The organism is Desulfofarcimen acetoxidans DSM 771 (assembly GCF_000024205.1).
Lineage (GTDB): Bacteria > Bacillota > Desulfotomaculia > Desulfotomaculales > Desulfofarciminaceae > Desulfofarcimen > Desulfofarcimen acetoxidans.
This window is the reverse complement of the sequence record NC_013216.1, coordinates 461,372-519,042: the sequence shown is the minus strand read 5'-3', so window position 1 is coordinate 519,042 and position 57,671 is coordinate 461,372. Positions and strand designations below refer to the sequence as shown.

The 57,671-nt window shown below is 41.0% G+C and carries 54 protein-coding genes and 7 pseudogenes (2 of these 61 running past the window's edge); 20 read left to right on the top strand and 41 right to left on the bottom strand.

Features of this window, described 5'->3' with window-relative positions; translation table 11 throughout:
* Together istA and istB are read left to right on the top strand one after the other, a co-directional pair.
* A pseudogene (istA, locus tag DTOX_RS02500) lies at window positions 1-745 on the top strand (IS21 family transposase) (it extends 782 nt beyond the left edge of the window).
* Between the two features lie 6 nt (window positions 746-751).
* Window positions 752-1,528: an IS21-like element helper ATPase IstB gene (istB, locus tag DTOX_RS02495; RefSeq protein ID WP_015756149.1), complete on the top strand. Its 777-nt coding sequence runs from the start codon at window positions 752-754 to the stop codon at window positions 1,526-1,528.
* A gap of 393 nt (window positions 1,529-1,921) precedes the next feature.
* On the opposite strand, the pseudogene DTOX_RS24035 reads toward istB, so the two are convergent.
* Window positions 1,922-2,131, bottom strand: a pseudogene (locus tag DTOX_RS24035) (glycine betaine ABC transporter substrate-binding protein); the annotation flags it as partial.
* Window positions 2,132-2,211: 80 nt separating this feature from the next.
* On the opposite strand from DTOX_RS24035, the gene DTOX_RS02490 reads away from it, so the two are divergent.
* A complete protein-coding gene (locus DTOX_RS02490; RefSeq protein ID WP_015756147.1) occupies window positions 2,212-2,487 on the top strand; it encodes a hypothetical protein in 276 nt (91 codons plus the stop codon).
* A gap of 197 nt (window positions 2,488-2,684) precedes the next feature.
* Entirely contained in the window at window positions 2,685-3,119 is a 435-nt protein-coding gene (locus DTOX_RS02485) for a DUF6147 family protein (protein WP_015756146.1), read from the top strand.
* Here DTOX_RS02485 and DTOX_RS02480 read toward each other — a convergent pair.
* Window positions 3,097-3,849 carry a DUF4367 domain-containing protein gene (locus DTOX_RS02480; protein WP_015756145.1) on the bottom strand — a complete coding sequence of 251 codons (753 nt, stop codon included), beginning with the start codon at window positions 3,847-3,849 and terminating at the stop codon, window positions 3,097-3,099. The genes DTOX_RS02485 and DTOX_RS02480 overlap by 23 nt on opposite strands.
* The gene (locus DTOX_RS02475) at window positions 3,849-4,376 is read right to left on the bottom strand and encodes an RNA polymerase sigma factor (RefSeq protein ID WP_015756144.1); all 528 of its coding nucleotides are present in this window, start codon (window positions 4,374-4,376) and stop codon (window positions 3,849-3,851) included. The genes DTOX_RS02480 and DTOX_RS02475 overlap by 1 nt, the downstream gene beginning before the upstream one ends.
* A gap of 600 nt (window positions 4,377-4,976) precedes the next feature.
* Between DTOX_RS02475 and DTOX_RS02470 the strand changes: the two genes are divergently transcribed.
* Entirely contained in the window at window positions 4,977-6,638 is a 1,662-nt protein-coding gene (locus DTOX_RS02470; protein WP_015756143.1) for a DUF6345 domain-containing protein, read from the top strand.
* Window positions 6,639-6,690: 52 nt separating this feature from the next.
* Window positions 6,691-7,329: a hypothetical protein gene (locus DTOX_RS02465; RefSeq protein ID WP_157862829.1), complete on the top strand. Its 639-nt coding sequence runs from the start codon at window positions 6,691-6,693 to the stop codon at window positions 7,327-7,329.
* 276 nt (window positions 7,330-7,605) lie between these two features.
* On the opposite strand, the pseudogene DTOX_RS02460 reads toward DTOX_RS02465, so the two are convergent.
* The 8 genes and pseudogenes from DTOX_RS02460 to DTOX_RS02425 form a co-directional block, all read right to left on the bottom strand.
* Window positions 7,606-7,821 (bottom strand): annotated as a pseudogene (locus DTOX_RS02460) (VirB4 family type IV secretion system protein); the annotation flags it as partial.
* Between the two features lie 152 nt (window positions 7,822-7,973).
* Window positions 7,974-9,353 (bottom strand): ABC transporter substrate-binding protein, encoded by a 1,380-nt coding sequence (locus DTOX_RS02455; protein ID WP_015756141.1) that lies wholly within the window; start codon window positions 9,351-9,353, stop codon window positions 7,974-7,976.
* Window positions 9,354-9,417: 64 nt separating this feature from the next.
* Window positions 9,418-10,533: an ABC transporter ATP-binding protein gene (locus DTOX_RS02450; RefSeq protein WP_015756140.1), complete on the bottom strand. Its 1,116-nt coding sequence runs from the start codon at window positions 10,531-10,533 to the stop codon at window positions 9,418-9,420.
* Between the two features lie 36 nt (window positions 10,534-10,569).
* Entirely contained in the window at window positions 10,570-11,973 is a 1,404-nt protein-coding gene (locus tag DTOX_RS02445; protein ID WP_015756139.1) for an ABC transporter permease, read from the bottom strand.
* Window positions 11,970-13,219, bottom strand: a pseudogene (locus DTOX_RS02440) (HlyD family secretion protein). Before DTOX_RS02440 ends, DTOX_RS02445 begins: the two are co-directional and overlap by 4 nt.
* Window positions 13,220-13,275: 56 nt before the next feature.
* Window positions 13,276-14,163, bottom strand: coding sequence for a carbohydrate ABC transporter permease (locus DTOX_RS02435; RefSeq protein ID WP_015756138.1), 888 nt, complete (start codon window positions 14,161-14,163; stop codon window positions 13,276-13,278).
* Between the two features lie 29 nt (window positions 14,164-14,192).
* On the bottom strand, window positions 14,193-15,065 hold the full coding sequence (locus tag DTOX_RS02430) for a carbohydrate ABC transporter permease (protein WP_015756137.1): 873 nt from the start codon (window positions 15,063-15,065) through the stop codon (window positions 14,193-14,195).
* A gap of 222 nt (window positions 15,066-15,287) precedes the next feature.
* Window positions 15,288-16,409, bottom strand: coding sequence for a D-alanyl-D-alanine carboxypeptidase family protein (locus tag DTOX_RS02425; protein WP_015756136.1), 1,122 nt, complete (start codon window positions 16,407-16,409; stop codon window positions 15,288-15,290).
* Between the two features lie 288 nt (window positions 16,410-16,697).
* On the opposite strand from DTOX_RS02425, the gene DTOX_RS02420 reads away from it, so the two are divergent.
* A complete protein-coding gene (locus DTOX_RS02420) occupies window positions 16,698-17,417 on the top strand; it encodes a VanZ family protein (RefSeq protein ID WP_042316528.1) in 720 nt (239 codons plus the stop codon).
* A 44-nt stretch (window positions 17,418-17,461) separates the two neighbouring features.
* On the opposite strand, the gene DTOX_RS02415 is transcribed toward DTOX_RS02420, so the two are convergent.
* The 6 genes from DTOX_RS02415 to DTOX_RS02390 form a co-directional block, all read right to left on the bottom strand.
* Window positions 17,462-18,634: a sensor histidine kinase gene (locus DTOX_RS02415; RefSeq protein WP_042315295.1), complete on the bottom strand. Its 1,173-nt coding sequence runs from the start codon at window positions 18,632-18,634 to the stop codon at window positions 17,462-17,464.
* Window positions 18,612-19,316 (bottom strand): VanR-ABDEGLN family response regulator transcription factor, encoded by a 705-nt coding sequence (vanR, locus tag DTOX_RS02410; RefSeq protein WP_422698397.1) that lies wholly within the window; start codon window positions 19,314-19,316, stop codon window positions 18,612-18,614. The genes DTOX_RS02415 and vanR overlap by 23 nt, the downstream gene beginning before the upstream one ends.
* A 565-nt stretch (window positions 19,317-19,881) precedes the next feature.
* Window positions 19,882-20,694: a class I SAM-dependent methyltransferase gene (locus tag DTOX_RS02405; protein ID WP_015756132.1), complete on the bottom strand. Its 813-nt coding sequence runs from the start codon at window positions 20,692-20,694 to the stop codon at window positions 19,882-19,884.
* A gap of 138 nt (window positions 20,695-20,832) precedes the next feature.
* A complete protein-coding gene (locus DTOX_RS02400; protein WP_015756131.1) occupies window positions 20,833-21,591 on the bottom strand; it encodes an ABC transporter ATP-binding protein in 759 nt (252 codons plus the stop codon).
* On the bottom strand, window positions 21,588-22,661 hold the full coding sequence (locus DTOX_RS02395; RefSeq protein WP_015756130.1) for a FecCD family ABC transporter permease: 1,074 nt from the start codon (window positions 22,659-22,661) through the stop codon (window positions 21,588-21,590). The genes DTOX_RS02400 and DTOX_RS02395 overlap by 4 nt, the downstream gene beginning before the upstream one ends.
* On the bottom strand, window positions 22,661-23,497 hold the full coding sequence (locus DTOX_RS02390) for an ABC transporter substrate-binding protein (protein WP_052292901.1): 837 nt from the start codon (window positions 23,495-23,497) through the stop codon (window positions 22,661-22,663). The genes DTOX_RS02395 and DTOX_RS02390 overlap by 1 nt, the downstream gene beginning before the upstream one ends.
* On the opposite strand from DTOX_RS02390, the gene DTOX_RS21220 reads away from it, so the two are divergent.
* On the top strand, window positions 23,474-23,806 hold the full coding sequence (locus DTOX_RS21220; protein WP_157862827.1) for a hypothetical protein: 333 nt from the start codon (window positions 23,474-23,476) through the stop codon (window positions 23,804-23,806). The two genes, DTOX_RS02390 and DTOX_RS21220, sit on opposite strands and share 24 nt — an antisense overlap.
* Window positions 23,807-23,853: 47 nt before the next feature.
* Here the strand turns inward: DTOX_RS21220 and tnpA (DTOX_RS02385) are convergent, their stop codons facing one another.
* A complete protein-coding gene (gene tnpA / locus DTOX_RS02385) occupies window positions 23,854-24,285 on the bottom strand; it encodes an IS200/IS605 family transposase (protein ID WP_015756129.1) in 432 nt (143 codons plus the stop codon).
* A 448-nt stretch (window positions 24,286-24,733) separates the two neighbouring features.
* Between tnpA (DTOX_RS02385) and DTOX_RS02380 the strand changes: the two genes are divergently transcribed.
* Entirely contained in the window at window positions 24,734-25,222 is a 489-nt protein-coding gene (locus DTOX_RS02380; protein WP_042316523.1) for a flavodoxin family protein, read from the top strand.
* Between the two features lie 326 nt (window positions 25,223-25,548).
* Here the strand turns inward: DTOX_RS02380 and DTOX_RS02375 are convergent, their stop codons facing one another.
* From DTOX_RS02375 to DTOX_RS02335, 11 genes and pseudogenes are all read right to left on the bottom strand, one after another.
* Complete coding sequence (locus DTOX_RS02375; RefSeq protein ID WP_015756126.1) at window positions 25,549-26,394, bottom strand: radical SAM protein; 846 nt, start codon at window positions 26,392-26,394, stop codon at window positions 25,549-25,551.
* Window positions 26,385-27,566 (bottom strand): tetratricopeptide repeat protein, encoded by a 1,182-nt coding sequence (locus tag DTOX_RS02370; protein ID WP_015756125.1) that lies wholly within the window; start codon window positions 27,564-27,566, stop codon window positions 26,385-26,387. The genes DTOX_RS02375 and DTOX_RS02370 overlap by 10 nt, the downstream gene beginning before the upstream one ends.
* Before the next feature lie 270 nt (window positions 27,567-27,836).
* Window positions 27,837-29,294 (bottom strand): IS200/IS605 family element transposase accessory protein TnpB, encoded by a 1,458-nt coding sequence (locus DTOX_RS02365; RefSeq protein WP_015756124.1) that lies wholly within the window; start codon window positions 29,292-29,294, stop codon window positions 27,837-27,839.
* Window positions 29,251-29,685: a MerR family DNA-binding transcriptional regulator gene (locus DTOX_RS02360; RefSeq protein ID WP_042315294.1), complete on the bottom strand. Its 435-nt coding sequence runs from the start codon at window positions 29,683-29,685 to the stop codon at window positions 29,251-29,253. Before DTOX_RS02360 ends, DTOX_RS02365 begins: the two co-directional genes overlap by 44 nt.
* A gap of 506 nt (window positions 29,686-30,191) precedes the next feature.
* Window positions 30,192-31,004, bottom strand: a complete 813-nt coding sequence (locus DTOX_RS02355) for an SAM-dependent methyltransferase (protein ID WP_015756122.1) — start codon at window positions 31,002-31,004, stop codon at window positions 30,192-30,194.
* A gap of 20 nt (window positions 31,005-31,024) precedes the next feature.
* Complete coding sequence (locus DTOX_RS22780) at window positions 31,025-31,222, bottom strand: hypothetical protein (RefSeq protein ID WP_015756121.1); 198 nt, start codon at window positions 31,220-31,222, stop codon at window positions 31,025-31,027.
* Window positions 31,223-31,879: 657 nt separating this feature from the next.
* Window positions 31,880-32,833: a DMT family transporter gene (locus DTOX_RS02350; RefSeq protein WP_015756120.1), complete on the bottom strand. Its 954-nt coding sequence runs from the start codon at window positions 32,831-32,833 to the stop codon at window positions 31,880-31,882.
* 469 nt (window positions 32,834-33,302) lie between these two features.
* Window positions 33,303-33,455 carry an ATP-binding protein gene (locus DTOX_RS24025; protein WP_242652594.1) on the bottom strand — a complete coding sequence of 51 codons (153 nt, stop codon included), beginning with the start codon at window positions 33,453-33,455 and terminating at the stop codon, window positions 33,303-33,305.
* Window positions 33,456-33,777: 322 nt separating this feature from the next.
* Window positions 33,778-33,882 (bottom strand): annotated as a pseudogene (locus DTOX_RS25205) (Spo0B domain-containing protein); the annotation flags it as partial.
* Between the two features lie 2,184 nt (window positions 33,883-36,066).
* Window positions 36,067-36,147 (bottom strand): annotated as a pseudogene (locus tag DTOX_RS25200) (IS200/IS605 family transposase); the annotation flags it as partial.
* A gap of 24 nt (window positions 36,148-36,171) precedes the next feature.
* On the bottom strand, window positions 36,172-36,519 hold the full coding sequence (locus DTOX_RS02335; RefSeq protein ID WP_015756116.1) for a type II toxin-antitoxin system RelE family toxin: 348 nt from the start codon (window positions 36,517-36,519) through the stop codon (window positions 36,172-36,174).
* A gap of 109 nt (window positions 36,520-36,628) precedes the next feature.
* On the opposite strand from DTOX_RS02335, the gene DTOX_RS02330 reads away from it, so the two are divergent.
* A complete protein-coding gene (locus tag DTOX_RS02330; RefSeq protein ID WP_015756115.1) occupies window positions 36,629-38,443 on the top strand; it encodes an IS1634 family transposase in 1,815 nt (604 codons plus the stop codon).
* Between the two features lie 73 nt (window positions 38,444-38,516).
* Here DTOX_RS02330 and DTOX_RS02325 read toward each other — a convergent pair whose 3' ends face one another.
* The 6 genes and pseudogenes from DTOX_RS02325 to DTOX_RS25195 form a co-directional block, all read right to left on the bottom strand.
* Window positions 38,517-38,816 carry a type II toxin-antitoxin system Phd/YefM family antitoxin gene (locus DTOX_RS02325; protein ID WP_015756114.1) on the bottom strand — a complete coding sequence of 100 codons (300 nt, stop codon included), beginning with the start codon at window positions 38,814-38,816 and terminating at the stop codon, window positions 38,517-38,519.
* Window positions 38,817-38,966: 150 nt separating this feature from the next.
* Window positions 38,967-40,288: pseudogene (locus tag DTOX_RS02320) on the bottom strand (IS200/IS605 family accessory protein TnpB-related protein); the annotation flags it as partial.
* Window positions 40,245-40,547, bottom strand: coding sequence for a MerR family transcriptional regulator (locus tag DTOX_RS02315; RefSeq protein ID WP_015756112.1), 303 nt, complete (start codon window positions 40,545-40,547; stop codon window positions 40,245-40,247). The gene DTOX_RS02315 and the pseudogene DTOX_RS02320, both read right to left, overlap by 44 nt.
* 110 nt (window positions 40,548-40,657) lie before the next feature.
* Entirely contained in the window at window positions 40,658-41,005 is a 348-nt protein-coding gene (locus tag DTOX_RS02310; RefSeq protein ID WP_015756111.1) for a DUF2200 domain-containing protein, read from the bottom strand.
* Window positions 41,002-41,421, bottom strand: a complete 420-nt coding sequence (locus DTOX_RS02305; protein ID WP_015756110.1) for an iron chaperone — start codon at window positions 41,419-41,421, stop codon at window positions 41,002-41,004. Before DTOX_RS02305 ends, DTOX_RS02310 begins: the two co-directional genes overlap by 4 nt.
* A gap of 1 nt (window position 41,422) precedes the next feature.
* On the bottom strand, window positions 41,423-41,623 hold the full coding sequence (locus tag DTOX_RS25195; protein WP_422698387.1) for a class I SAM-dependent methyltransferase: 201 nt from the start codon (window positions 41,621-41,623) through the stop codon (window positions 41,423-41,425).
* Between DTOX_RS25195 and DTOX_RS24015 the strand changes: the two genes are divergently transcribed.
* From DTOX_RS24015 to DTOX_RS02280, 4 genes are all read left to right on the top strand, one after another.
* Entirely contained in the window at window positions 41,538-41,843 is a 306-nt protein-coding gene (locus DTOX_RS24015) for a hypothetical protein (RefSeq protein ID WP_242652521.1), read from the top strand. The genes DTOX_RS25195 and DTOX_RS24015 overlap by 86 nt on opposite strands.
* A 444-nt stretch (window positions 41,844-42,287) precedes the next feature.
* On the top strand, window positions 42,288-42,698 hold the full coding sequence (locus DTOX_RS02290; RefSeq protein WP_015756109.1) for a hypothetical protein: 411 nt from the start codon (window positions 42,288-42,290) through the stop codon (window positions 42,696-42,698).
* 27 nt (window positions 42,699-42,725) lie between these two features.
* Window positions 42,726-43,730: a type II TA system antitoxin MqsA family protein gene (locus DTOX_RS02285; RefSeq protein WP_015756108.1), complete on the top strand. Its 1,005-nt coding sequence runs from the start codon at window positions 42,726-42,728 to the stop codon at window positions 43,728-43,730.
* A 109-nt stretch (window positions 43,731-43,839) separates the two neighbouring features.
* Window positions 43,840-44,076 (top strand): HNH endonuclease signature motif containing protein, encoded by a 237-nt coding sequence (locus DTOX_RS02280; RefSeq protein WP_052292899.1) that lies wholly within the window; start codon window positions 43,840-43,842, stop codon window positions 44,074-44,076.
* 256 nt (window positions 44,077-44,332) lie between these two features.
* Here DTOX_RS02280 and DTOX_RS02275 read toward each other — a convergent pair whose 3' ends face one another.
* The 5 genes from DTOX_RS02275 to DTOX_RS02255 form a co-directional block, all read right to left on the bottom strand.
* On the bottom strand, window positions 44,333-45,424 hold the full coding sequence (locus tag DTOX_RS02275) for an RNA-guided endonuclease InsQ/TnpB family protein (RefSeq protein ID WP_015756107.1): 1,092 nt from the start codon (window positions 45,422-45,424) through the stop codon (window positions 44,333-44,335).
* 5 nt (window positions 45,425-45,429) lie between these two features.
* Window positions 45,430-45,834, bottom strand: coding sequence for an IS200/IS605 family transposase (gene tnpA, locus DTOX_RS02270; protein WP_015756076.1), 405 nt, complete (start codon window positions 45,832-45,834; stop codon window positions 45,430-45,432).
* A 140-nt stretch (window positions 45,835-45,974) separates the two neighbouring features.
* Window positions 45,975-47,318 carry an ATP-binding protein gene (locus DTOX_RS02265; RefSeq protein ID WP_015756106.1) on the bottom strand — a complete coding sequence of 448 codons (1,344 nt, stop codon included), beginning with the start codon at window positions 47,316-47,318 and terminating at the stop codon, window positions 45,975-45,977.
* Between the two features lie 402 nt (window positions 47,319-47,720).
* Window positions 47,721-49,613, bottom strand: a complete 1,893-nt coding sequence (locus DTOX_RS02260) for a heavy metal translocating P-type ATPase (protein WP_015756105.1) — start codon at window positions 49,611-49,613, stop codon at window positions 47,721-47,723.
* A gap of 17 nt (window positions 49,614-49,630) precedes the next feature.
* Window positions 49,631-50,050: a MarR family winged helix-turn-helix transcriptional regulator gene (locus DTOX_RS02255; RefSeq protein WP_015756104.1), complete on the bottom strand. Its 420-nt coding sequence runs from the start codon at window positions 50,048-50,050 to the stop codon at window positions 49,631-49,633.
* Window positions 50,051-50,432: 382 nt separating this feature from the next.
* Between DTOX_RS02255 and DTOX_RS02250 the strand changes: the two genes are divergently transcribed.
* The 6 genes from DTOX_RS02250 (at window position 50,433) to DTOX_RS02225 (ending at window position 56,650) form a co-directional block, all read left to right on the top strand.
* Window positions 50,433-51,125 (top strand): class I SAM-dependent methyltransferase, encoded by a 693-nt coding sequence (locus tag DTOX_RS02250; protein WP_015756103.1) that lies wholly within the window; start codon window positions 50,433-50,435, stop codon window positions 51,123-51,125.
* A gap of 335 nt (window positions 51,126-51,460) precedes the next feature.
* Window positions 51,461-53,020, top strand: a complete 1,560-nt coding sequence (locus DTOX_RS02245) for an ABC transporter substrate-binding protein (RefSeq protein ID WP_015756102.1) — start codon at window positions 51,461-51,463, stop codon at window positions 53,018-53,020.
* Window positions 53,021-53,025: 5 nt separating this feature from the next.
* The gene (locus DTOX_RS02240; RefSeq protein WP_015756101.1) at window positions 53,026-53,976 is read left to right on the top strand and encodes an ABC transporter permease; all 951 of its coding nucleotides are present in this window, start codon (window positions 53,026-53,028) and stop codon (window positions 53,974-53,976) included.
* A gap of 1 nt (window position 53,977) precedes the next feature.
* Window positions 53,978-54,841 (top strand): nickel transporter permease, encoded by an 864-nt coding sequence (gene nikC / locus DTOX_RS02235; RefSeq protein WP_015756100.1) that lies wholly within the window; start codon window positions 53,978-53,980, stop codon window positions 54,839-54,841.
* A gap of 23 nt (window positions 54,842-54,864) precedes the next feature.
* Window positions 54,865-55,872, top strand: coding sequence for an ABC transporter ATP-binding protein (locus DTOX_RS02230; RefSeq protein ID WP_015756099.1), 1,008 nt, complete (start codon window positions 54,865-54,867; stop codon window positions 55,870-55,872).
* Entirely contained in the window at window positions 55,856-56,650 is a 795-nt protein-coding gene (locus DTOX_RS02225) for an ATP-binding cassette domain-containing protein (protein ID WP_015756098.1), read from the top strand. The genes DTOX_RS02230 and DTOX_RS02225 overlap by 17 nt, the downstream gene beginning before the upstream one ends.
* A gap of 538 nt (window positions 56,651-57,188) precedes the next feature.
* Here DTOX_RS02225 and mreB read toward each other — a convergent pair.
* Window positions 57,189-57,671, bottom strand: the 3' portion of a protein-coding gene (gene mreB / locus DTOX_RS02220) for a rod shape-determining protein (RefSeq protein WP_015756097.1). The gene runs 531 nt beyond the window's last position; the window shows 483 of its 1,014 coding nt (coding positions 532-1,014); its start codon lies beyond the right edge, outside the window; the stop codon is at window positions 57,189-57,191.

The window sequence follows — 57,671 nt, the reverse complement described above, 5'->3', positions numbered from 1 at the left end:
TATCCACATGGATTACCGCCGCGATGAGAAATGAACAGTTCTTTTCACTGTCTGAATTAAATCGCGCTATTCGGGAGAAGTTGGAGGCCTTCAACGCCCGGCCTTTCCAAAAGAAAGAGGGCAGCCGGTTAAGTCTCTTCCGCGACGAAGAACTGCCATTACTGGCGCCATTACCTGCTACCCCTTATGAACTGGCCGAATGGAAAGAAGTCACCGTTCAGTTCAATTATCACATATCCGTCGGCGGAATGCTATACTCGGCCCCTTACGAATATATAAAACGTAAGGTTAACGTCAGGATAACAGATAAAACAATTGAAATTTTCTATAACCAAAACCGCATAGCCTCCCATCGCCGTCTTTACGGACGCAAAGGGCAGTACAGCACCATAGTAGAACACATGCCGGAAGACCACCAGAAATATCTGGAATGGAACGGCGATCGTTTCCGCAAATGGGAAGCAATACGCATCAAGTAGTAGATGCCATACTTACCTCCAAACGTGTGGAACAGCAGACTTACAAAAGCTGTATGGGGCTTTTAAAGCTGGCTGACAAATATTCAGTCGAGCGTCTGGAAGCCGCCTGCAATAAGGCACTTTCCTATACAGCCACCCCCAGTTATAAGAGTATTAAAAACATCCTTACCACTGGGCAGGACAAGTCACCAAGTGAACCGGTTAAACCGGAAACCACACACAATAACTACGGCATTACAAGAGGTGCCGGCTATTACAGGAGGTAAACATCTATGACAAACCAAAGTACTATTGATAAATTAATTGAAATGCGCTTGACCGCCATGTCCAACTCTTTCCGCAATCAGTTGACTGATGCCAAAATGAAGGATGTTCCTTTTGAGGATCGGTTTGGCATGCTAGTGGACATAGAATACAGCAACCGAAAAAATAACCGTTTAAAACGACTGATCCGGAATGCTGATTTTGATCAGCCAGGTGCCAGTGTCATGGACATTGATTATACATCCGGACGCAAGCTAAACAAGCAGCTTATCGTCAGGCTGGGCACCTGTGAATATATCACAGAATACCGTAATATTTTCATTACCGGCGCCACAGGTAGCGGTAAAACATATATGGCCTGCGCTTTTGGTATGGAAGCCTGCAAACAGCATTATACGACAAGGTATGTAAGGCTCCCTGACCTTCTAATTGACCTTGAAATAGCAAGGAATGAAGGCACCTACAAAAAGGTCATGGCGAAATACGCTAATCCATTATTACTGATTATAGATGAATGGTTACTGTTAAAACCAAATGAAAATGAGCGTAAAGACATCTTCGAATTATTACATCGCCGCAGGAAGAAATCCTCCACCATCTTCTGCTCACAATACAGATTAGATGGTTGGTATGAGCAGCTCGGTGGTAGCGATGGCCCGCTGGCGGATGCCATACTGGATCGTATCGTTCATGATGCATATAAAATCAATATCGAAAGCATTGATCCGGCGAAAGACGTTTCCATGCGTGAGGTTTACGGTTTAGATAAAATGCTTAGTGAATAAGTAAGAACTAAAGGGCGGTGTGAAACATGACGAATTAGAGCCACCCGCGCGAGGTTCCATGCCATTGGCGCGCAACGCAAGAACCAGAATCATTTAGCCGCCTCTTAGTCCTTGCGTTAGGCTGTGGACAGTGCCGCCCTGTGGACAACCCTTCGGGTTGACGCACAAGGCTTGGATAACGCTTCGCGTTATCCACACTGCCCACAGCCACTGCTACTTTAAAAAAACGACCATAACAATAACTAAAACCAAAAAAACCAAGTTGGGTAGATAGTAGTAGCCCAGTATTCCCAAATAGGTAGTTAACGTCACACCGGAACTGTGACTCTACCGCACAGAAATACTAATATCAACATTAATGGCGGTTTCCCAGTTCCGGACTGACGGTTTCCGTTATTCCGGAACTGCGGTTTCATCGCAACGGTATATCCAAGTTACTATAACCCATTCCTTATTCTTAATTTTATTGGCTAGAGTAGCAGACATACCTGCACTACTGCTATCACGAAGAGTAAAATCAAGACCATAATCCTTAATAGCTTGTTCAGTTTTCTTCATCAAACCGGCACCAAGCTCGATACCAATAATCTCACCATTAAATTTTTCTTTAACACTGACATTTCTTTGACCATCTTTGGAGTCACTACTGCCGCAAGGCTAAAAAAGAACAGGTTAAGACTGCTTTGCTAAAGTTTTCGCCACCGCCAGAGAAGTTTGGAGTATCTGATAATCAGCAGGAATTTGATGTAGATGGTTTTACGCATCTTTTAGGGGTGTTGCTCAAAAGATCCATTGATGCCCATGATCGCTTAACCATTCACACTGTCTGGCGAACTTACGGTACTTTTAGTGAGGAGTTAGTTAGGATAACACTCGGACAGCTTTTGGGTGGGGGGCACCCTACTTCAGATTTATCCGGTTATCTTGATGCCTTAAGAATAGCGGCTCTGTCACAATAGCAATTTGTTATTGTCCCCTGTTTTTTTTTATATGTGATTATCCTCTAAACCCCACCTGTAATCGTTTCTTAAGGAGGAATAAAGCGGGTTAACATCGTCTCAGTACGTTATGTTAACTAAAAATCTTTTTATTTTTTGAAACAAAATGGTGGATATCTTTATCTAGTAATAAAATACATTTAAGGAGGAGTAGTAATATGATGAAAAGCTTAAAATCAATGGCAATAGTTTTAGTTGGGTTAGTATTCTTTGCTTTAGGACAACCCATTCTGGCCCAGGAAATTGAGTCAAAGGGTATTATTACACCACAGACTTACAGTTACTTAGCGTTAACAAAATGTTATTTTATTGATAGTGAAGATGGCTTAATCAGTGTTTCCGGAAAAACAACAACTTACAGTACTGTTGATAAAATTACTACAACGGTATATTTGCAGAAGCAGACTTCCACAGAATGGGTTAATGTAAAGAGTTGGACTAACAGTGGAAGTAATACTTCTTCCTGCAATGTTAGCGGTACAATTACTGTAGAAAAAGGATGTTATTATAGAACATATTGTTATCACCGGGCTGATAAAGGTAACTTAACAGAAACAAATACCTCTCAAACTACAGCTTATTGGGTTGAGTAGATAATCTTTTCATTGAGTTAGCCAGCATTAAAATGTCATCAATGGGGATATTTCCTTCGATGGAAATGAATATATCATTATCTATCCAAGATAAACAATAAATATTATTTTTATACTGGATTAATGTAGCTTCTTGACCTTTAATATTAATATTCTTCATTGTAGCATCCTCGGTATCGAAGGAGTTCCCTTGGCGAAAACCTTTAGTTGTGTTGATTTCAGTAATAGTGATTGGTTCTGAGGTACCCCTTGTCAGAAGGATGGTAACTTCCGTAGAATTGCCCAAATTGTTTGTATCTACTTCTTTTATCTTATAAAAACCCATCATTTCAACAGGTAGTAATATATTGTAAGGAATATCTTGTAAAATACGAAGAACATCTGGATTCAGGTAGTTCTCCGTATTTTCTTTTTTGCCAGGTGAGTTAAAAGATATTTCTGTAGATTGAACTTTTCCACTTAAGAATAATTTAATATTATTAAATAACTTACTGCCGAAAGCCCCTCCTTCTGTAGGAATAATAAGTATTGATGCTCCCAATATTGAACAAATTAAACAAGCAACTGCTAATTTTAAAAACGGTTTTTGTTTTTTTATATAATATTTTTTATTAAAGCTCTCCCACGCTTCATCTAAATCAATGTCATTATCATTTTCTGCCCGTTGTTGAAGTGCTTTTTTTATAAGTTCATCAACAGAGGTATATTCATGGGGCCTATGGTTACCCATTATTTGATACCCCCTTCTTTTAATTCTAAATACCCTTCACTTATTAACTTTTTCTTAATTGAAATTTTACCTCTATGAATTATAGTTCTAATGGTGTTTTCCGGCTTTTTAAGCATTAAAGAAATATCTTTTATTTTCATTTCTTCATAGAAACGGAGATAAATCACTTGTTTCATTACAGGATTAAGGGAATCAATAGCCATTCTAACAGCGTTTAACGTTTCCTGTGAGTCTATAAAGTATTCTGGTAAATTATCTTGTGAATCCGAAATTGGCATTGAATTTTCTAAACTAAGAACCTTTTTGTGTTTTCTGAAAAGTGTAATAGTATTATTTATAGCAATTTTTTTAATCCAAGGTTCAATTTTATTTGGATCCCTTAGTTGATGTATATTCTGTATGGCTTTTAAAATAGCCTCTTGAGCTGCTTCTTCGGCTATATATTTATCTCCACAGTAAAAATATGCAGCATTATATGCAACCTTGTAGTAAAGGGTAAAAATAATTTTACTATATTTATTAATCAAGGTAATATCGCCTCACTATAACTACTTTCTATGGTATTCGACGATATTTTAGCAATTCCTGTAGTAAAAATTGTCGATCAATAAGAACAAATGTCGAAAAAAATGAGAAAATTTTTGAAACAAAACCTACTTCTTTTTTATCTTATATTATAAGGGGGTGGTTTTTAAATTATTTTCTTAAAGTGAGGAGGTGATAATATGATTCAATATAAAAAATCGCCACGGTGCCCACCTAAATGGAAAAAAATAATAGTGGCTCGGTAGGTAAATCGGGAACAACTTCCAGCCGTGCACCCAGATTAACCTAGTCTGAACCACTATTAGTAGTATATTATAGGTGATTAAGAATTACAATATTCTACTTAGTTCAGGAGTTGCTATCAAAAAGGTTATAGCTCAATTAGAGATTATTAGTAGAAAGAGGTGAATAATGTTTATTGTGGTCTGAAGGCAAAACCGAAGATGGCATCGCAAACCTCAGTCCCGGCATGACCTATCCAAACCACTATATGTGTTATATTACCATAGACAGCTTTTATCAACATATATCAGTTTTTAGACTATGTAAGATAATGTTTAAGATAAAAGGACGGTGTAATCATGAAAAAGATATTAACTTTGTTTTTAGTTATAGTATTTGGGGTTTATTCCTCGACAGGCGTAGCCTTGGCAGCTACAGACGATGATGGTAAAAAAGAGTTCTCTGTATTGTCTGTTGGAGATTATGATTCTTACGCTAATTTGACTTTTGAAGATGCCAACTATTTTGATGACTATTTACAGGATACTTTAGGATGGACAAAAATACAGTATGAGGTTGACCCTAATCCTAATGGTACAGGAGATAATTATAACCCCACTGACAAAACTGCGATTGGGGTTTCCCTAGGCGATTTTACAGATCAAGGCAGCGGAACTGTTCCCCAGGCAGACCAGGGCGATTTGCTCTACTTTATGGGACATGCATACCCTTCTGAAATGTTGTTAAAGGATGAGTTAGACTCAGTAAGCTATACTGATGTTGGAAGTACTTATGATAGTGGAACAAAAAGCTCTAATTCGGCATGGGATGATGATTTGGAATGGATAATATTGGGTGCCTGTAGTATTGCTAACAGAGATTCTTCTGGTGTACAATGGGCAAAAACATTGTTAGGTTCACCACGGAGAGCCCATGGTATTTACGGTTATAAGGGTTCATCACCCAGTAATCCGCAAGACCTTTACGTTGCTCAAAGATTTTTTCAAAATGCTGCGGGATCAAGCCCGCAAACTATATGGAGTTCGTGGATAAACGCTAATAACGCTACTCAAGCAACAAACTGGGGTGTAATCGAACATAAAAATAACAGGGATTACCTTTGGGGTAAAGGTACAGTCACGTCAGACACCACCGGGGATCCCGTAATTTACCAGTATCAATACAATCATTCTCCCATAGAAATATTTAATGCGACAAAAAGTAACTCAGTAACTAATGATGTGTATGGTTTGAATACTTCTTTTAATGTAAGCCCGGAAGAGCTTGACGAAGATACGATTATTAATCAATTTTTTGATGGCAAGGATAAACTGGCAAAAAATAAAGATAATAATGGCAACCTTCTGGTTGAAGGGCCGTCAGGGTCTAACCTGGAAATATATAATACATCAGGAGCCGTATTATATTCAAAAGAAATTACAGAAGAAACAATCAATTTTGGAACTGATAATGCCATTAGCAAAGCTGAAGAATTTATTAAAGTACATGGAGGAAGGCCATTCGATGCCACTATTTCCAAGATATGGCCCTTGGAAAAAACGGTTATTGATATATTCAACGATACTACCGGTACACCAGAAACAATAGGTTATCTGGTTGAATACAAACGTGTAATAAACGGTATGCTGGTGGATGGGTATAATGGCGATAGTATAAGGGTGTTAATAGACAAAAATGGTGTATCCAACTATTATAGATTGTGGAGGGACATAAAAAGCAATGACGGAAACAAAAAAGTTAATAACGCAGAAGCAAAAGGTAATGACAATAATATAAAAAATATTATTGCATCCGGGCAGGCTTTAGAAAAAGCAAAAAGAAATGCTAATAAAATATACAAAATTAACAAGGATATTAATCCCACAGATGCGGAATTAGTATACTTTAGTAAATCTTTTATGCATGACCAGCAAATAATGGAACCCGCATGGCGCGTCAAAATAGACGTTAATGCTTATTTATACGTTAATGCTTATACCGGCGAGGTTGAAGAATACTAATAGTGAAAAATACAAATAATTATGAGTCAACCCCTAAGAGGGGTGACTCATAATGTTGGAGCTGCAAATGACTAAAAAAATTTTTATAATGTTGGCTTTGGTTATTCTATTAACTGTCATTACCGGGTGTCAAAATCGTCATTCAGAGAAGGAAGAAGCAGTCACCGGTGATAAATTCGTTCTACCGCCTTTTACAAAAATAACTCTTTATGTTGATGGCAAGAAGATGGATTTAAAGAAAAACGACCCCAAGGTTAAAAAGCTATCTGGTGAGATCTATAAAGGCGTTATAAATATTACTGATGCTGTGGGGGGGAACAGGACTTTTCGCCCAGTTGGATTCGAAGGAGATCCCAAAGTAGTAACTAAGGAATATTTAAAAGATACAGTGTTGATATTTGCTGAGTGGGATAAAAGGCACAATATCAGTTCAAAACAAAAAGAAATGACGTTGGGCCACCAAGGTTGGGAAGGCACCCCAAAGGATAAGGACGGCAATTATATAATAAATACAGACGGCTTTTTAGTAGAAATATATAAGCCTAATCTTGATTCTCATTTTGGGTATAAAAAATGGTCGGATGGGATTGGTGTTTCCCTTAAAAAACCCGAAGAGCCGGTTTATTGGGCTTATGTCGAATATGACTCGTTAAATTGCGAAAAACTGCTAAATATAATTGTTAACGATTAAAAATAGAAAGTTTCTGCTTGGTGTCGCTGGGACTTATTTAAGGAATTTAAAAAATTTAATTTAGTGCTCGAAAAAATTTGAAAAGAGAAAATCATTCTTTCCAAATTTTTACCGGGGTCTGGCTCGGTAAAATAATTCCAATTAATAAATCTTACTCATGAGGGTCAGACCCTTGTTAAATACTTACCAGAGAGGATTTTGTAATCATCAGCATAGAAGCAGGAGTGTCAACCTGAACAAAAGCCATATCAAGGTGGGGTCTGAACAGGATTATCAACCCATGATGATTTTGATACGGGGGATGTCCAGCAGGACCTGCCCATACATCTTGGTTTCAGTGGAAATAAAATCCATAACGCTGTGGGAGATAATGATAAGGCCTGCTTCGTATTTTCTCGCCCGTTTTTCCACATTGCGCAAAAATACAAGGCTCTGCGGCACCTGCGGGTCAATCATCAAATAGGCTTCATCGCAAATGAGCAATAGCCGCTCGTTCCACAAACAGGCAAAACCGCGATGGGATATTTCGTGACGCAATAAATACCCGTCCATAATCTATACATTCTCCGGCAACGATTTGCCTGATCAGGACACCCCGCGATTTTAGAGATAAAACAGGCCGCAGCTCCGGCTGTATTTTGCTATTATTCATTTAAGTAAGTGCTCACCCTGTCCTGAATCAATTGGGCAGTCGCCTCCGCTGTCTTCTGTCCCGTAAAGAAAGCCGCGGTTTCCTCCTGAACAATCGAAATAATCTTCTGGTCCGTTCCGATGTAGACGTTCGCCTGACTCAGCAGGTTTTCCATGTAATCGACATCCTCCTGAGTGGGGGGGTGCAGTGTTACAGATTGAGCCGGAATGCCATCGTCCTTAATTCTTATTCTCCCACCGTTTTTTTGTATAGCCTGGGTGAAATTCTGGGCAATCTGGGGAAGCACACTTTTATTAACCGGCATTCCTCCCTGAGTCATCATATCATCAGAAACCAAAAATTTTAAAAATTCCCAGGCCAGTTCTTGATTGGCTGATTTACTGCTGATCCCATACATGGAGTCCGTGGAAAAGAACACGTTTCCGGGGGGCTTTAAAAGCTGAACACCCTCGCTGAAAATCGCCTTGGCCACTTGCAGGTCCCAAAACCCTCTAAGAGAAGTGAAATTAAAAACAAGTTTACCCCGGGAGGCCAGGTCCGTAATGTTGGTCTGGGCTGTATCCGTATTAACCAATTTGTGGTCAATCAGATATTTACTTAAGGAAAGTAAATCAAGAAATTCTTGACCGGTAAAATTGGCTGTTTTCTTCTCCGGATCGACCAGGTTGTCATAGTTTTCTTTAACCAGAGTTGTAATCAGTCTTTTTTCATCCATCCCGGCCAAGGCGTACATCTCCTGGGTTGCCCCGTTTTGCTTGTCGTTAATGGCCTTTTCCGCCATCTTGACAAAATCGTTCCAATCCCAGTTGCTATCGTCGATTGGCACCTGGGAATCAGCCAGTAAGGTTCTATCGGCGGCAATCATATCAATACTGATATTAACCGGCAGGGCATAGAGTTTATCTTTATATTCTAAAGCCTTAAAAATATTTTGGTAGTATTTGCCTCTGTCGAAGCTTTGATCCGACTGCATCAGCCCGCCCAAATCAACTAAAAGATTCTTATCCGCATAAGTCTGATAGGGCAGGTTGTTTAATAAAATTATATCGCTGCCCTGCCCGGACATGAGCTGGGTATTCATAGTCGTGACATATTTTTCAATATCGCCTGGATCTGCCGCCCTAACACCTTCACCCTTTTCCGAAGTACTGGAGGTGTATTCTTTCACTTTCACACTGACACTGGGATGAAGTTCCTCAAACTTTTTTACTGCCGTATCCAGGTACATATCTTTGGTCACAACCGCAATGGTCAGGGAATCTGGATTATTAGCTTCTCTGGCAGCCTGAGTATTGCCGCAGCCGGCGGTAAATACCCCCAGGCCGAGGACCAGAACCAGGATTAGGGCAACTCCGCATTTGTTTTTGATCATCAAAACACCCCTTTTCTCTAAGTATTAAGTAGGCATTTAAACCCCAAAAGATATTCTGACTTGACTACTGTCTAATGACGTTCACCTCACTTTCCTGATCGAAAAAATGGGCCTTGGACATATTAAAACCCACCCTGACTTCCTGTCCAGTTTCGGCGTGCAGCTCCGGACTCACCCTGACAACCACCTCCCTGCCGGCTATCCTTACATAATGGTAAGTTTCAGCCCCTCTCAATTCGGTAAACTCCAGCCTCCCGCACAAAACACACTCGGGATGGCGGTCTAAAAAATTTGCGCTGCCGCAGAGATGCTCCGCTCTTATCCCCAGGACCACTTTCTGGTCCAGATACCCCTGCTCTTTTAACTTTTGTCCCCCGGCAGCGGGAACAGGCAGCAGAGCGTCGGCCAGTTTGGCAAAAATACAGCCGTTTTGCTCGATAATTAAAACCTTCAAAAAGTTCATCCCGGGGCTGCCGAGAAAACCGGCCACAAACATATTGACCGGTTGATCATAGATGGATTGCGGGCTGTCAATTTGCTGGATCAGGCCATCCTTCATCACCACGATTCTGGTGCCCATGGTCATGGCTTCAGTTTGATCATGGGTTACATAAACAAAGGTTGTCTGCAGATTTTTATGGAGCTTGGCAATTTCTATTCTCATCTGGGTTCTCAACTGTGCGTCCAGGTTGGACAGAGGCTCATCCATCAGGAAAACCTTTGGTTTCCTAACAATAGCCCGTCCCAGGGCCACCCTTTGCCTTTGCCCACCGGAAAGTTCCTTGGGTTTGCGTTTCAGAAGATCTTCAAGGGCAAGAATCCTGGCCGCTTCCTGCACATTTTTACTGATTTCAGCCTTGGGCATCTTTCTCAACTTAAGTCCAAAAGCCATATTGTCATAGACCGATAGATGGGGATAAAGAGCATAATTTTGAAAAACCATGGCGATATCCCGGTCCTTGGCAGCCACGTCATTAACCGGCCGGTCATCAATATATAATTCACCGGATGAAATTTCCTCCAGCCCGGCAATCATCCTTAAAACGGTTGTTTTGCCACAGCCGGAGGGACCTACCAGGATTAAGAATTCTTGATCCTTTATTTCCAGAGAAAAGTCCCTGACTGCCGCAACTTTGCAGGGGTATGTCTTAGATAGATTTTTCAGATATAAACTCGCCATCCGCTACCCTCCTATTAGTTGGGGACATTCCTGTCCTCAAAGAAAAGCCCAAGTTTCAGCAGGTGTGTCCCCTGTCCTCTTTACCACGGCTAAAAATATAGAGCTGAATACCAGCAGCATCTCCCCGGTCTCTGTGACGGGAGGCATTTTTATGATCCACAGCAAGGCGGTGCCCAGACTTAAGGCGGCCAGCATGAAAACGACACAGAACAGTTCAACTTTGAGCAGTTTTTCTTTCAACAGCTTGATCTGGTAAAGTCCCAGCAAGAACAGCGGCCAACCAAGAAAGATATTTAAAAACAAGTTCCAGTTCTGGATGGTATTAAGGATATTAAACTGAATTTCTCCTAACGGCGCTGCATATCCGGCGCTTTGCATCCTGGTTTGAATCCCCTTTTTAATGAGGTCGGCCCAAAATGAAACATCAATCAGTTCATTGGGGATGTTTTCCGGCGGAATATATAAGCTAAATCTGATTAATTTCCATAGCAACAGTATCACTGCAACAAGCGCTAATATTTCCGCCATACCAAGCATAAGCCTGACTGCATCCCCCTTGATCATCTCCGACCAATATTTATCCCGGAGTCTTAGGCGGCAGAAATGATAAATATCCATTATTTTTCGCCTTAGCAAGTCGAAAAGCATCACCATGGCCACCGTCGCCGCCACGAAATTGCGCAGCAGGTTCTCTTGTTCCATCAAGAGAACCGCCACGCTATAATCGATGATTTTGTAGTTGGCGGGGTCCTGACCGATGGAAGCCAGGGCCGTTTCCAAAACAGCGGTATTGCGGCCCGTGGTGCCGGCATCCTTGGTTTCCACTTCCAATAAGGTTATTCGGGAATCCGCTTCCAGTTCCAACAGTACTTTCGCCGGTATGTACACTGTGCCGTATCCCTTGTCCGTCAAAGTTCCGATCAGAGAACGGTCATTCCCGGCCACCCCAACTATTTTGAGTTTCCGGCCATATAGTTCTATCTCCAGGCCCACCACATTGCAGTTTCGAAAAAGAGCCTGCGCCAGATCTTCATTGATTACGGCAACCTGCTGGTTTTCCTGTTCGAAAGTTAAAAAACAGCCTGATCGCAGGTTTATTTGATGGAATTGATCGTACCTGTCATTCACCCCCAGCACCTGAACTGGGCTCTGGTTCTTTTGATAGGCGGCAGAAGTTGAAGCCTCCATGGCGTAAGCCAGATCATAGTCCCGGAGGTTGTATTGGGTAAGCTGCCTCATATCCTGCAGGGAAAAAGAGCCTTCTTCCGGCTGATGAGAGTTGCTCAGCCAGGTGGCGGTAATTTTGTTGGTTTTGTGCAGGCCGCCAAGATCCCCCAATTTAACGGGCAGGGATGAGCCCAGGACGGTGCTCCAGGCTAAAACCAATAGGCCCAGGGCCAGAATAAGATAGGCCGGATAGGCTGATTGGGCCGGTTTCAATTTACCGCCTCCTTCAAAACTCTATCCCCATCCTCCACCGGTTTATTGCTTTGCCTCACCACTTCGCCCATCACCATATCTGTGAGAGCAGACTTTTCATTATCGCTGTCTTCCACATTGACTTCCACCTTTTGCAAATAGTTCTCCGTACCTAAGGTCCTTTTCTTGATTCCAGAACGAAGAGATAGGAGCCGCTGCTGTCGTCATAAACCGCGCTGTTAGGTACAAGGGCGGCGTAAGGCTTTGTTTTTTTGCTTAAATAAATTTCTCCCTTTTCACCGCCTGTCAAGCCTTCCAAAGACACGTCGATCCACAAATCCTTCTCATCCCCGTTGTGCCGGCTGTTTTCCACGATCTTATCAATTTTTCCCTCGGTTTTTTTATCCCCCAGGGAGAAAATATTAACACTCACCGTATCTCCGGGTTTGACGTAATCAACCAAATCATTGGCAATCGGCACGATCAGCCGGAACCCCTGCCCCAGATCAGCCAATTTATACAGAGGCAGGGAGTTATTGGTCATAGACCCTGCGGGGAAATTCAATTCTGTGATCATGCCGTCCACGGGCGCTGTATACACACCGTTGTTTTCCACCTGTTTAGCCAGGATATCCACCTTTCTGGTCATGTTTTCCACCTGCTTGGCCATACTTTCCACCTTTCTGGCCTGTATTTCCAGATTAAGCTGAATGTCCTCACAGTTCCTTTTCGCATCCGCCAGGTTCTTTTCAGCATTTTGCAGGTTTACCGCCGTTTCTGCCTCATTATCAAACAGGTACTTAAGGTTATCGTAATCCCTTTGTTTTTGCGCCTGCTCTTCCCGGGTCCCCGCCAGTGAAAGTTGCAGTTGCTGGTAGCGGGCCTGTTCATCCAAATAATTGGACTTTTGGATGTCTACCTCCAGGCTAAGAGTCTCTACCTCCAAGTTAATGCTGTCTACGTCCAAGCTAAGGATGGGCTGGCCTTTGCTGACTCTGTCCCCATGCTCCACCATGACCTCCTTTACCCGCAAATTGGCATCTGCATATTCATCCCTGATTGATTTGACCTCGACCGTCCCTTCACCGAATATTTCTTTGATTAACGCCCCGTTCGCCGGCCGGACCGTTTGAACCCTGGGAAGAGCAAAGTTATTGATAGTATTGGAGAAGAAAGTTAACCCGACCATCACCATTAGAAACAGCAGACTCAACTTTCCGATCACTTTTTTTCTTTGCGCATCATCCACAATTGCTTGATTCGGCAATTTTATGTCTCCCTTCCTGACCTGGTGCAACGACACAAAAGCAAGGCACTGGTTGCTCAGCCTTTGATTCCGGAAAGCCGGATCCCTTCCAGCAAGTACTTTTCGGCGTAAAGGAAGTTCAACAGCGCCGGCATCATATATAAAGTGGACGCGGCAAAAGCCAATCCTTTTTCACCGTCGATGATTCTGGAGAGATAGAGGGAAAGAGGCTGTTTGGCCGCATCCTGTAAAAAGATCAACGGCTGTTCGACCATGTTCCAGTTATCGATAAAAACAAGTATGGCCATGGCTGCTATGCCGGCCTTGGACATGGGCAGGATGATTTTGAGGAAAATCTGGAGCTGGTTGGCCCCGTCCACCCGGGCTGCTTCAATATAGGAGTCCGGTATTTGCTCCATATACTGCTTTAAAAGAAATACGCCAAAGGTGCTAAAGATGCCGGGCAAGATAATGGACCAGCGGCTATTAAGCAGGCCCAGCTGGCCGGCCATTAAATAATTGGGCACAAGAGTTACCTGGAATGGCATCAGCATCACAATGATATAAAAAACAAACAAAAAGTTTCTGCCCCTAAACTTCAGTTTGGCAAAGGCATAGGCCGCCAGGGTTGCCACAATTGTTTGCCCGATGACGATAGGGAAGGTAATCAGCACGGAATTCCAGAACATGAAAAGAAACTGGGTCTTTTTAATGAGTACGTTATAATACTGCTTCAGCACCACCACGTCGGGTATAAGCTGGAACCGGGCAAAGTGATTTGCTGTGTCATCGTTATAGCTGCTTAAGTTTTTGTCCGCCACAGGGTCATAATTATTGGCGATTTCCTGTTCACTCATAAATGAATTAGTGACGGTTACAGCCAGGGGAAAAATGAATAGGGCAGCCAGTACCCGTAAAACTGTAATATGGAGTATTTTTTTTATTCGGTGGTTACGATTCAACATACACACCCCTATCACCGGTTTTAAGTTTGTTAATTAATCATGTTGCTGATCTTTCTCTCCACGATAAAAAGCACTAAAACGACGGCTGCGATAAAGGCAGCCATAATGAAGGCTGCGGAAGTCAATTTTTGGTAATCCAGAGCCATGAACATATTGTTCATGTAGTGCTGCAGCATATAGATGCTGTTATGGGGATATTCTCCGGAGATAAGATACGTCTCCCGAAACACTTTAAATGAATTGATAATCGAGATAACAAAAACAAAAAAAGTTGTGGGAGTCAAATAAACCAGGGTTATTCGGAAAAACTCCTGCCGGCGGCTGGCCCCGTCGATCCTGGCTACTTCGCAGTATTCAGCCGGTATATTTTGCAATCCGGCCAGAAACAGGATTACGCTGTAACCAGTGTTTTTCCATAGATAACCCACCAGGACCACCATAATGGACCAGTTGGTTTTCATCCAGTCCACGGGCGGGTAACCCAGAGCATGGATCAGGGAATTTAAAACGCCGTTTAAATCAAAGAAAGCCTGCCAGACCAAAACAACCGAGGCTACGGGTACCACCAAAGGAGTTATCATGATGGTGCGAAACAGATTCCGGCCCGGTAATTTTTGGTTCAATAACAAGGCCACTCCCAGGGAGAGAATCATATTAAGAGGTACACAGATTAAAGTAAACTTGGCTGTATTCGCCAGAGCTGATAAAAAGCTCGGGTTTTTTAACAAAGCACCGTAATTATGTAATCCAACAAAAGTACCGTTAATGGGACTGTCCACCAGGGAATAGTAAAAGCCGGTAACAAACGGAAGCAAATAAAAAAGAGAAAAACCCAGCAGGCTGGGCCAGAGGAAAAGCCAGGTCAGATAGCCGTTATTAGTTTTTAATTTTCCAGTTCTCATCTGTACCACCCTAATCGTGATGGACCAAGCAACATGTACTCGCCTCCTTTCGGCAAGATAAAAGCCTGTCCGATTCAACAATTTCATCTTACCGAAATCAGGCAGGCGATGTTGGAATTTCAACTTATCAAAATCTTAATAAATTCTTATGAAAAACTTATTATTTTCCTAAATGATTATCCCGTTTGCTCAGTACCCTCTTTACCCCCAGAACTGAGATAACTACTGTGGTCGTTTCAAAGGCGGATTGTTTAACCGCCTTTTATCGTGTTGCCTCAAAACGTCTTCCGTTACCCTTGCTGAGTTAACCTTATAATCATTTTTCCCTAGACGGTTGTATACAGCTAATGCATCGGTAATATTGTACTGTTCCGAATGGTGATCTCCTTTCGCACCAGCTGAAATCAGACTATATTCTTGTTTACCCACTTGAGCGAGGCTCGCAAGGCATAGACCCGCTTCAGCGGTGTAGCCTGTTTTCCCTCCTAGAATTTTCCCGTCGGTGATGCTCCGATTGTTAAGTTCGTCAAACATGGTACTGTAAAAGGTTATCCCGTCAGGGTGCTTATTCGTTGGCGGTGTGGAATGGCGCGTTGAAGTAAAAATCTCCCTGAAAGTATCATTTTGCAAAGCATAGCTTAGAAGAACCGCCAGATCTTTTACTGTTGTGTAATGGTTTTCATTCTGAAGTCCAGTTGAGTTCTCAAAATATGTGTTGTACATGCCAAGATCTGCTGCTTTTTGATTCATCATCCCTACAAAGTCCTTCTCCGACCCTGCAATGTAATCAGCAAGCTCAACACAAGACTCTGCCCCACTAGGAAGCAGAGCCCCATATAAAAGGTCAATCGCTCTTACATTCTCACCCGGCCGGAAACCCGCCATAGATGCATCTGCTTCTGACAGTCCCCGAAAAACAGAATCGGTAAGCGTGATTTCTTTCTTCAAATCAGGCAAGTTTTCTATTGCAACAATGGCTGTCATCATCTTTGTTAAAGAAGCGGGATAGATTTTTTCTTCACTGTTTTTCTGCATCAGAATGGTATGATCTTTTAAATTAATCAGAATCGCATTAGGACTGTTCAGCTCACCGGGAGATATGGAAACAGAGGGTTCAGCTTCTAGCTTCAACGATGGAGCTGGCATTGTTTTATTGCCATAAGAAACGAGCGTTGCCTTTAAAGAAGAATATAACGTGGTTTTATCGTCATATTCTTTCTCAAAGATGTGCCGGTATCCTGGAATAATGATGGATTGATAAACAAAAGCAGCAATTCCAACCATCAATAGAAATGTTATAAATATGCGTATTCCCGGCTTTTTATTTTTTACTTTTCGTACCATAATAAAACATCTCCTTATTCTGTGCTGATATTATTCAACCACAGAAGAAGGAGCTATGTTGGAATTCCATCTTATGAACTTCTTAAGATTTTCTTATGACGGTATCTGGAGTTTCACTGTGACATACATGTTCTTTGCGACACTACTGCATCTTAATAGTTGTAAAAATAGGAATAAAACTTATTAAGGAGAAAATCACCATATCTTAAGGTTTTATTAAGACATTTCTTTTTTAAATATCCTATAATAAACAAGTTAATTACAACGGAGGTGAATTTAGTGATCTTTATGATTTTAATGTTTATTATAGTGTCGATTACATGGTTTATTAGTACTTTGCCATTCTTGATTCCATACCATATACTACTGACCTCTCAAAGCAAAAAGATTGGCTATAAGCTGTCAATTGAACATATTGCAATCGTATATATCTTTGTGTACTACCTTACTGGTGTGCTAAGTTTCACTGGTATTCCTTCCATAAGGGATATTGTTCATAACAGCTTTGGAATAATAACACCAAAGGGGTTGAATTTCCCACAGGATGAGATTAATCTGATTCCCTTTTACTGGATTACAGAAGGTGTTCGCCCATATATAGAAAATATATTGCTTTTTATACCTCTTGGATTTATACTTCCATGTATTTGGGGAAAATATGAAGTGTTATGGAAAACAGCATTATCCGGTATTACATTCTCTCTTATAATAGAATTGAGTCAATTGTTCAATAGAAGAGTAACGGATATTGATGATTTACTGATGAATACTCTCGGAACGTTAATCGGATGGGTAATTTTTAGGCTGCTGATAGAACATTTATCTAAATTACAGGACAAGGTTTCTGTCCAAAGTACCAATATCGAAAAAATTCCCTTGCTCCTTCGTGAAGAGGCATGTTTTTATATGGTCAGCGCATTCGCCGGTATGTTCTTTGTGTTTTACCCATTTTTAAGATCTTTATTAATCCCATTTTTAAGATCTTTATTTGGATTTGTTTTGATTTAATAATTGCCAGGCGAATTAATTTACAAAAGGACAAGCTGTCTGACTTAAGCAGATAACTTGTCCTTTTCTTGCTTTTGTGGAAACACGACAGTAAAGACTGTCTTTTCTGTATTACTTTGCACGAAAATATTGCCTCCATGCGCGTTTACGATTTCTTTGGCAATAGCCAGTCCAAGCCCGGCACCGCCTGTATTAGTAGAACGGGATGTGTCCAGCCGAAAAAATTTCTCAAATATCGTTTCCAGTTTTTCTCGTGGGATAGGATTACCTTGATTATTAAAAGTTATAACAATATTTTTCTCCTGCTGTTTAGCAGAAATGTCAATGACGCTGTTTTCATAGCTATAAGCTATCGCATTTTTCAGAATGTTATTAAACACACGAGCCAGTTTGTCAGCATCTCCCCACAGAATGAGGCCATCAGGCACATTGACGGACACCCGCTTTTCCTGTGGAGTCAGTATTGGATAGAATTCATCTGCCATCTGCTGGAGCATAAACAGTAAATTAATTTTTTCTCTATTCAAAACAATAGTTTGAAGATTAAATCTTGTGATCTCAAAAAACTCATTTATAAGCTGCTCTAATCGATAAGCTTTTTCCAAGGTAATACCGACATATTTTGCCTTCTGTTCAGGAGGCATATCAGGAGCTTCATCCAGAAGACTTAAGTATCCTATAACAGAGGTCAGAGGTGTCTTTATATCATGAGCCAAGTAAACTACCAAATCATTTTTGCGCTGCTCGGCATCAAGAGCAGCTTTCTTTTGTTTTTCCAAGTTGTTTTTTATCTGATTAAGCTTATTTTCCATAAAATCCAATTCCGGTGATAATGTAATTCCAGCATCGGATTCCTCAGTAAGTTTATCCATTCCAGCGCTGACTTCATCGAAATATTTAGTAAACCAAGAAAGTGAAAATTTAAGCAAAATAACTAAGAATATGAGAATCACAATAAGTGTAATAGCTTCTATATTATTAAAAAATGCAAACCGATACATTATCAAAGCATCTCTGTCACGCATATGAAACGTATTCTTTAAAAATTGTACAATACTATCTCCAACACTGAAGTTTTTTTGAATTACAAAACGCAGGAAGATAACAGTTGCAGCTGTGGTAAAAATAATAAGGAGCATTCGAAAAAATACTTTCCTTTTTAATTTTGTATAATCATTCCTTCTTTTATCTCTCTCACTTTTCAATTTTATAGCCAACTCCCCATACCGTTTTGATATATTTAGGATGTTCCGCGCTGTCGTGCATTTTTTCCCTTAAATGCCTGATATGAACCATTACAGTATTATTGCTGTTAGTGAAATACTTATCTCCCCATACCTCATGGAACAATTCTTCCGAACTGACCACCCGTCCGCGATTGGAACAAAGGACCCAAAGAATAGAAAACTCTGTAGGAGTGAGAGATAGCCTTTTTTCATTCAGCGTACATTCATGGGTCTTCTTGTCCAATACCAAGCCGGAAAAGGCAATCAAGTGTTCTTCCTGGTTTGGCTCCGCAGAATTATATTTGGTAAATCTCCGGAGCTGCGCCTTTACACGGGCAATAAGTTCCAAAGGGCGGAACGGTTTAGTGATATAGTCGTCCGCACCTAATGTCAGCCCGGTAATCTTATCGATTTCTTCTTCTTTGGCTGTCAGCATAATAACCGGAAAATTATGCTTTTCCCGGATTTGCTGACAGATCGAAAAGCCGTCCATATCCGGAAGCATGACATCCAAAATGGCGAGATCCAATCTTTCATTTTCAACGCAGTTAAGAGTATCCTTACCGTTATAAAATTTAAAGACATGATAATTCTCATTTTCCAGATAAACTGCTACCAAATCGGCAATTGCTTGTTCATCATCAGCGATCAAAATATTTGTAGCCAAAAGCATCATCTTCTTTCTTTTAAGTATATATCCCCATAATTATTATACCGCAAAGCAATAATCCATTTTGTCGCTTTTTACTTATCAAAATCTTAAGATTTTCTGAATATCTCGATACTGATAGTCTTTTACACACAAATATAAATATCAATTTCGTCAATAGCAAGGGTTTTAAGCAATAAATTCTCTGAGAGAATTTAAGGGACAGTCAACCATATCGGCAAACCGTCCCTTAACCTTAAACCTGAAGCATTATTGTGATATAAGTTTTCTTAGCTTTTTAAGTATTTTACATTTGCGGTCATGGATCCAGAAAATCGGCAGATTTTCAATGGCCTCCATCATTCCATGGTGTTTTCTGAGTCAATGCGCATTAACCCTGTTGCTTAGTGCAAAACACAAACTCCTACCTGAACAATTATCCCAGATAGGAGTTATCAGCTTCACGATATTAATAAACATATCCTCTCTATTTGATGACTGCAGTAAATTCTGATCGAGGCTGGGAATTGCATGGTCCGGCATAAGTGCATACCAAGATACACCTTTCATATTTATTATTCAGCACTTTTCAGTTCACATGCCAATACATAGCTGCAATGGTTGTGCTGCTGTTCTCATGCACGATCCCGTCAACCGCCGTGCTTTCGAGATACTCTCTGATCTTTTCACTGTCGCTGTCCGAAAGCTCGTGCGTGGAAGAAATGCGGAGCGTATATTCTTTTATTGCCTCTTCCAGTAGATGGTCGTTTTTCCAAATTTGCTCCTCATATTCAAGCTTCGGGCGGCCTCCGGTGCACCACGCCAGGTCAAATGCGTAAGCCATTGTTTCATCAAGCGCCTTTGTGTCCGGTTCAGCATTAACCAGTTTGTTGAGTTCATCCAGAATTAAGTTTGTTCGTCTGGTGGGTTTTACCATGAGCACCCAGCCGCGGCTCGCTTTAATGAGCTTTAGAAATGTGTCTGCGGAAACAACTGCAGGCGTCATGTTCGCGAGAACGAGATCAAATTGTTTTTCCCAGCTCTTTTCTTTCAGATCCACCGTGTGCCAGTTATCCGCCGAAAAGCACACATTCGAACCTCTGTCTTTCCCGTTCTCCATGGCTTTCCTTATCATTTCGGGCGAAAAATCGGTTGCGGTCGCTTCCGCGCCCATAGCCTCAAATACGAAGGAGAATCTGCCTCCACCACAGCCTACGTCCAGCGTTCTGCTTCCCTTGCAAACCATATTCTCGCGCTGGATTATCCGCATACCAATGCTGTTTTCCGCCGTTGGTATCTCCTTCACGGAAAATTTGTCCGCCTTGCTGTTCCACCACTCGATCCCCGCTTTCGGGTTGCGAAGATTCGGCTTCCACAATTCCCTAATAGTTGATATGTCCATATTTTTAATCCATCCATTCTTTGATATTTCGATTTTTCATTCTAATATCCTACATTTAACCATATTTTTCCATACACAGTAAGAGATCCGCAAAACTGTGGTCCCTGTGTGCTTTCGCTTGTAAAATTTTAAGCCTTATTACCCGCAAAGGGGGACAACTGTACGATATCCGCGTATATTTTCTATCGTTACGTCCATGCCGTAAACGTCGCGTATAGCTTCACAGTTAACGGTTTCGGCACCGCCGAGTGAATACACATGGTTATTCTTAATGAACAGAAAGCGATCACAATAGCGAATAGCAAGGTTTAGATCATGAATGACGATGATAACGCAGAGTTTGTCCTCAATTGCGATATCATGGACTATTCCCATTACCTCGTACTGATTTTTAAGGTCGAGATTGCTGGTCGGTTCATCAAGCATCAGCACCTTTGGCTGCTGGGCAAGCGCACGCGCAAGCATAACCTTCTGAAGCTCACCGCCGGACAGTTCATCAATATACCTGAGAGTAAAGCTGTTAAGCCCCATACGATCGATTATGTCCTTCGTTATCCGGTGGTCTTCGTCTGTCGGGTTCATTTTAATGTACGGCTTCCTGCCCAGCAGGACTGAATCGTATACCGTAAACTTAGAACTGTCATTCTGTTGAGAAACATATGCCATATCTTGTGCGATCGTTTGACGCTTCAGCTTGCTGACGTCACGCCCATTGACGACCACCGCACCTTCCTGAGGCTCAAGTATTCGGTTCAGGCATTTCACCATTGTACTTTTTCCTGCGCCATTGTTTCCCAATATAGCAACACACTGCCCTACATTAGCGGTAAATTCTATATTTTTCAGAACCTGAAAGGCTTTGCAGTAGGAAAAAGTTAAGTGCTGGACATTTATCATCTGGTCCTGACCCCCTTGAATAAAAGATAGAGGAATAACGGAGCTCCCAGGAAAGACGTGATTGCACCGATCGGCAGAACTACGGGAGAAACCACCAAACGCGCCACTGTATCACTGAACAGCAACATAAACGCACCCATTAGAGCAGAGGCCGGAAGTAAAAAACGATAGTCATCACCAATTAAACGCCGCATGAGATGCGGAGATACCAAACCGACAAAATTGATTATACCGACAAATGAAACGATTACCGCTGCTGTAAAGGAGCATACGGTCATTCCGACAATACGCATCGACTCTACATTGACACCGAGTCCCTTGGCACTGTTTTCACCGCTTTCGAGAGCATTGTAGTTCCATCTGTTGAAGGAGAAATAGATAGTTGCCAAAAAAACAATGGTTGCCATAATTATGATCTGCTTCCACGATGTACGGCCCATATCTCCGAAAGTCCAGAACACTATTGCCGACAGACTCTCGTTATCGGCAAAGTATTGCATAATCGTTGTGCCGCCCCCGAAAAGCGCGCTCAACGCAACACCCGAAAGGATTATCGTTTCGGGTGAAACCTTCTTGAATCTCGAAAGTCCGAGAACCACGAAGGTTGATATCATGGAAAATGCAAAGGCGCAAACGGATACAAGATAAGGATTCGTAACCGTTACGGCATCATTAGTGTGAAATTGTACGCCGGCACCTAACACAATGATTGCAAAAGCAGCGCCGAAGGCGGCACCCTGCGACACACCGATTGTTGACGCGGAAGCGAGCGGATTGCGCAGAATGCTCTGCATGGCGCAGCCTGTCACTGCCAGACCGATTCCTCCAATAATCGACGTCACCACTCTGGTGAGGCGAAGACTGAGGACAACTGTTTTGGTTATTTCGGTTCCTTGTCCTATCAAGGTAAGCAATACCTCTTTTATCGTCAGACCGGCAGAACCGGCAACAATTGCAAAAAGAGCCGCCACTATTGTGATAATGGCCATCAGAAAGATGACCATTATCTTAAATTGTATATACTCTCGATATGTTTTTTGCGTTTTAGTAAGATTTAATATTGTCGCCATCACTTACCTATAGCGATCTTGCCAAAACCGTTACCTGAATCCTTAAGTATCTGCATATAGGGCTGGCCAAGCATTTTCTTAAATATCTCGTCAGCTTTTGCTTCGAAGTCGACATCTGAGAATACGTCCGGATAGATGATGATGCCGGCATAATATGCATCGGCTATTGAGAGTTCTATATTGCAACCGTAATAGTTATAATTTATCTGGGAGTATACATTGCCATCTTTAACAGCCTTCAGGTTGCTGTAAAAGCTCGGATTTGTCTTATAGTCATCGTTAACAAGCTGCATGTTGCCGGGAGTCAGGAAGATGATGTCAGGATTCCAGACGGTGAGCTTCTCCTTCTCAATAAGCATGGATCCGTCTTTTCCGGTTTCGTCGGCAACATTCTTTGCGTTTATTGCAACGAAGGGAGGATATTTCGCGTAAGTTCCTTCAATTCCATGACCACCGGAAAAACTGACGGCACCCGCGTATACGGTGGGTTTATCCATATCCGCGATATCCTTAGTGCGGTTGTTGAGATCATTCTGCCATCCCTTCATAGCTGTGATCAGTTCGGCGCAGCGCTCCTGAGTTCCCATGATATCGCCTATAAGCGTAAGGGCACTATAAACGCTGTCACTGAAGATACCTGTGTACGAAAGAACGACAACGGGAATTTTAAGCTTCTGCTGCAATGTATTCACAGTTTCCATATCAGAGGAATTGGTAAATATAATGTCCGGGTGAAGTGTTGCAAGGGCTTCTTCGTATGTTTTGCTGCTCGCACCGCCGGAAGCTACCGGCGTCAGTTTGGAAAATCTGGCATGATTCACGTATGCATAGGGCATACCGGAGTTGCCCTATGCATACGGGCAGTCGCTCCGATTGTTGCAACGGAGTTGATGGTCGCCGGTATTTCAACTTTGCGGTCTGCCATGTCCGTTATTGTACGGGTGCCGGGCTTATTGGAGACGGAGGAAGCTTCCGGGGAGACGCTGCTCCCGGATGAGCAACCTGTTAACAGCGCGAGAAGAAGAGTCAATGCAAGCAACAGGGCAGAGATTTTTTTCATTTTGATAGTGTCTCCTCCTTTTTTTACTATCTCCCAATTAACTAAACGACTACCGGCTGAAGCCGGTAGGTTTGTCGATGACTGAAAGTCATTAATTTCGGCTAAAGCCAACTAAAGAAACCGTGACTAAACTCATGTCGTAACCTTAAAATTTTCTTCTAATTCATCTTCCGTTTGTTTTTCTATATACTCTCTTATCATTTCATCGGTTACTGCTCCAACTGTTGCACAAAAGTAACCTCGTGCCCAAAGATGCTGGCCCCAATATCTTTTTTTAAGCTCAGGGAATTCTTCCTGAAGCAATCTCGATGATCTTCCCTTTAGATATTGAGCAATTTTTGATGGTGACAAATGTGGTGGGCAACTTAACAACAAGTGTATGTGTTCTTTACCTACACTACCTTTTAATATCACGATATCACTACTTTGACAGCTTTGCCTGATCAAGTCTCTTAATCTCAATGCTACTTTATCGCGCAATACCTTGTATCTATATTTTGTAACCCATACAAAATGATACCTTATGTCATATACTGAGTGACTACTTTTTCTATATTCTGTCATACCATTCACCTCTAAGTGAATGATATCCTTGTCCTTCTCAAAATAATCACGCTAAAGCTATTCGCATAAAGGCGAAGGCTTTAGAGTTGGCATTTTGAAAATAAAAAAAGACCCCCATGGAGCCTTCTTAGCGCCTTACTATAACTTCAATGTTATCCTTAACAATAATCAATTTTGTGAATCAAAAAATCCGTGTTTCTATGTGGGCTTCAGCCCACACCTAATCCAATATTTTCCAAGCACCCGGGGCCTGCTTCTGCAGAACTTTTGTTAATTATATCAAGCCCCTTGAGTCCTGCCAAGAATCGCTTAAAAACAATTGTTGACAGGATGAAATTATATAATATATGATTTATTTGTAAATGGGCCAATCAAATCATCCCTGATTACTCAACAAGGAGATAATTTGTTGGGAATATGTAAAGAAAGGAGTGAATTAGTAAAGGCAATGAAAATTTCAATTTTGTATTTCAGTCAAACAGGTAATACTCAGAGAATGGCGGATATTGTTAAAACGGGCATGGAAACTGTACCTAACGTAGAGGTGAGGATGTTTCCTCTTGATGCTGTTGACGACGATTTCTTAAATGAGAGCAAGGCCGTAATTTTCGGTACACCAACCTATTTTGCCAATACTTGCTGGCAGTTAAAAAAATGGTTTGATGAATCCCATAATTATAATTTAGGAGGTAAGCTGGGTGCTGTTTTTGCCACGGCAAACGGTCTGCAAGGAGGTTTCCACACAGCCCTCTCCACTGTTATCGACCATCTTATCACCAAAGGAATGCTGGTTTATTCCAGCGGCACCGGTTGTGGGCGCCCGTACATTCATTTGGGGGCGGTGGCGGTAAAGGGACACTATGAGCAAGGTGAAAGCCTGTGTTATATTTTTGGACAGCGCATCGCCCAAAAAGCGTCTGAATTATTTGGAGAATAACGTTTACTAAACAATATTTTTTACACAAAAAAGCGGCAACCGGGATACCCCTTCCCGCTCGCCAAAGATATTTAAAGAAGGAACTTAACACTAGGGAATACCTGAAAAACCTCATGTTGTATAATAATCAAGACCATTGTAGTATTTTAGGTGAGGTTGTATCTTTATGAAACGACAGAGGGAGTTTATTGATTACATCAAAGATATACAGGATATGATCGATAAAATAAATCACTTTACAGAAAATATGGATTTATTGTTGAAGTGTCACTATGCCACATAACTCCTACCTGAACAAAAACTCAGGCAGGAGTTTATCTTTTTACTTACCATCTACAACTCCCACAGATTGCTCCTTTAGCCATCTTTGATATAAAATTACTATAACTCGCGGAAGCAATTACCTCTGCCAAACTCATTTCCAGGGCGTTAGCCAGACGATATTCCGGCAAAAAACAGCAAGGGGTCACTTCACCATCGACCGTCACAAAAATGCTGCATCTAACAACCTTACAAGGATAACAATGTTTAGAGGGAAGATAAATCTCGATAGCGCTATTTTGGGCCATCCTTTTAACCTCTTCAAATAACTTTGTTTCTTCATCAGACGTAATGTATTTTATAGAAGGATTTATATTATAAACATTGAAAAGACGGTGTAAAATAACCGCATCCGTTCCCAGCTCATGAGCAATTCTGAGGAAATCCTGAATTTGATGCAGGTTTTCCCGGTAAATAGTAATATCAAGATAGATCTTAGGAATTTTTAAGCCATGCCTGTCTCTCCTTTTGAGCAATTCCATTACTATGGGCATTATTTTTTTTAACAGCTTCAAATCGTATACACCAAAAGCAATTTGCTGCAAACCGCTGGCGAATATTTCTTCCATCCTTTCACCAACCAGTCTCCCATTAGTGGTAAGATTGGTTGACAGACCTCCGGCTTCGGCATACTTGATCATATCAAATAACTGCTCATTCAAAAGAGGCTCGCCCCAACCATGCAGGCCAACATACCGGAACATCTTTGAGGAGACTGCAGAATCGCAAATTTTCTGAAAGTTTTCTAAAGACAGGACACGATTTTGGGAACCGGTGATATTCGGCCTCATGCAAATAGAACAGTTTAAATTGCATACTCTGGCAGGCTCAATTTGCAGTGTCAAATCCATGCCTTTATCTCATCAATCTCATTAATTTCTCTGCCGGCTAACTCCAAGCCCTGCTCTTCCACCATAGCAAGTGCTTTCTGGAAGCACTCCCCGGCTTTTTGCCGGTTTCCTTCTTCTAAATAAGCCAAACCCAAATTCTTCAAACCCTCCGATTTATAATGCGTGTGGCCGTGAGGATAATACTCAGGTGCTAATTCCACAGTCCTTGAAAAATCATTAATAGCCTCCTGGTATTGCTCCAACTCCAGCCAAACCAAGCCCCTAATATTATACACGGTGTAAGCCGGTTTCATCTGGTTGGGTTTTTCAATTAAATCACCACAAGTTGTTATCACCCGCTTAAAATAATTTAAGGCTTCCTCTTCACATCCCTTGAGCCGGAACGCTTTTCCCAAAAGCAATAATATTTCCGGATCAACAAAAGGAGCAATTTCCAAAGCACATCTCAAAGCATCCACACACTCCTGATAATTTCGAGCTCTAAAGCAACAATTTGCCCTGATCAGGTATGCCCGGTAGTCCCATGGCGCTTTTTTCTCTTTAGCCGCAACCGCTTCCACTGACTTATCGGCCATAGCAGCAGCGTCGGCCCATCTCCCAGCCTGAATATAGGCATTTGCCAAATGCATCGGAGTGTAAATATGAGAATAAGCCAATGACTTCTCATAATCCTGAATGCAGCAATGCTTAAGCGTTCGATGATAAGCCCTTCCCCTGCTGAAATAGATTTCAGACAGAGAACTCTCACCCCATTTGCTTTTGATCTCAGCCTCCCGCTCAAGTGCTTTATTGTACCACCCAATCGCTTCATCAAAGCTTCCGTAGCGATCATAGGCATTGCCAAACCCCGCATAGGCAATGGAATAATCTTCATTAATCTGCAGTGCCTTATCAAAATCTTTTAGCGCTTCTTCAAACATTCCTTCTTGTTCTTTATTAAACGGGCGGTTGTAGAAGTGAACAAACTGCAGCGTGGTAACTCCTCTCATGTAATAGACATCCGCCAGTTCAGGCTCTAAATCAATAGCCCTGTTGAAAATGGCCTTGGCCTCATTTAAAGCTATTATCCCTTCCTGGCTAAATGGACTCCCCTTTTTGAAATAGGAAAGACCTTGATTATAGAGAGTCTCCCCCTCAAACTCCCGGGTCAATACACTTATTGGTATACACATAATTGTTCTGCCTGGTTTCTAAAACCTACTAAAAACTACAAGTAGTTTTTTCACCCGTCCGACAAACGGGTGGCAGTGTCACAGGATTCAACTGCTAGGCCATAGGCTCTCGCCTATGTTCCGGGTGGTCTCCTCTAAAAGAGTTTCCCCGCCACTGCTTAAAGCGAGTGTACTACCCGGAGAAGGTGTTACCTCCGCCTGGGTTCCGACTTGCGGCAACAGCCTTTCGCTGCGTGTACTGTGCCGCCCGCAAAATTTATAGCAAAGGGATTAACCTATACCTAACACATTTTTCCGGTGAATCTGCCATGAAACCAGGCTATTCACCTTCTTCCTTTTCGTGATTTTTTTAATCTTGGCCAGCACAGACTTTTTAACTGCTGACCATTGTTTCCAATTTGCCATTTGTTTAAATTCAGGTTTCTTTTTAACCAGTTTATCAAGCAACATCTTGGGTATCTTCTCATGATCAAAGCCCAAGCCACGCCGGGCTATGACATAGCCTGCCGCTTCGTGAACAGCTATGCCGTACATGTGCTGGTATTTTAGGATGCCTATGACCGAAGTAAAAGCCGGTTTTACCTTTAATATCGGCACTCCCTCACGGGCAGCACTCCGGTCAACTGCTTTTAGAAACTTCGACCAGACAAAACTGTGACTCATTCGGTTAAACTTGGCCGTTACGGACTTGTCATTTTTAAACTTTAAGTCCTCTACCGCCAGGGCGTAACCTTTTTCTTTAGCCTGGAGGATCACTTTCTTAGCCATTTCACAGGTCTGGTTATTTCTCCGTTTTGTTCTGGCATAAGTCCATTCGCCTTGACCAAGCCATTCACTGCCCCGGTATTGCCCCAGACAGTCTACCTGGGTTACGCCTAATCCGTCCGGGTTGGTGTCTACACCAAACGCACCCTTATGGTTATATGGCATCGGAACTTCTTCTTCAATACTCACATGGACGTAATATTTACCGTCTCTGCGGAGGATTTCTACCTGATAGGCACTGCCTGTTTTAAGATAATCCAAAACCATTTGCCGGTAGTTGATACCGTTAATCTTGCCGGTCTTTTTCGATGGCTTTTGAGCTAAATAGATCGGCACCGTTATGCGGTTATACCGAACGGATTCCCCTTTCTGTACCGGGTCGGCGGCTATATCAAGATAGATTTGGTCTTGGCTTTCGTATATGCGGGTATTTAGGTTGCCGCCTTTGGTTTTATCTCCCCGTGATAGATAACGGTTACTTCTGACTTCCTGCCACTCTTCCCTGGTAATATTGCCTTTGCAGCGTTCTTGAAAGAGCTTCTTTCCTCCGAATACAACAGGCGGAAAAGTATTGTTATCCAGGTGATTTTGCCAGAAGGCCAGTTTACGCTGTTCCTTTTCTAACCGTTTTTGCAGTTTGGCAATCTTAGCCAGCGATTTAGCCTTGGCGATACGCTTTTCTGTAAATTCAACCTTTGCTTTGGCGTTTTCATAGTGCATCTGCACTAATTTATATTGGCTTTTGATTGTGGTCTGGGCATCATATACTGCATCGTTAGCCTGCCGGGAGTTAAGTCTGAACTTTCCTTGTACAGTTATACGAATGTCTTGTACTTTCCATCCATCCAGCAGTCTTTTAAATGCCCAACGAACTGCGGCACAGTAATTATCCATGAGGTTATCAATGTATTCTTTCTGTTTAGCTGTCAGTTCCAGGATTATTCCCATCGCCGTTGTCTTCACTGGTAGTCACCTCGCTTTCAATGACCTTTGACAGCTTTTTTGCTACTCTGCCGCCACGTTTTCCATTTAAACCACTGGCAATATCACGAAAAACAGCCTGAATAGCATATTTGTTATTTGATGCATATTCAGTAAGCCTTCCTATTTGTCGATCAAGATTCCCGGCATCAGCCTGTTTTTGCGTAGATACCCTGGCGTAGAGAAATACGGTATTTTGAATTCGGCTATATTTTTTGCCCTCAAAGGATCCTACTTGGGACATTTTATAGCGGCGATGGCCAGTAGGAGTTCTTTCTGGAACTAATATCTTTTTCTTTTCCCAAACACGTAAAGTATTAATACTAACCCCTAAATATTTAGCTGCTTTGCCAATACTTATATAGTTTTCCATCCTAATCACCTGCCAAAATTATATCACATTATAGCAGGTTTTTTAATATTAATTTAGTTTTCTAGTAACAGTTATATACCTCCCTTTGGTTATTATATAAACTTGTGTTTATTCAATAATCATCCGGTTATTATTTTCCTGAACGATTATTTTGACAAATATCATTAGAATAACGTAATTCTGAGCACAACATATACTATATTGCACCATGCATACTAAATAAAAATAATCATTTATCCGCCCACCGGGTTATAATACCCAGACAATACCTGTTTTTCTGCCGCAGGATACCATCCTCACCCTGTTCCTGTACATATTTGAAAATAGTATCCTTAACTCCTGAATTAATATCCATATGCATCCAGAAAAATCAAATGCAGCCTGCTCTGCTGTTTCTTCCTCAAGCTATGTAAGTTATCAGCATCACCTTTTTATTTAATGCTCTAAATTGCATTTTAATCCTCTCTCTTTGCGAATATGTTTCTGTACACACAGCTAATAATATTCTATTGTTGTTTCATAGCTGCTTCGTAAGGTTTTCCATTAAGAAAACGCCCGATGAACAGAAGCCCCATGTGGTTTTCCTCATCTTCTGAAAGTTTTTGCCCCATATCAGCAACAGTTCCTCTTATGACACGCTGCTTATCCGGATATCCTGCCCAATAGACAATGGCGCATGGCATATCAGTAGGATATAATTTTTCAAGGCCTGCAAACAATTTTTTCGGATTGCTCAAAGTCATGTATGCAACTATACTAACCGGATACTGATTCAGATCTTTTAATATCTGCTCCCAACCTTCCAAATAAAGAGGGGCTGTTTGCATGACAAAGCGGGTGTCATATGAGGGAATGATACTTTTCCCCAGAGCTGCCAAAGCCGCTGCTTCGCATCCCATACCGGGAATAATAACAATATCCTGCTGATCGAACTGTTCCACATACCAGTGGCTGGGACCAAAAAAACAGGGATTGCCGGCATCAAGCAGTGCAACATCTTTCCCCTGAATGAGAAATTCCTTAATTGTGTTCACTCTCTCATCTCTCAAATTGAATCGTTTTATACGAAATTTCTCCATTTCATCTTCAGTTAAGTCCAACATTTGTTTACCTTCGTAATTCCAAAATCCTTCCCACGGATCGAATAGAACCGGCTTTTCTCCGACATACTCTGCAAAGAGTTTCACATCATTATCTGGAGCTACAATAGCATCCATCTGTTCAATCATGTTCAAAGCCTGCAAAGTGGCCATCTGAGGCCCGGCCGGTCCTTTTCCAATAACATAAAACTTACCACGTCCAATAACTTTGTTTTTCACAAGTTTTACCTCTTTCTGTTTTATTTTTTAATCATAATCGCAAAAGTAGAGGTTAATGAAAGCTCATCATATACTTCTTCCTCACCTTCCTGTAATTTGCGGCGAGCGAGCAGCAAGTAGCGTCCCGGTGATTTTCCCTGGAAAGTAATTTGACCGTCTCCGCCCTCCATTTTATGGAACCGGCGATATCCACCTGGCCCATTGCAAGCTATGTCCACTGCTAAACCGTCCAGAGGCTGTCCATGGAAAATTAAAAAACCATGAAGGTTTCCCTATAATGGATGATAACCTTCATGGTTAAAATGCTAATACAATTTGCAATTTTGATTACTTTTTGACCTTACGTTTAAAAAACAAAAACCGCAAAAACTTGTTTCATACAGAAACAAACCTTCGTGGTTTATTATCCAATATATATCTGTATTAAACTACTTCTTCTGTTTTGCAAGACAAAATAGCTTCAGCTATTAGTTTTTTCACTATTTTTATATTCTATACAATTCAAGAAATTCCTTCTTTATAAGATATTTTTTTATACATTTAACCTAGTTTTTATAAAATCTTTATCCGAACAAAGCGATAATTTCTACCTCATTACGGTAATATAGCTGCCTCATCGGAATAATTTCCCCGGCATCCAGTATCTTTAAAAAGCAATTATCCTTCGTACAGACGTCTATACAATTACTTTGCTCAACTGGTTAAGCACAGAAAATGAGAACCACGAAAGTTAACCCCTTTTACAAGCAATAGCTTTGCGGCAAAAACATACTTATTAAGCTTATATAAACATAATTTGCTTTTAAAGATAGGGTTAGTGTACACCTGTTGAATAGTTAGCAAATTTCACAAATAAAATTTGTTTTAATTTGGTATCAGGCTCGGTTTTCTCGCTGAATGTCAGCCTCAAGAGGACGGTGTTCATAAAACGTTGAGAAATATATTCCGATAAAAATTAATACCATTCCGATCAGGTGGGACAAAGTGAAAATCTCTTTAAGAAATATTACGGCAAGCACACTGGAAAAGACCGGTACGAGATTGAAAAACATACCGGCAATATGTGCTCCACCGGATTCAATTGCCTTATTCCAGAAGAAGAAAGATAGCAACGATGGGAAAAGCCCCACGTATAGTAAAATCCATACCATCTTTATATCTACAGAAAAGAAATGGTGTTGATAAATATCCCAGGCATAAAACGGAGCAATGCCAATAAGCCCAAAAAAGATAAATACTGTGATCAGTCCTATTTGATCAACATCTGCCTGGAGCTTCTTAAATAGAATTGAATAGATTCCGAAGCATACCACCGAGACAAGAACAAGTATATCGCCGTAATTTATATTCAAATTCATAAGAATACTAATGTTACCTTTGGAAATGACGATCAATACACCGATTAGGGCCAATAGCACACCTATGATTTGATTGACTTTGGCTTTCTGCCCACCCACCATCCACGAGAGAAAAAAAATCACCAAAGGCATCGTTGCAAAGATAACGCTGACATTAATAGCGGTGGTCCAATTCAGCGCCCAGTAGAGAAAAGTGTTGAAGGCGGTGACACTAAAAAACGCTAGCATCATCAAGTATTTCCAATTTTTACAATAAAAGTCCCAGTCGCGCTGCACCGCTCGAACGCCAAATGGTAGTATCAGGAATAAGGCTACCACCCACCGCCAAAACGACAGGCTAAACGCCGGTATCAGCAAATTGGCGGCTTTGCCGACCACGGTATTACCGGCCCAGAATAGAGTGGCGAGAGTTAACAACATATATGGAGATGTAATGAATCTCCGCTCAGGCCCAACTTCTTTTTTTTGCATGACTCAATTATCCCCCAGTCTCCACCGATTATCCTAATCGATCTCGGCGAGTATAGTTTCTGCATAACTAACATTGAAATTGAAACCTGGTTTCTTCTTATTCACAGCGATACATCAATTCCGCAGGGGCTTACAACCACTAATGATGATGATTCCCCTGCTCCATAAATATTTAGGAGAAATTTAATCACACTACGTACGCTTGGATCATCTTCGACAACTAAGATAGTAATTTTCATTAGGAAATTTCTCATCCTTTATTCAGGTTTCAAGAGGGGAACGGGATGCTAATCCCAAAGCCAGCTAGCAGGCATGATCCGGGCGCAGACTATCAAGAGGGCACCAGCTTTTTAACGATCCTTAACACTGTTCATACACCCCCCTTCAATTTAATAGTTCTATACCAAAGACCTTCGAATTTGTAATTGCAGTTTTTGGGGCTAGCCGATTCAAATCCATTCAAACTACCTTACCTTTTGAGAGGTATTTTCACAGTAAAGATCGTTTCTTTATCCTTACTGCTCAGATCTACACCACCTCCGTATTTGGCTGTGATGTCCTTTACTATGGACAGACCCAGGCTGGAGTGGCCTTCTTTTGATGTAAAACCGGGTTTGAAAATAGATTCCCGGATATCCGGCCCAATTGGTTTGCCCGCGTTCGAAGTCGATCATTACTTTCACCTGCCTATGTTCACTTTCATTATTTTCCACGGCTTCCAAGGCATTATCGATCAGGTTGCCGAGCAGAGAGCTTACATCAAAAGAGCTTAAAGGCAGTTCTTTCAGATTGCACTCAACACCGACTTCCAAGTCTATGTTTCTGGCTTCGGCCAAGCCTACTTTGGTATTAAGAATGGCACTGACGTTTACATTATCCGTTTCAATCAATTCTCTGGTTTTCGTTATTGTACCGAAAAAACTGTTGATATAGTTCTTCGCTCCTTCATAAGAACCACTTTCCAGCAACCCGTAAATCGCCTGTAGCTGATGGTGGAAATCGTGACGATGCTTTCTGGAAGAATTAATTAATTGATTAATCTGTTTCAAGTTTTCTGCATTTCGCTTGGCTTCGCAATCCTTTTCTGCATATTCTTCGATTTTCCTGATGGTAACAGTGAAGCCAGATTCATTTCCTCCAAGAGCTTTCCTTCTTTCTTTGCTTGTCTCAAAAAAGGAAATAATTACTATCAAGACAGTAAATTTTTACTTTCACTTAATTCAACAATCCTTGCTGAAACCATCACACCATTAATATGTAACAATTGGGTAAACATCTCTTGAAATTTCTTCTTAGCAGCAACAGAAGCAAGGTTATTGAAAACTATCCAGGTACTTTACACGTTGAACACGAATTTTTCAGCGTATTTCGTTCTCCTTCACTCCGGATTGGTCAGACGGCAGCAGTGTGTCTTGCTTTCGCTATTGCCTCTTAAGAAATATTTATACATAGTATCTTATATTTCTTTTTTTAACTTTTATTTTTTTAAGTCTTATTTATACAAATTTTATTTTTTATAAAACATTTTTATGAGGTTCAACGATCACCGACACCCGTCTCCATATTTTACTGTATCATATCAGCAAAAAGCCTTAACTGGTTAAGCACAGAAAATAAAAACCACGAAAGTTAACCTTTTTTACAGGTCAATACCTTCGTGGTAAAAATATACTTATTAAGCTTGCATAAACACAATTTGCTTTGAGTTTCTCGTTCATATCTGGTATCACGACTTCTTGTCGCGTTCTGCGTTCTCTTCTCTTAAGACTATATTCTCTATAATTTACAAAATTCCTTCCCTATTTTTAACAATATTTTTCTGCCCCATTTTCGATAAAAGAACTTTCCTATGAGAAAGATATGCTGACCAATCAATCACTGACAGCGCAGTTATGAGTTTAGCTATGACCAGCAAAATAATTTTCCGCGCGAACCACTTTAGAGCCTGCTTGACAACGGTCACTGTTTTAACATTTGTTACCGGATTATCAATGATTTAGCCAGCATTGGTGAACCAACGGTAAAATACTTTAAGCTGTGTTCATAAAAGCTTTACTCGGCACAATTTTCTATTTCTTTATTAGCGGAAACTCTAAGATCTATAATAAGCTATTCATCTACAATCACTTTAACATACCATTTCCTATATGGAACCGGATTTTAACCTGAGTTATTTCATCCATTGCGATACCCCCACTATAGTGTTTCAGAGTACTTGAAAAACTCTGAAAACCTTTGTAGTTTATTATCGCATGGACCAGATTATTATATAAGGCACTCTGTTTTTATGCGTTTATGTTCGTTATTCAATTAAACCTCGTTATCAAACTGATACCTTTCATATAAGCCCATGCATTAAGTCAGCCCGGTTTATTTGTCCGTTATAGTAGCCTGTATTTATGCTTGTTCACCCATATAACGGTTAAGTTAACATTAATCACAAGTTCTTTTCATTATTTAAAGTTATTATAATATGGAGGTATTAGAAATAACCATGGAGTAGTTATAATTCCCATACATACTCCTATCTTAAAAGCTATATTCTTTGGTATTTTTAATGTAAGAGATAAATGATAGTTTAGAAATCCTATTAAGAGTGAACATCCAATAATCGTAAATATAACTTCTAAACCTATCCACTCTTTATAATTAGAATACTCTAATCCTTTGACTAATACTAAAAAAATAAAACCCAAAAAGTCTACCGTAATACCCATAATAAAAGCTAAATTGACACAAGTATTAAAAGATTTCTTATTATTAACATAAAATTCATTATTCCTCAATATTAAGTAGTAAATTGACCTGTCAATAAAATAATTTACAAATAACATAGGTATACCTATTAATGGGTTAAATAACATCAACCATATTGGAAATATAATATTATACAGTCTGTTATTCAAATTAACTCACCTCAAATTAACCATACCAATTGTAGTAGACGTCTCTGGTGCTTTTGGTGGCTCAAAAGCACATTCAATCAGGGGCGTCTTTTCCTTTCCTATGTGATATGGTCATTATATACAGCAATTGTCGGACAGGCAATCCCGTCTGCTTTTGGGCAATTTAGATTAGCAGAAACATCAATATTAAGTAGTAAATTGACCGGTCACTAAACGACTACCGGCTGAGGCCGGTAGGTTTGTCAATAACTGAAAGTCATTAATTGCGGCTAAAGCCAGCTAAATGAAGCCATTGGCTAAAATCAACTAAAGAAACCATGACTAAACTCATGTCGTAACCCTAAAATTTTCTTCTAATTCATCTTCCGTTTGTTTTTCTACATACTCTCTTATCATTTCATCGGTTACTACCAAACGTTTATCAAACTTTTACTATTTATCTGTTCGTTTCTGTGCCATAAGGTATACCTCATCATCCGCACGTGCTGATATTATGATAACTCTCATTACATCATTTTCCATCACCAGCTTGTATACCACCCGCAAACCAAGCTTTTTCAACTTTATTTTGAGATAGCCAGCCAGTTTTGTACTATCCCTATTGCCGAGAGGTTTGCCGTAACCGCCTTCTGTCTGCGGAAAAGGATTGCTTGATACCTTGTCAATGGCTTTAAGTACCTGCAAACGCTGGCTAAAGTCAAGCCGTTTTAAATCCTCTACCGCTTCTTTTAACCCACCTTCCGCAAGATAAAAATCTAAACCTGTAAAATAGTGGAGCATAAATAATATTAATTACAACCATAAAAAAAACTGATCCATAAACTGGAAGGATCTCTGTTTTTTGTGTCGAATTATCACTAATAAGAATAAATATTAGTGAGGGATCGTCATGGACTTACAACCTATTTTAGAACAACTAGCTAAATTACCCCCCGAAATATTGATGAAGATAATGCCCGAATTAAAAGTAGAAGTTCCGAAGGCAGATCCCTCAGGTGCAGTACTTATCGGTGTCTTTTTAGCAAGAAGCCTGGGCATCGGTAAAATAATTGACAACTTTATAGGCGAAGAATATGTTACTTATGAGCATCTACGTGAAGACAGAGCCAACGGTTCTAAATGTCGGGTAAGTACTGGTTTGGCATGTGAAATAATGGTTGGCGACATGCTGGGCAGAAATAAAGATCTCACCCGTTTATATAAATTTGAAGAAGCTTGTGAAAACTGGCAAGTCGAAACAATACTCGGTATACCGTCCGAAAAATTTAATGATGACAAAATGGGTAGAGCCCTTGACGCTATAAACTCAAATGCAAAATATATGGCTAATGTATTGCAGGATATTGTTTTATCAGCATCCAAGAAATTTGGAGTTCCACTTAACACTTTTTACAATGACACATCCTCCATTCCAGTCTCTGGTGTTATGGAGGATAACGATAAAGTTCAATACGGGTATGGTGGTCTACCGGGTTTAAAACAATTAATCCTTAATCTTACGATAGCCTCTGGTGCATCTTTGCCGGTAACATCATCAATTGATTCCGGTAATGTTCAAGGCGGTACGACTTTTGAGCGTTCATTCGAGAAGGTTAAAGAGATTACCGATGACCAAGAATTTGAGATGATTATTGATCGTGGTATCCTAACCCAAGATAATATGCATTTGATGCTTACTAATAGCAACCAAAAGGCCTTTTTTATAGGTCCACTCAAGGATGAGCTATCAAAGAATTGGGTCTTAGAGCAATTAAATGAGGCTAAAAAAGATGATTTTGCTGCTATTGACTATCGCTCTAAGAAAGAAATAGAAAGAAATCTACCCAGACACTACGAGGCGTTAGAGACAAAATATACGTTTAAGGTAAAACTTGAGCCTCCCTCAGAGGGTAGTAAGAACAAAAAGCAACTCAAAAAAAGTAAGCGAATATTTGCGACACATACTATAAGGGCGGTTATTTATTGTGATTTAAACAAAAAACCTAAGGAACAAGAGCGTCGTCAAAAGCGTATAACCAGCACAGAAGATGCATTAGTAGAACTAAATGGTAAGCTCAACAAACGTAACTTAATTACGAAGGAAGCCTGTGAAAAAGCAGTAGATAATATTTTTAAAGGGCAGCCTGAAATGCGTAGGCTGTTTAATGTAACAATTAAACTAAATCAACATAATGCTATTGTTATGTCCTGGTCAAAAGATGAAGCTATAATTCCAGAGCTTGAGAAAACCGACGGTATCTTTGTGCTTTTAACCAACCATGACAAAGAGAAGGTTGATGCTAATGAACTGCTTACCCGCTATCGTGGTAGGAACGACATCGAAATCAGTTTTAGGTTTTTGAAGGGTTCTCTTGATTTACAACAAGTATTCCTTCGCAATCCTGAAAGAGTAGATGCCTATTGCTTTTTAAAAGTATTGGCTATGCTTGTGCTTAATTTAGCAGCCTGGCTGTTAGCTAAAAATGGCAAAAAGATGTCTCCCCAAAAATTACAGAGAGAACTTGGCGACCTAACTATCTCAGAACAAAGGTTGCAGCCTATTGGTATACACCATTGGAATGGGACGAATATTCCTAATACTATTGATGTATTGGTTAATCTGTTTAACTTACCACATCCACTTGAATTAATAGAGGTTATTAATTCAGCAATCAATTTTTCTTATCATATTGAGAAATGGTTTAAGGATAATTTTAGAAAATAAGGTTTGGCAGTGGTTCCCAGTTTACTGATCCCTTAGTGCGAAACCTGGGTTTTAAATACTCCACCTGCCACACTTACTCAAGCTCCACTTCTACATTATCCAAGTCTGTTTTGTTTATACCAAGCTCGGCTAACACTTTGTCTTGCGGGACTAAGTCATCAGAACTTGTATTCTCCATACGTTTTTCCGCTTCCAGTAACAACCGGTATTCCTCTATCGTTTCAAGCATTTGTTCGTAAACTTCGGGCGTTAAGAGTACACAAGTCGGCGTATTATTTTTCAACACAATCTTAAATCCAGCTTCCTTAACTTCATCAAAGATTTTGTTAGCTTCGCCTTTGTTAAAGCGGGATATTGGTACCAAAGAATTCATGACATTCCTCACAGAGATGTTTTCAGGCATATTTATCAAACCCTTTCTTACCTTTTAAGCAAGTTTCATTTGATATTATTATATGCATTACAAATAAATTTATCAATATATTTATCAATATATTTAACTTACCAAACTTTGACACAAGCTTTGTTTAAATTCAAGTTTCTTTTTAACCAGTTTATCAAGCAATATCTTGGGTATCTTCTCATGATCAAAGCCCAAGCCACGCCGGGCTATGACATAGCCTGCCGCTTCGTGAACAGCTATGCCGTACATGTGCTTGTATTTTAGGATGCCTATGACCGAAGTAAAAGCCGGTTTTACCTTTAATATCGGCACTCCCTCACGGGCAGCACACCGGTCAACTGCTTTTAGAAACTTCGACCGGACAAAACTGTGACTCATTCGGTTAAACTTGGCCGTTACGGACTTGTCATTTTTAAACTTCAAGTCCTCTACCGCCAAGGCGTAACCTTTTTCTTTAGCCTGGAGGATTACTTTCTTAGCCATTTCGCAGGTTCGGTTATCTCTCCGGTTTGTTCTGGCATAAGTCCATTCGCCTTGACCAAGCCATTCACTGCCCCGGTATTGCCCCAGACATTCTACCTGGGTTACGCCTAATCCGTCCGGGTTGGTGTCTACACCAAACGCACCCTTATGGTTATATGGCATCGGAACTTCTTCTTCAATACTCACATGGACGTAATATTTCCCGTCTCTGCAGAGGATTTCTACCTGATAGGCACTGCCTGTTTTAAGATAATCCAAAACCATTTGCCGGTAGTTGATACCGTTAATCTTGCCGGTCTTTTTCGATGGCTTTTGAGCTAAATAGACCGGCACCATTATGCGGTTATACCGAACGGATTTCCCTTTCTGTACCGGGTCGGCGGCTATATCAAGATAGATTTGGTCTTGGTCTTCGTATATGCGGGTATTTAGGTTGCCGCCTTTGGTTTTATCTCCCCGTGACAGATAACGGTTACTTCTGACTTCCTGCCACTCTTCCCTGGTAATATTACCTTTGCAGCGTTCTTGAAAGAGCTTCTTTCCTCCGAATACAACAGGCGGAAAGGTATTGTTATCCAGGTGCTTTTGCCAGAAGACCAGTTTACGCTGTTCCTTTTCTAACCGTTTTTGCAGTTTGGCAACCTTAGCCGGTGATTTAGCCTTGGCGATACGCTTTTCTGTAAATTCAACCTTTGCTTTGGCGTTTTCACAGTACATCTGCACTAATTCATATTGGCTTTTGATTGTGGTCTGGGCATCATATACTGCATCGTTAGCCTGCCGGGAGTTAAGTCTGAACTTTCCTTGTACAGTTATACGAATGTCCTGTACTTTCCATCCGTCCAGCAGTCTTTTAAATGCCCAACGAACTGCGGCACAGTAACGATCCATGAGGTTATCAATGTATTTTTCTGTTTAGCTGTCAGTTCCGGGATTATCCCCATCGCCGTTGTCTTCACTGGCAGTCACCTCGCTTTCAATGACCTTTGACAGCTTTTTTTCTATTACTACAATATGCCCGCCAAAGTCGCTAATGTATTTCTCTAAGTAGGCATAACCGAACCGTGCTAAACGGTCTTTATACTCAATAATTACTAAGGCGCTATTAGTCTCCTTTACAGCCTTAAGTAACATCTTTTTCTTTTCCCAAACACGTAAAGTATTAATACTAACCCCTAAATATTTAGCTGCTTTGCCAATACTTATATGGTTTTCCATCCTAATCACCTACCAAAATCATATCATATTATGGCAGGTTTTTTGATATTAATTTAGTTTTCTAGCAACAGTTATATCCTCCTTTTTCAATAATCTATTAATTTTTTTATCTATCTCAAAACCTTTTCCACTGGCTTTCCTTTTGCCAATTCATCCACCAGTTTGTCAAGCCACCTGATTTTCTGCATGAGTGGGTCTTTGATTTCTTCGACACGGTGCCCGCAAATCACACCTGAAATTTTGGCAGCGTTCGGATTTATCTGTGGGGCTTCGTTAAAGAAAGTTTCGTAGTCTACATTCTTCACAATTTGCACTTGCAAGCCAGAATCGTCATATCCCGTCAACCAGCAAATCACGGCATCAACCTCGGATTTGATACGCCCTTTGCGCTCCGCCTTTTGAACAAGCAGCGGGTAGACGGTCGAAAACGCCATCTTATATACGCGCTCATTTGTCATAGAATTTCACTCCCTTTCGCTTTCCGCTTTGTTCTCCACCGCACAATATCGGTGATGAGTTCATAATCGATTGGCTTGCCAAGTGGCAACTGGATCGCTCCCTTGGAAGTCTTATATCCTGCGAGCCGCTTCGCAAACTCAGACGTAGCTTCGCCGCCGGGATACAGCCCAATATGTTTTTTGAATGCCGCAAAGTGGATGAGGTTTTCGTCCTGCCAGAATGTCGGCATCTGCCACGAGATCTTCTCCGTGGCTTCCGGCGCAGCTGCGTGGATAGCTTCGCGGATATTTTGTAACAGAGGCCGCACATCTTCCGGTTGTGCCGCGATATATTCGTCAATACTGTTTGGTTTTACACAAAAGTGATCTTGTTCCGTGTTTTTAAATTCACGACCGCACTTCGGACATTTCCACATTTCACCCACACTCCTTGTTATTATGCCCCTTATTCATCATATTCTGCACATCAGACACTTCATGTAAAACGGTACAAAGCAAAATAACACTACAGGAAGATTCCGGCATTGCCTGAATGCCGTTTACCGTTATGACATTTTCAAGATTCTTTTCCTCTGCTCTTACCCGCAATACCTCCAGCATTTCTTTGGATATCTCCACCGCATATATCTTATCATTTGTTATTTCAGCAGCGGCGAATGTAAATATTCCCGTACCGGCTCAGGTGGATAGCTACAAAATCAAGCTGATCATGCAAAAGATCGGCGGCTGGGCGTATTCCGGTCAGAAAAAGAAAATCAAGGGCTATGGCGCTCAGTATGTGTGGGTACGAGCTTCAGATGAATCCACACCTCAATCTCGGAACCTTTTAGAACCTTGATTTATCAACGCTTTTTCCAAAGGTTCCATAGTTCCAATATAAATAAAGAATTATAGATATAGGAAAAGGGTTATCGTGCGTACCCGCATATATGCGCGTATAGGTTTGGAATTCTTGGTTCCCCTTGGAACCTGGAACCCTGGAAAGGCAGAAAGGACTTGCATGAGAGAAAAAAACATAGAAATAAAACATCAACGGCATGACGTGGCAGCAGATTGCGTTTTCTATCGGCAAATATGATGGGCAGTACCCGCGCCGCAAGCATAACGAGTTTTTAAAAAAGCACCGTTTTAATGAAAAGAAAAATATAGCTGTCTGATATCGTAAAGAGTGCTTTCCGGCTGTTGACGAGAGCACTCTTTTTTAAAATGTGCACCAATTGATGCATATATATTTACAAACAGCATATAATATAGTATCATTGCATTGCAAAGAGGTGATGCAATGGACCCTCATTACAATCAGAAATATACCAAAGAGCAAATTTTTACTGTTTTGCAGACAATACAGGATTGCGTTAGAGAAAGCCGATTTTACATTTCAAAAAATGAGAATAGACAGGAAAACATTGATTTCATAAATGAATATAATCTCACCAACAAAAAGCAGAAAGAGATTCTTCTAAAAATAGCACCAGAGGACTTCTGCCATACTCTGCAAAATATGAAATTGGGATTTGAGCATGAGGTGTTATATGTTTTTTGTCCGCAGGTCATGCTGTTCAATTTTGAAGGCAATGAGGAATGGGTAGATGTTTATAACAAATTTAACATAATCGACCCCAATGGAGGAAAGCGTGTGGTAGTCATATCATTCCATAAGCGTAATAAGCCGATAGATTACTTGTTTAGGTAATGCCCTGAAGTGAAAGGAGGGAGCTTTATGGATGGGAAAATGACATTTTGTGAGGAATGCAGAAAAGATGTTGCCTATTCATTGAAAAGTGTTTCTACGACAGGCGCATTAAAAGGTGAAGAATATGAATTTGCCGGAAAGAAGGCGATATGTGCCGAATGTGGTGCTGAAGTCTATGCAGCCGAAATTGAGGATGAGAATCTAAAAATATTGTATGATGCTTATCGTCAAAAAAACGGGATCATTTCGTTTGAGAAAATCTTGGAGATTCCACAAAAGTACAACATTGGAAAACGTCCACTCTCCTTGCTTTTAGGTTGGGGAGAAATGACGTTTACCCGCTATTGTGACGGTGATATGCCGACAAAGCAGTATTCCGATGTACTGCGGAGAATTTATGAGGAACCGGCTTTTTATCTGTCACTGCTGGAAGAAAGCAAAGGAAACCTGAAATCTCTAATGGCGTATGAAAAGAGCAAACGCGCCACTGTAGAATTGCTTGGTGAACAAAAAAATGAGACGTCTAAAGTAGATAAGGTCATCGGTTACCTGTTGTTCCGGTGCGAAGATATTACACCGCTGGCATTGCAGAAAGCTCTTTATTATATTCAGGGTTTCTATTATGCATTTATGGACAGTTTCTTGTTTACAGAGGATTGCGAAGCTTGGGTACATGGCCCGGTTTACCGGGAAATCTATAACCGTTATTCGAGTTACCGTTTTGACCCAATTGAAAGCAACGATGAATTTGATGTTTCTGTGTTTACGGATGCGGAAAAAGCCGTTATTGACAGTATTATTCAGAACTTTTGCTGTTACAGTGGGAAAATACTGGAGCGGTTTACGCACTCTGAAATGCCTTGGATCAAAACGCGTGGCAATCTGCCTGCTGACACACATTCTAACCGCAAAATCAGCAAAGAGATTATCGGTGAGTATTTTATTGCTGTAAAGCAAAAGTACAATATGTTAATGCCCAATGACATTGAGAATTATACTCAGGTTATGTTTAAAAGGTCAATCAAAAGTTGACGAAAATGACGAAAGTAAAGTTGTATAATGGTAATATAGGAATAGCAGAATATAATAGCCCTAGCGGGGGATAACCGCCAGCGCGGCTCATCCACAAAGCAGGGCTACGGTGCCCGCCTGGCGTAAGCTGAGGTTATCGGTCCTCAAAGAGGAACCCCTTTGCCGTGAGTGTGCAAAGAAAGGCCGGCTTACCCCTGCTACCCAGGTCGACCAAATTGACGGCGACGTGGTTAACTTGGCCAGAGAGAACCTCCAGCCTCTTTGCCAGTCGTGCCACTCAAGGAAGACGTCCAGGGAAAATGACCACCCAAATGCAGTGCTCGAACGGCCTATGCCGGAAGATTAAATTGTAACGATTTCTTTCATCAACAAATCAACCCCCCCTATCTCAATAATTGTGTTCTTAACTCTTGGTATCTCTATTTATCAGCCTTTGTGAACTACCCCCGCTTACGTTCCACTAAGAAGCGGGGGCTTCCAAAGGAACATCAACGAGCGTTTCCTGATTCATCAGCCACGGCCTACCGTTACAAAGAGCAATAGGTCTTACACGGCCTCCAGCAGGCACGACTTCGGGCGGTCCCCGCCCTACAACTATATATCTAAGCCGCTAGCATTTCTAAGCCACGACGTTCTATCAATATGGCTGACACCAAATCCCTGGGCATAACCATTCCACAAGCAGGACACCGGTGCACTCTGACACTCAAATCCTTTGGCACATTGGCACCACAAAGACATGTCTGGGAAGTGCCATGAGGAGGGACAGGAAGAAATATTTTACCATATCTGTGACATTTATACTCAACAAAGTTTCTGAATGTACCCCATGAAGCATCATGTATGCTTTTAGCTAGGTAGTGGTTTTTGACCATGTTCTTGCTCTTTAGATCTTCCATGAAGACAATATCATGGCTCTGAACCACGTCTAGACTGGCCTTGTGTAGAAAGTCTTTTCGTTGATTAGTTATCTTAGCATGAAGTTTAGCCACTTTAGTTTTGGCTTTCCCTCGGTTGTTAGAACCTTTCTTTTTGCGAGAAAGTCTTCGCTGTTGTTTGGCTAACTTCCTTTCTGATTTACGATAGTATTTTGGGGTTCCTATTTCTGTACTATCAGACAATACAGCAAAATGTTCAAGGCCCACGTCTATTCCAATGGATTTGGTACTGTCGATAAGATTTTCGAGTACTTCCACTTCGGCAGTCAAATTAGCGTACCACTTACCACCGTGATACTTTATGTTAACCCTGGATATTTGACTGGCATCAAATTCCCGGTGAGTTGTCATTTTTACAAAACCAATCTTAGAGAGATAGATTTTACCCGGCTTAGAGAAAGTTTTCTTTACAGCATCCACCTGGGGATAGGTAAATGATGTGTAATGGTCACGGTTTTTGAACCGGGGGTATCCGGCTTCTTTGGCAAAAAACCGCTGATAGGCAAAGTCTACCCGGCGCAAAGTATCCTGCATTACCTGACTGTGAACTTGCTTGTATTCCAGATGTTCTTTTGTATAGCCCGGCAGCATATTCTGCTGTTTATTATATGTCAACCCTTGGCCGGTTTCTTTATACACACGCTGACGCTCAGATAAAGACCAGTTATAGAGTTTCCGGCAAAGTTTTAGTGTGTGAAACATTTTTTTCTGTTGCTCTTTGGTCGGACGCATTTCAAACCGGTAGACAATTTGCAAATGATTCACCTCTTTTCACCCTGGGTTTCAATGTACTTCTTAATTACTTCAATGGGTGCACCACCTGTAGTTAGAAGACAAAAACTTTGCGACCAAAAATATTCTTTCCACAGCTGCTTTCTAACTTCCGGAAACTCCTTTTTAATAAGTCTGGATGATGCACTTTTGAATGCATTGATGTACTTAGAAATTTCCGTATTAGGGTGAGCCTTGAACAATATGCGTGTGTGATCTTTGTCATGGTTGTATTCAAGAAAACTAATATTATATTTTGGTGCAATATACTCACCAATTTCTTTGATACGGTTTGCTATTGTGTCGTTTATAACTTTTCTGCGATATTTTACTACCAAAATCAGATGATATGTGAGTAAGAAGACCGAGTGGCTATTTGTATCAAGTTTGCTCAATAATAATCAGCCTTTCGTTATTGCGTCTGATTATATTTTGCCACATCATAGAGGCTTTGGCAAACATTTTATTAGTACACAAAACAAGGCCGCCATTCATCCCACCACCTTAGAGGTGGGGGAATTCTGGCGGGGTTTGGTTAAATCCGCTCCAAAGCCATCCCGATAATCCTATCCGCATGATCGGCCATAAACAACGGTATATTCAGCAGGTCATCATCAAGGCGCGGGTTATTCAATGAAAACCGGACACGAAGCTTTACCTTATCTTCGTATTTTTCTTTGTACTTTTTCAGGCTCCGGCTTTCCACATTGCTCTCCGATTTTACTTCCACCGGTAAAATCTCGTTTTCTCTCTGGATTAGAAAGTCAACTTCATACCGCGGATTGTCCATCGTCCAATAGCGTGGCATGACTTCAAACTGGTTTTGCAGCGCCTGCAGGACATAATTCTCACTTAAAGCACCTTTAAATTCCACAAACAGCCGATTGCCCTCGCCAAAGGCAGAAGGGGCTAAAAGGGATAAGCGGCGCAACAGTCCTACATCTGCCATATATAACTTGAAGGCAGATAAATCGTCATAAGCCGAAATTGGCAAACCCGGCGCGGTACTGCGGTATATCTTATAAGTTAGGTTTGCATCGCAAAGCCATTGCAGGGCATCCTCGTATTCTCTGGCCCTTGCTCCTTCCTTAACAACCTTATAGATAAACTTCTTATTCTCCCTTGCCAGTTGGGAAGGGATTGACTTCCATATCAGCGATATTTTCGGAAAGTCCTTAGGGTCTGGGTGCTTGGCAAAATCACGTTCATAGGCGCCCAAAATATTAGACAGAACCTGCTGCATCAGCTCTACATTCCGGTCTTGCGTCCAGGAGCGAACAGATTCCGGCATACCGCCTGTTACAAAATACATTTTAAGCTTCTCATATAGTGGATTGAAAAAAGCCTCCGGAATTGGCTCGATTCTATCTACGCTGTCCATGTAAGCGGCGAAGTTTCCGTCGCCATTGGCCATTAAAAATTCCGTAAAGGTCATTGGCATGATTTCCAAAAAATCCACCTTGCCAACCGGAAAAGAAGCAGGTTTGGAAAGAGCAATGCCCAATAACGATCCTGCACAAGCCACATGATAATGGGGCGTGTTTTCACAGAAATATTTCAGCGTGTTCAAAGCGTTGGGACATTCCTGTATCTCGTCAAAAACAATGAGCGTGTCCTCCGGGCTGTCTCGTTTAATGACCTCACCGCTTGCCATCATCAGGTTTTGCAGAATACGCTCCACATCCTTGGTGCTCTCAAAAAACTGTTTATACTCCGGGTTCTCATCAAAGTTGAAATAAGCCATGTTTCCATAGCGGCGTTTTGCGAATTCCTTGAGAAGCCAAGTTTTACCGACCTGACGTACCCCTTTTAAAATAAGGGGTTTTCGATATTTGGAGTTTTTCCAGTCCAGCAGCTTTTGCATAACCAGTCTTTCCATACTACCACCTCCCAAATAACACATTATTATAAATATTTATCGTATTATAATCACATTTATATTGATAAGTATAGGCGAAATTCCAATATCAGTCAAGATGAATCACATTATTATAATAAAATAATCACTAAAAATCACATAATCGTGTAATTCTAGTTGTGTGGTTTTAGCACTAAAAAACCTGCCCCGATAAACAAGGCAGGTTTTTTAGTGTTTTCCTTATTTCTACATCAGTTTGAACTTTTAAGCCGCATACTCGAACACCCAATGCAACCGACACCAATTCTTAACACTGTTATGGTTTATATCGATGCGTATCATTTCATTCCACTCTAAGAAAAGCCATTGCTGGCACCGTTGCCTGCTATCCTTTTGCACTGGCAGTTTAAACTTATCAATACTTCAAATTGGTTGGTTAACTGGCCATGACTTATCCGTTTTCAATGCAATAAGTCGAGCTGAATTTAGAACAACCAGAAGCGACCCTATATTATGAGTAATTGCTCCCATTATTGGATTTAATAAACCCGCACCCGAGGCAATCAGAGCCAATCCGTTAAAAACCACAGCAAAAGCTATATTAAAATTAATAGTTTTTATAGTAGACCTGCCCAGTCGCAACAGATAGGGCAGTTTTGTCAGATCATCACTCAACAGGGCGATATCCGCAGCTTCCATAGCCACATCTGTCCCCATGGCTCCCATAGCAATACCGATATCCGCTGCAGCCAAAGAAGGGGCATCGTTTATTCCGTCACCAACCATTGCCACTTTATAGCCTGACTCTTGCAGTTGTCTTATATGTTTTAATTTTTGCTCCGGCAAAAGCCCGGCGTAAAACTCTTTAATGCCGCTTGCTCCGGCGATATGAACTGCCACAGAGTAATCATCTCCGGTTAACATTAGGATTTTTTTAAGATTAAAGTCCTGCAAAGCTTTTACTAAAACCGGCACAACAGGGCGCAGCCTATCTTTTATGTATATATTTCCGATTGCTATGTTGTTTTCTTTTACTGTAAGAACTTTAACTCCAGCCTCAGTTTCTGTTCCCATTAGATTTAACCGCTCTACGTTTTGTTCTCCAGACTCGGTACCAACAAAAATATTTTTACCGTGAACCTGTGAAGTTACACCCTCACCAACGATATTTTTAAACATTTCCGGTTCGCCTATAGACAATTTCTTTTGCTCCGCGGCTTCAAGAATAGCTCGGGCTAAAGGATGTTCGGAATATTTCTCCGCCGCGGCCGCTACAGAAAGCACGTAATCTTGCGTAAGTCCGTTTAAGGGATTAATCCCGGCAACCACAGGCCTGCCGATAGTAAGTGTACCTGTCTTGTCAAAAACGATAACAGCAATTCTGGATACTTCCTCTAAAATTGCACCGCCTTTAATAAGTATTCCGTTTCTGGACGCATTGCCCAGAGCCGATACTACGGCCGTGGGGGCAGAAAGAATAAAGGCGCAGGGACAACCAACAATAAGTACCGTAATTGCACGTTGCAAATCCCCTGAAAAGAGATACACCAGGAAACTAAGGGTTATAATAACCGGGGTAAAATATTTGGCATAATGATCGGCTACTCTTAAAATCGGGGCCTTTTGGCTTTCAGCATCTTGAACCAGCCGGATCAATTTGCCTAAAGCTGTATCTTCCCCCACCTTTTGTACTTCTATCACTATCATCCCGGAATAGCTTACTGAACCGGCATAAACAGAATCACCTATTGTTTTATCCACAGGTAAGGACTCTCCGGTAAGTGAGGCTTGGTTAATGGAAGCATTGCCACGAACAACAACACCATCCACAGGAACCTTCTCGCCGGAGCGAATAATTACCCTGTCACCCAGATGTATTTCCTGTAACGGCACGGAAATCTCAGCACCGTCCCGTATGGCAGTAGCCTGATCAGAACCCAGTTGTATAAGTGCGTTTATGGCTGATCTGGCTTTTTGAGCGGTAAACTCTTCCATCAATGAGCCTAAAACCATAATCAGGGCCACCACTGCTGCCGGCAAATAGTCGCCTGTTAACACCGAGGCAATCATAGCCAGACTAACCAATTCATCAACGTTAAGCTCCTTTTTCAGCAAACCTCTGGCCGCACCCAGAATAATCGGTCCCCCCAGTATTGCCACTGCCGTTAACGCCAGTATATCGGCAGGCAAAATGTAAGCCCTTTTTTCCAGCAAAAAACTGGCTATAATGAGTACAATTCCTGAAAAAACCAAATAAAACTCTCTCATCATCAATAATTCCCGATACTTACTGACATTTGTATATCTGCCTATCACTTGAACCAGCTCCTTGTTTAAAAAGTCTCGGCATTTATTTTTTTAAGAATTTTGTGAAACTGCTCAATTTCTTCTTCAGACAGGTTGGATACCATTTGCTCTGTTAAATTAAGGTGGAAATTGTGATGTTCTGCAAAGGCTCTCATTCCCTTCTCCGTCAAACTGATCAGATTGACCCGCCTGTCTTCCCTAGTTGTTTCACGTTTGGCATAATCCTTTTTTTCCAATCTATCTACTGTAACAGTTGTGGTCCCAGTGGTTACGCCTAATTTTTGGGCCAAGTTCTTCATATTCATCTTTCCATACTGCCCCAGCACTTCAATGGCATGAGCCTCAGAAACAGTCAAGTCACTGGAACGAATTACCGAGCTTTCCCATGAGGCAAAACCGTTAAAAAAAAGTAAAAGCTCATCGGTTAGTTCTTCAATAGCTTTCATCTATTTATCCTCCTTTGAAAATAATAATGTATATAATTATAATTGTTTGAAATTCAATTATTATGATAACCTATTTATTATTATTTGACAATCAAATAATAATAAATAACAGTCATTTCATTATAAATTTTGAAATTTTCACAATACTATATTGCACCGTTCTACAAAATAAATTATAATTTTAATAAATAACAGCTGATCAGCAGATTGTTATCAGATATTCATTCGTAACTCTACCCAAATTCAAATAATGAGAACATATCCACGAAGGATAATGAGACAAAATTGTCTTGCCTTCGTGGTTTTTTGTTTGCTTAAAACTCTTTGCTTTATATAATCCGATGCTGAAATATATTACCAAATAAAATGGAGGTTATAAAACATGATGCAGCAAGACAGGCTTTATGACATATGGTGGCAAAATCTCGAAGAAGGCGAGCAGCAAATGGAAGAAAGACATCTAAGAGGCTGGAAAGAAGTCATCAATTTAATTCAGGAGCAGGATCTGTCTGATATGACAGTGCTTGACTTTGGCTGTAATCAGGGAGGATTTTTGCGCCATTTATATCAAGTCAAACCCTTTAAAGAGGGTATGGGTATTGATCTGGCACAGCAGTCAATAGCTGTCGCTAATTCTCGTAAAGGTGATTTGCCGCTTACTTATGTTGCAACAAATACTCCGGAGCAGTACACCAACAAATTTAACCTTGCTGTAAGTCAGGCTGTAATTTATTTAATTAAAGACCTAAAAAGCCACGCCTGGAAGATTAAGCAGATGTTAAAACCCGGTGGAGTGTATTATGCCACTTACACTGATTTAAATGACAATCCCAGTCTGCAGCATTTTACCATATGGATTAATGAAAACAGTCTGGTAGAGTCCAATGCCCATACACTGGACTTTATTGCCGAAACCTTCGCATCAGAGGGTTTCAACGTGGAAATTCAACGTCGCCATCCTCAAGGTTTTATCGATGTTTCCCGCAAAAAAGACGGCTTTTTACGCATTGCTGATAGAATGAAAGCCACCTATGAGCAGGCATACATATTTCGCTTCGTGCTGACTGATAAATAAGAAAGTAAATCTATTATAAAAACAAAATATAACACTGAAAATTTTAACCATGAAGGTTATGTCCAAAGAAACGGACATACTTTTGTGGTTTTATTTTTTAATTTCTACACCTGTGGCCATACCAATTTCACAAAATTTTTTACAAATTAGGTGGTGATAGTGATATATAGATGCAAAAGCTAAAAAATCAACTAAAAAGACAATGAGTCAGCTTAAATTTTTGCTGCCATTATCTAAGTCAAAAACCTGGTCTTGAGGCTTTCCGGCTAATATTAATTAGGACTGCAATCAAAGGTTTGTGATGACAGCGATAAAATAAAAAAGGAGAAAATGTAATGATTAAAAGGAAAATCATGTTTATCGTAGTTTGTATACTGATGACCATCAGCGTCCTTCTCACATCAGGTTGTGGTGTAAAAAAAGAAAATAAGGACAGTAATAAAAAATTGGTAGTAGGAGAAATGTGGAAAATCGACAGTATTGATCCGTCAACTAGTGGCACTTTGACGACTGAAAAAGCCATGATCACAGAAACATTGGTAGGAGTAAAGGAGAATTTTGAGTTAAAACCCGGTCTTGCAACTGAATGGAAAAGAATAGATGCAAACACATGGAGTATTGTTCTTCGCCAAGGGGTCAAATTCCATGACGGCACACCGATGGATGGAGAAGCAGTGAAATGGTCGCTCATGAGAGCTATTGCTGTTAACCCGCAGGTTCAAACATTTACAAAAATAAAATCAATAGAAGTAGAGAACGATCATACATTAAAAATTACAACAACAGCTCCAACCGGCGATTTCCCTGCTTCGCTGCATTATATGGGCGCATCTGTTATCGCGCCAAGCTCGGTTGATAAAGCCGGCAAACTTATCAAACCTATCGGTACGGGACCTTTTATGTTAGAACAATTTGAAGCATCAACAGGCGACATGGAGATGGCAAAGTATAAGGACTACTGGGGAACTCCCGCCAAGCTGGAAAAATTGGAAATACGTCCTTTGCCGGATCCCAATACCCGTGCTCTGGCCTTGGAAAAAGGGGAAATAGATTTTACCTGTGATCCACCTTATAATGAACTGGAGAGATTGGGCAAGGAGAAAGGACTTAAAGTCGAACTCAATCCTACCGCCAGGACATATATTGTGGAAATGAACCTGAAAAAAGAACCGTTCAACGATGTAAGAGTCAGAAAAGCTTTGAGCTATGCTATTGACAGGGAAAGTATTACTAAACATGTGCTTTTCGGATGCGGAACTCCTGCCAAGGGGCCATTCATGCCGGGAATGGCGTGGACAAACGAAAATTTAAAAGGTTATCCCTATTCTCCCGGCAAGGCAAAATTACTATTGGAAGAAGCGGGTTGGAAAGATACTGATGGAGACGGAATCATAGATAAAAACGGCCAACCGCTGAAAATAACCCTTATGACTTATCCGCAGAGACCGGGCCTTCCTCCAATGGCTCAAGCTTTACAGGATCAATTCAAACAAGCAGGGATTGATTTGAAGATTGAGATTATGGAAAATTCCGCCATGAGCCAAGTTGCTTCAACAGGCAAATGGGATATGAAAATGAGTGCTTTTGCGACCGCTATGATTCCTACTCCCAGCTATCATTTACAAGTACTGTATTATTCTGAAAACAACAAATTAATTGGCTACAATAATGCAAAAGTTGACCAATTGATCGATGAATGTGTTGCTGTAGATGACCAGCAGAAAAAGTATGAGCTTTCCAAACAGGTACAGCAAATTCTGGAAGATGAAGTGCCTGTACTACCAATTGCCTATTACGGTGTGGCCGCTGTCATGAACAGCAAAATCGAGAACTTTGTATTTAATCCTACAGCTCATGATTACATGCTTACAACAGAAGTGGGGATTAAGGAGTAGAAGGTATGTGGCAATTTCTTTTTAAGCGTTTAGCTGCTGCAATTTTAGTCGTTGCAGCAGCTTCCATGCTAACATTCGGAATATTACATCTGACGCCGGGAGATACTCCTGTGACTATCCTGAAGCATGCTTTTATAGGAATAGAACAAGAGCCCACAGATTCGGAAGTTACCAATATCACGAACCGGTACAAGTTGGATGAACCATTGGATAAGCAGTATTTTTCCTGGATAAAAGAAGCTGTCAGAGGGAACCTTGGGGAATCCTATGTTTACAGAACTTCCGTGGCTCAGATCATTGGGTTGAGATTTCCGGCAACAGTCCTGCTGGCTCTGGTGAGTGTTGCACTTTCACTGCTGATAGCAATTCCGGTTGGAGTTTTTTCTGCGGCAAGAAGGAATTCTGTGTTTGATCACCTCAGCCGGTTATGTGCTCTTTTCGCTGTGTCTATACCAAGTTTTTGGCTGGCGCTGTTATTAATCATTGTTTTTTCCCTTCAATTAGACCTGTTTTCGGTAGCAGGATTCAGGCAAATATCTGATGTGGTGCTGCCATGCGTAACAATAGCAGCAGGTATGTCGGCGGTTACTATGCGCATGATGCGTTCATGCATGCTTGAGATATTGAACCAGGATTATATTTTAACAGCCAAAGCAAAAGGTCTGCATGAAAGCGTGGTCGTATGGCGGCATGCGTTAAGGAACGCTTTTCTCCCGGTAATAACCATAGTTGGACTTCAATTTGGACATATGCTTGGAGGAACGGTAGTCGTGGAGACGGTGTTTGCCTGGCCGGGGTTAGGAAAACTGCTGATTGATTCAATATTAGCTAAAGATATCCCTATGGTCCAGGGCATTATAGTCTTAATCGCCACTTCCTACGCCGTAGTCAATTTGCTGGTAGACCTGGCTTACGTCCTGATGGATCCCAGAATACGCTATGGAAGGGAAGTCTAAAATGAAGGAGCTTGTTACAGTATTTACAAATTGTAAAGAAACATTAAAGAGCAACCGAATGCTGTCAAGCAGTGCCACAGTAGTTGTGTTTATCTTTCTGTTAGCCCTGGCGGGGCAATGGATTATGCCACACGATCCGGCAGCGGTAAGCCTCGCCGATAAGGTACAGCCACCCTCTTTTAAATATCCTTTTGGTACAGATTCGCTGGGCAGATGTATATTTAGCAGGGTAATTGAAGGGACACACACGTCTTTAAGTACAGCGGCCATAGTTGTAGCTATCAGTGGCATTAGCGGAGTATTAATCGGACTGATATCAGGTTATTTCGGAGGAATTCTGGACAGCCTGATTATGCGTACTGTCGATGTTATGCTTGCTTTCCCGGGGATTATCCTCTCCCTGGCTCTGATTGCAGCAATAGGTCCGGGCCTGAGCAGTATAATCATTGCCTTAACGATGGTGCACTGGACCGGATATACAAGGCTTATCAGAGGCGAAGTTCTATCAGTTAAACAGTCAGAGTTTGTGGAAGCGGCAAGGGCCATGGGCAACAGCCAAATCAGTATTATGTTTAAATATATTTTACCCAGTATAGTAACTCCAGTAATAGTAATGGCTGCCCTGGACATAGCTCATGTGGTGCTGGCCGGGGCAAGTTTAAGCTTTCTTGGGCTGGGCGCCCAGCCCCCTACCGCAGAATGGGGAGCAATGATTAACGAAGGACGCGAGTTTATCCGGACAGCTCCACATATTACCCTGTTTCCCGGACTGGCTGTGATGATAACCGTTCTGGCTTTTAATATGCTGGGGGACAGCTTGAGAGATGTCCTTGACCCCAGACTGCGCGAAGGGCAGATAGAATAAATTGAACAGGAAGGAGTAGTGCAATGACAGATTTTCTTGCTTTTTCAGATACAGACAGTTTCCGGCATAAACATGCGGTGACTGAACCGCTCCTTTCCATTGTTGATCTGAAAGCCTTTTTCAAGATTAAAGATACAGTATTAAAAGCATTAGATAATGTCTCAATCAATATTAATCATCATGAAGTTGTTGCCCTGGTAGGAGAAACAGGTTGCGGCAAATCTGTTCTGGTGCTGAGTATTCTTGGTTTGTTACCTAAAAATGCCTGCACGGAAGGAAGTATCCGCTACCTGGGAAAAGAAATTCTGGGGATCGATGAGGAAGAATTAAGAGGACTCCGGGGAAAGGCAATTGGCATGATTCCGCAAAATCCTGCCACTTCACTAAATCCACTGATGAAAATTGGCATTCAGGTTATGGAAATCATTAGGTTGCATAAAAAATGCAACAAATCAGCAGCAAAACATGAAACAATAAATCTGTTTAGCCGGCTGCGTTTGCCTGATCCCACAACAAGCATTTGCTGCTATCCTCATCAGTTAAGCGGAGGAATGAGACAGCGGGTACTGATATCCATGGGAATAGCATGCAATCCCGGCTTGATTCTGGTTGATGAGCCTACTAAAGGGCTTGATGCTGTGCTGAGAAAAAGAGTAGTGGATTTGCTTAAAGAACAGGTTTCATCCAGCACTTCATCAATGCTGCTTATTACCCATGATTTTTCTGTTGCGGCAGCGCTGGCAGATCGCGTTGCCGTTATGTATGCCGGAGAAATAGTGGAAACCGGACCAGTTTCCCAAATACTAAATCATTCCCGGCATCCTTATACAAAATCACTGCTTAATTCTCTGCCGGGAAGAGGGTTTAACTCTATTCCCGGCTTTAGTCCGAGCCTTACTAATCTCCCTCCGGGATGCAAATTCCAGCCCAGATGCAAAACATCGTCATCCCGCTGTGCCGCTCATCATCCGGATATGGAAGAGATTCTTACTAACCATTTTGTGAGGTGCTTTCATGCTCATAGAAGTTAAAAACCTGGTTAAAGAGTATACAGGAGGACTGTTTTATAAAAGAACAGTTAAGGCTGTAAACGGAGTAAGTTTTTCAATCAAACAAGGGGAAACCCTGGGACTGGTGGGAGAAAGCGGTTGTGGAAAGTCTACGGTAGCCCGGCTTTTGCTCATGCTTATAAGGCCGACCTCTGCCAGTATCCGGTTTGAAAATACTGAGTTGACGGTCAAATCACCGGCAGAGCTGCAAAAGCTAAGAAAGGAAATGCAAATAATATTCCAGCATCCCCAGCAATCCTTGTATCCCCGGCGAAAAATCTATGAAGCAATGGCAGAGCCGCTGAGAATCCATAAACTTATAAAGAGAAAAGAAGAAGAAAAGGAAAAGATACTCCAATTATTGAATGATGTCGGTCTTTTAAAGGAACACCTGGAACGTTATCCCCACGAACTCAGCGGGGGACAAGCTCAGCGTGTCGCTATTGCCAGGGTGCTTGCCTTGAAACCTAAATTTATTGTAGCCGACGAACCAACTTCAATGCTGGATATCTCGGTACAGGCTCAAATCCTGGAATTAATGAAAAAACTCCAGCGGGAGCATAACATCGGGATGCTATTTATTTCTCATGACCTGGAAGTAGCAAGGGCCGTCAGCAACAGGATTGCTGTGATGCATCAAGGCCGTTTGGTGGAGATTGGCGACAGTGAACAGGTTTTTATGAAACCACAACACCCTTACACTAAATATTTGACTGATACTACTCTAAAATTAGAAGAAAAGCAGCGATTTATGGGATAAAGGCTAATATATTCTTATCTATATTCTAAGATACTTCTCTGTATACTCTTCACTCACAATTAAGGTTTATCGTTATAGTTAGGTTTTTGCACTGCGGAATAAAACACAAAAATATAAGGTAAACGGGTGCCCAATCCCATTTGCCTTATTGAAAGGAGGAAATATTTATTACCACACGAGAATGTCTGAAAAACCGTATGGCAATTTTAAGGAAATTAAAAGCTTTGCCAAGGTAAAGCTTTTAACATTTAAGTCAAATAACCGGTATTTTAGACATAGCCTAGCACTTGAAAAATAAAAAACCATGAACGCACCCTGCTCCGGCAAGATAAACCTTCATGGTTATATTTATATCTCTTTTTTTGATTAATAGCTTAACAAAAGACTTTTCGAATAACTTCCTGTTACTCTAATTCATATTATACATGATAATTCAAAATAATCAAGCCATTTTTAGATGGTTCAATAGGAAAATTTTAGATTATCAATCATTCATTTTCTTTAATCTCACAGATGTACTTTGTATTATTGTGATATTTTAATTTAGCAAAGTCTTGCGCAACACATTAATATTTTCCAAAATTTTTCCAGAGCCATTCGCTACTGCAAGCAATGGCTGGTTAACTACATATACTGATATACCGGTTTGCATATGTATCAGATGATCGATCCCTCTAAGCATTGCTCCCCCGCCGACCAAAACAATTCCGTTATTAATAATATCCACGGAAAAATCAGGAGGAGTTTGTTCCAGGGTAGATATGATGGCAGCACTAATGCTTGCCAAGGGTTCAGATAAAGCCTGATAAATTTCTTTAGATGTAATATTTTCTTCTCTAGGCAGACCGGTCTGCAAATCTCTACCCTTTATCTTTATCGCTTTTGTATCTTCTAAAGGGTAAGCTATTCCAATATTAATTTTAATTTGTTCAGCTGTTCGCTCTCCAATTAGCAGATTATGTTCTTTTTTAATATGATGAATAATGGCTTCATCCATATCATCCCCTGCTATACGAATAGA

Excerpts from the sequence above, each read along its gene's own strand:
- istB (WP_015756149.1), top strand. The coding sequence starts at position 752 with ATGACAAACCAAAGTACTATTGATAAATTAATTGAAATGCGCTTGACC.
- DTOX_RS02485 (WP_015756146.1), top strand. The coding sequence starts at position 2,685 with ATGATGAAAAGCTTAAAATCAATGGCAATAGTTTTAGTTGGGTTAGTA.
- DTOX_RS02480 (WP_015756145.1), bottom strand. The coding sequence starts at position 3,849 with ATGGGTAACCATAGGCCCCATGAATATACCTCTGTTGATGAACTTATA.
- DTOX_RS02470 (WP_015756143.1), top strand. The coding sequence starts at position 4,977 with ATGAAAAAGATATTAACTTTGTTTTTAGTTATAGTATTTGGGGTTTAT.
- DTOX_RS02465 (WP_157862829.1), top strand. The coding sequence starts at position 6,691 with ATGTTGGAGCTGCAAATGACTAAAAAAATTTTTATAATGTTGGCTTTG.
- DTOX_RS02455 (WP_015756141.1), bottom strand. The coding sequence starts at position 9,353 with ATGATCAAAAACAAATGCGGAGTTGCCCTAATCCTGGTTCTGGTCCTC.
- DTOX_RS02450 (WP_015756140.1), bottom strand. The coding sequence starts at position 10,533 with ATGGCGAGTTTATATCTGAAAAATCTATCTAAGACATACCCCTGCAAA.
- DTOX_RS02435 (WP_015756138.1), bottom strand. The coding sequence starts at position 14,163 with ATGTTGAATCGTAACCACCGAATAAAAAAAATACTCCATATTACAGTT.
- DTOX_RS02430 (WP_015756137.1), bottom strand. The coding sequence starts at position 15,065 with ATGAGAACTGGAAAATTAAAAACTAATAACGGCTATCTGACCTGGCTT.
- DTOX_RS02425 (WP_015756136.1), bottom strand. The coding sequence starts at position 16,409 with ATGGTACGAAAAGTAAAAAATAAAAAGCCGGGAATACGCATATTTATA.
- DTOX_RS02420 (WP_042316528.1), top strand. The coding sequence starts at position 16,698 with ATGATTTTAATGTTTATTATAGTGTCGATTACATGGTTTATTAGTACT.
- vanR (WP_422698397.1), bottom strand. The coding sequence starts at position 19,316 with ATGCTTTTGGCTACAAATATTTTGATCGCTGATGATGAACAAGCAATT.
- DTOX_RS02405 (WP_015756132.1), bottom strand. The coding sequence starts at position 20,694 with ATGGACATATCAACTATTAGGGAATTGTGGAAGCCGAATCTTCGCAAC.
- DTOX_RS02400 (WP_015756131.1), bottom strand. The coding sequence starts at position 21,591 with ATGATAAATGTCCAGCACTTAACTTTTTCCTACTGCAAAGCCTTTCAG.
- DTOX_RS02395 (WP_015756130.1), bottom strand. The coding sequence starts at position 22,661 with ATGGCGACAATATTAAATCTTACTAAAACGCAAAAAACATATCGAGAG.
- DTOX_RS21220 (WP_157862827.1), top strand. The coding sequence starts at position 23,474 with ATGATTCACGTATGCATAGGGCATACCGGAGTTGCCCTATGCATACGG.
- DTOX_RS02390 (WP_052292901.1), bottom strand. The coding sequence starts at position 23,497 with ATGCCCTATGCATACGTGAATCATGCCAGATTTTCCAAACTGACGCCG.
- tnpA (WP_015756129.1), bottom strand. The coding sequence starts at position 24,285 with ATGACAGAATATAGAAAAAGTAGTCACTCAGTATATGACATAAGGTAT.
- DTOX_RS02380 (WP_042316523.1), top strand. The coding sequence starts at position 24,734 with ATGAAAATTTCAATTTTGTATTTCAGTCAAACAGGTAATACTCAGAGA.
- DTOX_RS02375 (WP_015756126.1), bottom strand. The coding sequence starts at position 26,394 with ATGGATTTGACACTGCAAATTGAGCCTGCCAGAGTATGCAATTTAAAC.
- DTOX_RS02370 (WP_015756125.1), bottom strand. The coding sequence starts at position 27,566 with ATGTGTATACCAATAAGTGTATTGACCCGGGAGTTTGAGGGGGAGACT.
- DTOX_RS02360 (WP_042315294.1), bottom strand. The coding sequence starts at position 29,685 with ATGGAAAACTATATAAGTATTGGCAAAGCAGCTAAATATTTAGGGGTT.
- DTOX_RS02350 (WP_015756120.1), bottom strand. The coding sequence starts at position 32,833 with ATGCAAAAAAAAGAAGTTGGGCCTGAGCGGAGATTCATTACATCTCCA.
- DTOX_RS02335 (WP_015756116.1), bottom strand. The coding sequence starts at position 36,519 with ATGCTCCACTATTTTACAGGTTTAGATTTTTATCTTGCGGAAGGTGGG.
- DTOX_RS02330 (WP_015756115.1), top strand. The coding sequence starts at position 36,629 with ATGGACTTACAACCTATTTTAGAACAACTAGCTAAATTACCCCCCGAA.
- DTOX_RS02325 (WP_015756114.1), bottom strand. The coding sequence starts at position 38,816 with ATGAATTCTTTGGTACCAATATCCCGCTTTAACAAAGGCGAAGCTAAC.
- DTOX_RS02315 (WP_015756112.1), bottom strand. The coding sequence starts at position 40,547 with ATGGAAAACCATATAAGTATTGGCAAAGCAGCTAAATATTTAGGGGTT.
- DTOX_RS02310 (WP_015756111.1), bottom strand. The coding sequence starts at position 41,005 with ATGACAAATGAGCGCGTATATAAGATGGCGTTTTCGACCGTCTACCCG.
- DTOX_RS02305 (WP_015756110.1), bottom strand. The coding sequence starts at position 41,421 with ATGTGGAAATGTCCGAAGTGCGGTCGTGAATTTAAAAACACGGAACAA.
- DTOX_RS24015 (WP_242652521.1), top strand. The coding sequence starts at position 41,538 with ATGCCGTTTACCGTTATGACATTTTCAAGATTCTTTTCCTCTGCTCTT.
- DTOX_RS02290 (WP_015756109.1), top strand. The coding sequence starts at position 42,288 with ATGGACCCTCATTACAATCAGAAATATACCAAAGAGCAAATTTTTACT.
- DTOX_RS02285 (WP_015756108.1), top strand. The coding sequence starts at position 42,726 with ATGGATGGGAAAATGACATTTTGTGAGGAATGCAGAAAAGATGTTGCC.
- DTOX_RS02265 (WP_015756106.1), bottom strand. The coding sequence starts at position 47,318 with ATGGAAAGACTGGTTATGCAAAAGCTGCTGGACTGGAAAAACTCCAAA.
- DTOX_RS02255 (WP_015756104.1), bottom strand. The coding sequence starts at position 50,050 with ATGAAAGCTATTGAAGAACTAACCGATGAGCTTTTACTTTTTTTTAAC.
- DTOX_RS02250 (WP_015756103.1), top strand. The coding sequence starts at position 50,433 with ATGATGCAGCAAGACAGGCTTTATGACATATGGTGGCAAAATCTCGAA.
- DTOX_RS02245 (WP_015756102.1), top strand. The coding sequence starts at position 51,461 with ATGATTAAAAGGAAAATCATGTTTATCGTAGTTTGTATACTGATGACC.
- DTOX_RS02240 (WP_015756101.1), top strand. The coding sequence starts at position 53,026 with ATGTGGCAATTTCTTTTTAAGCGTTTAGCTGCTGCAATTTTAGTCGTT.
- nikC (WP_015756100.1), top strand. The coding sequence starts at position 53,978 with ATGAAGGAGCTTGTTACAGTATTTACAAATTGTAAAGAAACATTAAAG.
- DTOX_RS02230 (WP_015756099.1), top strand. The coding sequence starts at position 54,865 with ATGACAGATTTTCTTGCTTTTTCAGATACAGACAGTTTCCGGCATAAA.
- DTOX_RS02225 (WP_015756098.1), top strand. The coding sequence starts at position 55,856 with ATGCTCATAGAAGTTAAAAACCTGGTTAAAGAGTATACAGGAGGACTG.